Raw genomic sequence first — 56,038 nt, 5'->3', positions numbered from 1 at the left:
GTCCGCATGGCCGGCGACCACGCGCGCGGCGCCGACGCTCCGGATGACGTCATCACCGAGGCCGCGAACCTCATCGAACAAGCCAACGCCCTGCTGGCGCCGTACCGCGCCGACGAGTGGCACTCACCTTCGGGCCGTCGGCTCGACCTGCCCAACCGCGGCAACGTCCTGAACGTGCCGTCGGATCTCAAGGTCACCGATGACGGCCGGATCGCCGGTCCCGTCCGTTTCCGGCGCTTCCACCTCGGCCGAAACGGTGCCGCGCACGGCGGGTCCATCGGGCTGCTGTTCGACTCGGTGCTGGGGCATGCCGCCTACCGCCTGACCGACAGCCCGTTCCAGCGCACCGCCTACCTGCACATCAACTATCGGCAGATCGTCCCGGTCGAAAAAGACCTGCGCGCCACCGCGACGCTGGAGCGCGTCGAGGGCCGCAAGATCTTCATCACCGGCGCGCTGCTGGACGGCGACACGGTGCTCGCCGACGCCGAGGCCCTCTTCGTCAGGCTCAAGCCGGGTCAGCCTTGAGGCGGCGCTGGCCCGCGAAGCGATGACCGGTGCCGATAGCATGGTCGCGATCGTCACCTAACCAGTAGGAGTGTCTCGATGACCGCCGTCGCCAGCCCCGCACCAGCAGCCCCGATCCGGGTCGCTGCCGGGACTACCGCCGGCGCCGCGGTCCGTGAGGCCGGGCTGCCGCAGCGCGGCGAGGTCGACGCCATCGTCGTGGTCAAGGACGCCGACGGCCGGCTGCGCGACCTGTCCTGGACCCCGGAAGTCGACGTGGAGGTCATCCCGGTCGCCGCGAACACCGAGGACGGCCGCAGCGTCATCCGCCACTCGTGCGCCCACGTGCTGGCCCAGGCCGTGCAGGACCTGTTCCCGGAGGCCAAGCTCGGCATCGGGCCGCCGATCACCGACGGCTTCTACTACGACTTCGACGTCGCCGAGCCGTTCACGCCGGAGGATCTGGCCAAGCTCGAGAAGCGCATGCAGAAGATCATCAAAGATGGTCAGCTGTTCGACCGTCGCGTGTACGAGTCCAAGGAGCAAGCCCGCGAAGAGCTGGCCAAGGAGCCGTACAAGCTCGAACTGGTCGACGACAAGTCCGGCGACGCCGACATCATGGAGGTCGGCGGCGACGAGCTGACGGCCTACGACAACCTCAATCCCCGCACCCGCGAACGGGTTTGGGGCGACCTGTGCCGTGGCCCGCACATCCCGACCACCAAGTACATCCCGGCGTTCAAGCTCACCCGCAGCAGCGCCGCGTACTGGCGCGGCGACCAGAAGAACGCCAGCCTGCAGCGCGTCTACGGCACCGCCTGGGAGTCGCAGGAGGCCCTCGACAAACACCTCGAACTCATCGAGGAGGCGCTGCGCCGCGACCACCGCAAGCTGGGCGTGGAGCTGGACCTGTTCAGCTTCCCCGACGAGCTGGGGTCCGGCCTGCCGGTGTTCCACCCGAAGGGCGGCATCGTGCGCCGCGAGCTGGAGGACTACTCGCGCCGCAAGCACCAGGAAGCCGGCTACGAGTTCGTCAACACCCCGCACATCACCAAAGAGCAGCTGTACATCACCTCGGGTCACCTGGAGTGGTACGCCGACGGCATGTACCCGCCGATGCACATCGACGCGGAGTTCAACGAGGACGGCACGCTGCGCAAGCCGGGGCAGAACTACTACCTCAAGCCCATGAACTGCCCCATGCACCACCTGATCTTCCGGTCGCGAGGGCGGTCGTACCGCGAGCTGCCACTGCGGCTGTTCGAGTTCGGCAGTGTGTACCGGTACGAGAAGTCGGGCGTCGTCCACGGCCTGACCCGCGTGCGCGGCATGACGCAGGACGACGCGCACATCTACGTCACCCGTGACCAGATGCGCGACGAGCTGACCACGCTGCTGCAGTTCGTGCTGGATCTGCTGAGCGACTACGGCCTCGACGACTACTACCTGGAGCTGTCCACCAAGGACCCGGACAAGTACGTCGGCTCCGACGAGTTGTGGGACGAGGCCACCGAGACCCTGCGCGAGGTCGCCGAGGCCTCCGGTCTGGACCTGGTGCCCGACCCGGGCGGCGCGGCGTTCTACGGCCCCAAGATCTCCGTGCAGGTCAAGGACGCGCTGGGACGCAGCTGGCAGATGTCGACCATCCAGCTGGACTTCAACATGCCCGACCGGTTCGAGCTGGAGTACACCGCGGCCGACGGCAGCCGGCAGCGTCCGGTGCTGATCCACCGCGCGCTGTTCGGGTCCATCGAGCGGTTCTTCGGCGTGCTCACCGAGCACTACGCCGGCGCGTTCCCGGCCTGGCTGGCCCCGGTGCAGGTCGTCGGCATCCCGGTCGCCGACGCGCACCTGGACTACCTGTACGACGTTGCGGCGCAACTGAAGTCGCGCGGCATTCGCGTCGAGGTCGACGGCAGCGACGACCGGATGGCGAAGAAGATCGTGAACCACACCAATCAGAAGGTGCCGTTCATGCTGCTCGCCGGTGACAAGGACATCGAATTGGGTGCCGTCTCCTTCCGGTTCGGTGACCGCACCCAGGTCAACGGCGTCCCGGTGGCCGAGGCCGTCGATCTCATCGCCGGGTGGATCGCGCGTCGCGAAAACGCTTTCCCGACGGCAGATTTGGTGAACGAGGCGCGGGGCGCACAGGCGTGACCGAGGATCGGAGCATCGTGGACCCCGGTGTCGGAGACGCCATTGTGGACCGGGGTGTCGGTGACGTCGACTACCTGCAGCGGCTGTGGACGCCGCACCGGATGAGCTACATCGTCGACGCTCCGATGAAGGGCGGCGAGGGGACATCCGCGGGCTCGAAGCAGCCCTTCATCGACATTCCCACGATGTCCGACGAGGAAGGCCTGATCGTCGCGCGCGGCGAGCAGGTGTACGCGGTGCTGAACCTGTACCCGTACAACCCGGGACACCTCATGGTCGTGCCCTACCGCAAGGTGTCGGAGCTCGAGGACCTGACCGAGGCCGAGAGCAGCGAGCTGATGGCGTTCACCCAGAAGGCAATTCGCGTGATGAAGGCCATCTCGAACCCGCACGCCTTCAACGTCGGGCTCAACCTGGGCACCTCGGCCGGCGGCTCGCTGGCCGACCACCTGCACATGCACGTGGTGCCGCGCTGGGGCGGCGACGCCAACTTCATCACCGTCATCGGCGGTACCAAGGTGATCCCGCAGCTGCTGCGCGACACCCGCAAGCTGCTGGCCGACGAGTGGGCGGCGCAGGACGGGGCCGGGGCGAGCGGAGCGACGGGAAGGACTGAGGACGCCCCGTGAGCGACTTCTACCTCCTGACCCGCGCGGCCTACACCAAGTTGAGCCGCCCGCTGGCCCGGGGAGCGCTGCGCATCGGCCTGACGCCGGACAGCGTCACCGTCCTGGGCACCACCGCGTCGGTCGTCGGCGCGCTGACGCTGTTCCCGACGGGGCACCTCTGGTACGGCGCCCTGGTGGTCTGGTTCTTCGTGCTCGCCGACATGCTCGACGGCGCCATGGCCCGCGAACGCGGCTACGGCACGCGACTCGGTGCGGTGCTCGACGCGACCTGCGACCGCATCGGTGACGGCGCCGTGTTCTGCGGCCTGCTGTGGTGGATCGCGTTCGAGATGCACGACAAGCCGCTGGCCGTCGCCACGTTGATCTGCCTGGTCACCTCGCAGGTCATCTCGTACATCAAGGCCCGCGCCGAAGCCAGCGGACTGAACGCCGACGGCGGCTTCATCGAACGCCCCGAACGGCTGATCATCGTCCTGGTGGGCGCCGGCTTCTCGGACCTGCCGATCCATCCGCTGCCGCTGGCGCTGCCCATCGCGATGTGGCTGCTGGCGGTGGCCAGCATCATCACGCTGGGCCAGCGGGTCGCCTCGGTGCGCCGTTCGCCGGGCGCCGACCAGCCGCTGCCGTCGAGTGCGCCGTCGAAGGAGCAGCAATGAGCGTCCCCACCGGCGGTGTGCCGTCCTTCGGGGGTTTCGACGTCCCGATGGGCGAGCAGCTCAAGGACCTCGGCTATGCCGCGGGTTGGGGGCTGATCCGGACCATGCCGGAGTTCGCCGCCCGCAACATGTTCGACGCGGGTGCGCTGTATGCGGCGCGCGGCGGCGGTCCCGAGCAGTTGCGCAAGAATCTGGCCCGGGTGCTGGGTGTGCGGCCGGCCAAGGTGCCGGGCCGCGTCATCCGCGCCTCGCTGGCGTCGTACGGCCGTTACTGGCGGGAGGCCTTCCGGCTGCCGTCGATGAACCAGCGCACGCTCGGGGAGAGGCTCCGGCACTGCCTGGTGGGTACCGACCACATCGCCCGCGGGCTCGAGAACGGTAACGGCGTCATCCTGGCGCTGCCGCACAGCGGCAACTGGGACATGGCCGGTGTCTCGGTGGTGCACCAGTACGGCAAGTTCACGACGGTGGCCGAGCGCCTCAAACCCGAGTCGCTGTACAACCGGTTCGTCGAGTACCGCGAGTCGCTGGGATTCGAGATTCTGCCGCTGACGGGGGGAGTGCGCCCGCCGTTCGACGTCCTGACCGAGCGGTTGGAGGCCAACCGCATCGTCTGCTTGATGGCCGACCGGGACCTGTCCCGAAATGACGTGCAGGTCAACCTCTTCGGCGAGCCGACCCGCATGCCTGCGGGCGCTGCCAAGCTCGCGCTGAAGACCGGTGCGACGCTGCTGACCGTGCACTGCTGGAACAAGCCCAACGACTGGCAGTTCGACATTTCCGGGCCGGTCGACACCTCGAGCGGCGACGTCGCGACCATCACGCAGGCTCTGGCCACCCGCTTCGAGGCGGGCATCGCCGCGCACCCCACGGACTGGCACATGCTGCAACCGCAGTGGTTGGCCGACCTGTCCGAGGAACGTCGGGCCCGGTTGGCCGGGAACGACTGATGCGCATCGGCATGGTGTGCCCGTACTCGTTCGACGTACCGGGCGGCGTTCAGGCACACGTGCTGCAACTGGCCGAGGTGATGCGCGGCTACGGCCACACGGTCAGCGTGCTGGCGCCCTCGTCGGCCGAGACGCACGCCGACCTGCCCGACTACGTCGTCTCCGGCGGCAAGGCCGTGCCCATCCCGTACAACGGCTCCGTGGCGCGGCTGCGATTCGGGCCCGCCACCCGCCGGATGGTCAAGCGCTGGATCGTCGAGGGCGACTTCGACGTGCTTCATCTGCACGAGCCCAATGCCCCGAGCCTGTCGCTGCTGGCGCTCATGGTGGCCAACGGCCCGATCGTCGCGACGTTCCATACGTCGACCACGAAGTCGTTGACACTCAACGTCTTTCAGGGAATTCTGCGGCCCTGGAACGAGAAGATCATGGGTCGCATCGCAGTGTCCGATCTGGCACGGCGCTGGCAGATGGAAGCCCTGGGCTCGGACGCCGTCGAGATTCCCAACGGCGTCGACGTGTCGGCGTTCGACAACGCGCCGCTGCTGCCCGGCTATCCGCGGCCCGGCCGCACCGTGCTGTTCCTCGGCCGGTTCGACGAGCCGCGCAAAGGCATGCAGGTGCTCGTCGGCGCGCTGCCCAAGCTCGTGGCGGCCTGCCCGGACGTCGAGGTGCTGGTCGTCGGCCGCGGCGACGAGGAGGCACTCAAGGAGACCGTCGGCGAGCATGCGGGGCACCTGCGGTTCCTCGGTCTGGTCGAGGATGCCGAGAAGGCGTCGGCGATGCGCAGCGCCGACGTCTACTGCGCCCCGAACACCGGCGGCGAGAGCTTCGGCATCGTGCTGGTCGAGGCCATGGCCGCGGGTACACCCGTGGTGGCCAGCGACCTGGATGCCTTCCGGCGTGTGCTGGACCAGGGTGCGGCGGGCCGGCTGGTGCCGGTCGACGACGCCGAAGCCCTCGGCGAAGCGCTGGTCGAGATGCTGTCGAACGACGCTGCCCGCCGCCGGTACGCCGAGGCGGCCGCCCAGGCGGTGCGGCGATACGACTGGTCGGTGGTCGCGCAGCAGATCATGCTGGTCTACGAGACGGTGGCCGGATCGGGGATCAAGGTCCGGGTGGAGGCCTGATGAGCTGGCTGCTGATCGTCGCACTGGTCTTGCTGGTGCTCACGGTCCTGTTCACCGTCGTGTGGGCCTATCAGACCGCGCATCGGCTCGACCGGCTGCACGTCCGCTACGACCTGTCGTGGCAGGCCCTGGACGGGGCGCTGGCCCGGCGCGCGGTGGTGGCCCGGGCCGTCGCCGCCGATGCGTACGGTTCCCGGCCGGCAGGCCGCCGTCTCGCGGCGCTGGCGGACGAAGCCGAGCGGGCACCGCGCGCGGCCCGCGAGGCCGCCGAGAACGAACTGTCGGGAGCCCTGGCACAGGTCGATCCGGCATCCATCCCGGTGACCCTGGTCGCCGAGCTCGCCGACGCCGAGGCCCGGGTACTGCTGGCCCGCCGCTTCCACAACGACGCGGTGCGCGACACCCTCGCCCTGCGCGAGCGCACCCTGGTGCGCTGGCTGCACCTGGGTGGAACCGCGGCCATGCCAACGTATTTCGAGATCGTCGAGCGGGCGTCGCGGCACGAGCCCGGCGCGGTGGGACGACGCACGTCGGCCCGCGTGGTGCTGCTGGACCAGGACGGGCAGGTGCTGCTGTTCTGCGGCAGCGACCCGGCCGCCGACCCGCTGATGGCGCCGCGGTGGTGGTTCACCGTCGGGGGAGCGGTCGAACCGGACGAATCGCTGCCCGACGCGGCAGCCCGTGAGGTGGCCGAGGAGACCGGGCTGAAGGTCGACCCGGCCGATCTGATCGGCCCGGTGTGGCGGCGTGAGGCGGTGTTCGAGTTCAACGGGTCTGTGATCCGCAGCGAGGAATTCTTCTTCGTGTACCGCACCTCACGGTTCGAGCCGGTGACCACCGGTCACACCACGGTCGAACGGCAGTCGATCCACGCCCACCGCTGGTGCGACGCGGCGGTCATCGCCCGGCTGGCCGCCGATGGTGAGACTGTCTACCCATTGCAGCTCGGCGAATACCTTTCCCTCGCAGGCGAATTGGCGGACGGGAAGGCTCCGGCGGCGATGGCCGGCCCGGCGCCGCAGACCATCCGCTGACCTGCGCGGATAACCGATTTGGTACGGCCACTAGACTTGGCGGGTACCAAATTCTTGAGGGAGATTGCAGTGGATACCGCAGCGGACAACAGCGGTCAGACGGGCACCGCCCGGGTCAAGCGCGGCATGGCCGAGATGCTGAAGGGCGGCGTCATCATGGACGTCGTAACACCCGAGCAGGCGCGCATCGCCGAAGGCTCAGGCGCCGTAGCCGTCATGGCGCTCGAGCGCGTACCCGCCGATATCCGCGCGCAGGGTGGCGTCTCGCGGATGAGCGACCCGGACATGATCGAGGGCATCATCGACGCCGTCACCATCCCGGTGATGGCCAAGGCCCGCATCGGCCACTTCGTCGAGGCGCAGATTCTGCAGAGCCTCGGCGTGGACTACATCGACGAGTCCGAGGTGCTGACCCCGGCCGACTACACCCACCACATCGACAAGTGGAAGTTCACCGTGCCGTTCGTCTGCGGCGCCACCAACCTGGGTGAGGCCCTGCGTCGCATCAACGAGGGCGCGGCCATGATCCGCTCGAAGGGTGAGGCCGGCACCGGTGACGTCTCCAACGCCACCACGCACATGCGCAAGATCGGCGGCGAGATCCGTCGGCTGACGTCGCTGTCGGAGGACGAACTGTACGTTGCCGCAAAGGAATTGCAGGCGCCGTACGAGCTGGTGGTCGAGGTCGCGCGCGCCGGCAAGCTGCCCGTGACGCTGTTCACCGCCGGTGGCATCGCCACCCCGGCCGACGCCGCGATGATGATGCAGCTGGGCGCCGAAGGCGTGTTCGTCGGTTCGGGCATCTTCAAGTCGGGTGACCCGGCCGCTCGTGCCGCGGCCATCGTCAAGGCCACGACGTTCTACGACGACCCGGACACGCTGGCCAAGGTGTCGCGCGGTCTGGGTGAGGCCATGGTCGGCATCAACGTGGAGGACGTGCCGGAGCCTCATCGGCTCGCAGAGCGTGGCTGGTAAAACCAACAGGTGGCAATCGAGCAGATACTCGACCTCGAACAACTCGAGGTCAACATCTACCGCGGCAGTGTCTTCAGCCCGGAATCGGGTTTTCTGCAGCGCACTTTCGGTGGCCACGTAGCCGGTCAGTCGTTGGTGTCGGCGGTGCGCACCGTGGAGCCGAAGTACCAGGTGCACTCGCTGCACGGGTACTTCCTGCGTCCCGGTGACGCCCGCGCACCGACGGTGTACATGGTGGAGCGCATTCGCGACGGTGGGTCGTTCTGCACCCGCCGCGTGAGTGCCATCCAGCACGGCGAGAACATCTTCTCGATGTCGGCGTCGTTCCAGACCGACCAGTCCGGCATCGAGCACCAGGACGCCATGCCGGTGCCGCCGCCGCCCGACCTGTCGAAGGGCTTCCGGTCCGCCGGGGCGTTCGACGACGCCGGGTTCGCCCAGTTTGCCGAATGGGACGTGCGCATCGTGCCGCGCGACCAGGTCGTCCGGGTGCCCGGCAAGGCGTCGCAGCAGCAGGTCTGGTTCCGGCACCGCGACCCGCTGCCCGACGACCACGTCCTGCACATCTGCGCCCTGGCCTACATGAGCGACCTGACCCTGCTGGGTTCGGCGCAGGTGAATCACCTTGAGGTACGCAAACATATGAACATCGCCTCGCTGGACCACGCCATGTGGTTCATGCGGCCGTTCCGGGCCGACGAATGGCTGCTGTACGACCAGTCGTCGCCGTCGGCGTGCGGCGGCCGCGCGCTGACGCAGGGCAAGATTTTCAACCAGTACGGCGAGATGGTGGCCGCCGTGATGCAGGAGGGGCTGACCCGCTACAACCGCGGCTTCGTCCCACCGGCCGAGTGAGCCCGCACGTCGGTGTCCTGGCCTTGCAGGGGGACACCCGAGAGCATCTGGCTGCCCTGCGCGAAGCGGGCGCCGAGGTGTCCACGGTCCGGCGCCTCACGGAGCTGAATGCCGTTGACGCCCTGGTGATCCCGGGCGGCGAGTCCACCGCGATGAGCCACCTGCTGCGCGAGCTGGAACTCCTCGAGCCGCTGCGCGACCGCCTGGCCGCGGGCATGCCGTGCTACGGATCGTGCGCCGGCATGATCCTGCTCGCCACCGAGATCAACGACGCCGGTGTGCCGGGCCGTGAGGCCCTGCCGCTACGCGGGATCGATATGACGGTGCGGCGCAACGCCTTCGGCCGGCAGGTCGACTCGTTCGAAGACGACCTCGATTTCGTCGGCCTCGACGATCCCGTGCACGCGGTGTTCATCCGGGCGCCCTGGGTCGAGCGCGTCGGGCCCGACGTCGAGGTGCTGGCCCGCGCGGCCGGACACCCCGTCGCCGTCCGTCAGGGCCGCATGCTCGCGACGTCGTTCCACCCCGAGGTCACCGGCGACCGGCGCATCCACAAGCTCTTCGTCGAGTCCCTCTGACCGCGACAACCAGACGCGCAGGCGCTCGTAGATCCGCTCGTCGTTCAGCAGCGTGAAGTGGTGCGCCTCCGGTAGATGCAGGCGATTTTCGCGGTCAAACCCCATGTCGCGCTTGCGGCTTCGGCCTTGCGCGCTGCGCACCTGCACGAGTCCGTCGCCGAGTACCCAGCCGATCGGGTTGGCCGGCGTGCGGGCGATGGTCGCGGTCACGCAGTAGTACGAGACCCCCTCGAGCAGTGGCACGTCGATCGGCGGCTGCTGCGCCCGCAGGGCGTCCGGTTCGCAGTCGCGCCAGTCGCGTTCGTCGAGTGAGCCGAACCGCAAGTCTCTGATCCCGGTGCTGCGCCGGCGCAGCAGGTTGCCGAACGGGCGGGTCTCGGGCAGTGCGCTGAGCGCCGCCGACCCGTAGTGCACGACCTTCTCCAACGGTGCGCCGGTGTGCGGGGTGCCCAGCGTGACGACGGTGCGCACCCGATTCACCCATGACGCGCCGGGCACCGCGCACGCCGATCGGACGACCAACCCGCCCATCGAATGGCCGACCAGGGATATCGACGTGACCGGCACCGGCCAGGCGGCCACCAGCTGGTCCAGCAGTTCGGACAGCAGCACGCCGTTGTCGGAGATGTGCAGGCCGGTGTTGTAGCGAATCTCGACGCCGGTGATGCCGATGTCGGCCCCGAGCCGCTGGGCGTACGTCGGCCGCTTTCCCAGGGCCCAGAAGGCCTCGGTCTCGATCAGGCCGTGGAGGAACACCACGACGTCACCCGTCGCGGCCGGATAAGCGGCGCGCAGGCTGTCGGTGTCGAGGGTGACCGGCCGGCCGTCGACCCGCACCGACATCGTCGTCGCCAGCACGGAACCCTGCTCGTGGAGCTTGTCGCCGATCAAACCCTGCAGCACCGCGAGGACGCGTGCGCCACCGGCCTGATCGGACAGCTTGCCTGCGGTCTGGTCGTGCACGGCTTTGCCGGCGATGGGCGCGGCCGTGGTGGCCACATGGCTGATGGTGGAGTAGACGCCGTCGGTGATGGCGTCGTAGACGACCTTCACGGGCTTGGCGGCCGGGCCGACGCCAAGGCCCACCAGTCGGAAGACCCGCTCGGAGATGGCGCGCTGGACCTTGTGGATGCCGTCGACGGCGGTGCCCAGCTCGTTGAGTCCGAGCTCGGTGAGGGCGGCGGCTTCGCTGGCGAGAGGGTCGTCCATAGGTTGAGTGTACGACTGTTCACTGGAGGGCCTTCTGTGAATCCGCTGATTGTGAGCAGTTTCATCACGTCCGCACGTCATAGCGGCGGCTCGCCCGCTTCACAGCTGGGCCATAGCTGGGGCTGCCTTAATGGTCGGGTGACTACGACATCCGCCGCCGTCCTGGACGCCCCGATGGCCGAGCCGGAGATCACGGCACCCACCAAGACCCGCGAGCGCGCGGCGCTGGCCGTGCTGCTGATCGTGACGGCCGTCGGCTACCTGTGGAACATCACGGTCAACGGCATGGGCAACCAGTTCTATGCCGCCGCCGTGTGGGCCGGCTCCCGGAACTGGGAGGCGCTGTTGTTCGGCTCCATCGACCCGAACAACGTCATCACCGTCGACAAGCCGCCGCTGTCGCAGTGGGTGATGGCGCTGTCCGGGCAGATTTTCGGCTTCAGCAGCGCGAGCATGTTGATCCCCGAGGCGTTGATGGCCGTCGGCTCGGTGTGGCTGCTCTGCGCCGCGGTACGACGGGCCAGTGGTCCGGCGGCCGGGCTGCTCGCCGGTGCGGTGCTCGCGCTGACCCCGGTGTCCGCCATGATGTTCCGCTTCAACAACCCCGACGCGGCCATGGTGCTGCTGATGACACTGGCCGCGTACTTCACGGTCCGTGCGCTCGACAACGGTGCACATGGCGCGGCTCGCCGCGGCGGCGCCAAGTGGATGGCCCTTGCCGGTGTCGCACTGGGTTTCGCGTTCCTGGCCAAGATGCTCGAGGGTCTGATGGTCATGCCGGCGCTCGGTCTGACGTACCTCGTCGCCGCGCCCGTCGCGCTACGCGCCCGGCTGTGGCACCTGCTCGGTGCACTCGCGGCCATGCTGGTCTCCGCCGGCTGGTTCGTGGTGTTGACGATCCTGTGGCCGGCGTCGTCCCGGCCCTACATGGCCGGCTCGACCGACAACAGTTTCATGAATCTGGTGTTGGGCTACAACGGCTTTGGTCGCGTGCTCGGCAAGAACCACATGGGTAAGAGCGACCCCGACAAGCCGTCGACGGTGCACACCCTCACCGGGGAACACGCCGGACACGCCGCCGGTGAGACGATCAAGACCGCCGGGCACCATGGCTTCGGCATGGGTGATCAGACTCAGGGCCTGCCGCGGCTGTTCACCGGTGAATTCGGTTTCGAGATCGGCTGGCTGGTGCCGGCCGCGCTGCTGGCCACCGTGCTCGTACTGATCTCGCGCGGTCGCGCACCGCGCACCGATCGGGTCCGGGCCGGCGCCATCCTGTTCGGCGGCTGGCTCGTCAGTGTCGGCCTGGTGCTGAGCTTCATGAAGACCAACGTGCACCCGTACTACTGCCTCGCGCTGGCTCCGGCCATGGCGGCGATGTTCGCCGTCTTCGTCATCGAGTTCTGGCGCCGCCGGGACTCCCGGTTCCACCGGATCGGCTTGGCCGCAGTGCTTTTGGCCAGCGGGATGTGGGGCTTCGTGATTCTCGGCCGCAACGCCGACTGGCTGCCCGCACTGCGCTGGGTGATCCTGGCTGCCGCCGTCGTCGGCACGGTCGCATTCGTGTGGCCCGGGCGTCAGCGGGTGGCGGCAGCCGCGGTGGCGTTGGCGATGTTCGGCGCTGTCGGGGGTTCGGTGGCCTACTCGCTCGCGACCTTCGGCCAGCCGCACCTCGGCGGCGGGCCTTCCGTCGGCCCCGCGGACAAGGACGACAAACACGGCGGCTGGGGTCAGCGTGACGAGAACCCCCAACTGAACGCGCTGCTCAAGGCCACGAGCACCAAGTGGTCCGCGGCGATCGACCGGTCGTCGCCGGCCGCCGGTCTGGAGCTCGACACCCGCACGCCCGTCATCGCGATCGGTGGCTTCGGCGGGTCCGATCCGGCGCCGACGCTGCAGCAGTTCCAGTCCTACGTGGCGGCCCACGAGGTGGCGTACTACATCGTCTCCGACAACAAGGGGCACTGGGGCGCCGATGCGCACAGCGACATCGCCGACTGGGTGGGCGTCAACTTCGCGCCGATGAAGGTCGGGTCGGACACCGTCTACAACCTGCTGCAGCCGGTCCGGAAGTAGTGATTGACCAGGCCTGTCGGGGCCTCCGATTCGTCCACGTAAACTGATCAGCTGACGTTTGATCAGAAAGAGGGCGTACACGCATGAGCGGCCATTCCAAGTGGGCGACAACCAAGCACAAGAAGGCCGTCATCGACGCCAAGCGCGGCAAGATGTTCGCCAAGCTGATCAAGAACATCGAGGTCGCGGCCCGCGTCGGCGGCGGCGACCCGGCCGGTAACCCGACCCTGTACGACGCCATCCAGAAGGCCAAGAAGAGCTCGGTACCGAACGACAACATCGAGCGGGCCCGCAAGCGCGGCGGCGGCGAGGAAGCCGGCGGCGCCGACTGGCAGACCATCATGTACGAGGGCTACGGCCCCAACGGTGTCGCGGTGCTCATCGAGTGTCTGACCGACAACCGCAACCGCGCCGCCGGTGAGGTCCGCGTCGCGATGACCCGCAACGGCGGCAACATGGCCGACCCGGGTTCGGTCGCCTACCTGTTCTCCCGCAAGGGCATCATCACGCTCGAGAAGAACGGCCAGACCGAGGACGACGTGCTGATGGCCGTCCTCGATGCCGGTGCCGAAGAGGTCAACGACCTCGGTGACTCGTTCGAGGTCATCTGCGAGCCCACCGACCTGGTCGCGGTGCGTACCGCGCTGCAGGACGCCGGCATCGACTACGACTCGGCCGAGTCCGGCTTCCAGTCGTCGGTGTCCGTCGAGGTCGACCTCGAGGGCGCCCGCAAGGTGTTCAAGCTCGTCGACGCCCTCGAGGACAGCGACGACGTCCAGAACGTCTACACCAACGTCGAGATCCCGGACGACGTCGCCGCGCAGCTCGACGAGGAGTAGCCGCTCCGGCGGTAGCCTGCCGAGCATGTCCGAGCCGCCTCCGTTCAGCCCGACTGTCACGCTGCTGACCGTCAGTCGGGTGTGGGACGCCGCATTCGCCGACGCTCTCAAGCCCCTCGGGCTGACGACGCGCAAGTACGGACTGCTCGGGCACATCCGGGGCAGCGCCGGCATCTCGTTCAGTGAACTCGCCCGGCGTTCGCGCATCACCGTGCAGAGTGCGCACGCGGCGGTCGCGGCGTTCGTCGAGGCGGGACTCGTCGACGACAGCACGGCGCACGCCGGTGCTGCTTCTACGTTGCGCGTGACGGCCGCGGGGGAGTCGTTGCTGAACCGCGCGGCTGACGTCGTGGCCCGTCTGGACACCGAGTTCGCGGCACAAAACCCTGAACTGACCGACGCATTACGCGAGTACATGAGACGAGTCATGTCCGCTTCGCCATAACCTTCAGTTAGACTGAAGGTTATGCAAGCGTTGTTGCTGTCCGTCCACGTCGTCGCGGGCATCCTCTTCGTCGGGCCGATCGCCGTGGCCACCAGCCTGTTTCCCCGCTACGCGCCGGCCGGCGGACCGTCGGCGAACGCGGAACGCAACGACGGCGTCGCCCGTGCGCTGCACCGCATCACACGCGTCTACGGGGTGCTGGCGCTCGTTGTGCCCGTCGTCGGCCTCGCCCTCGCCGGTGTCCAGGGGCGCTCGACCGAGGTCTGGATCATCGTGGCCATGGTGCTCACGGCCATCGCCGGCGGACTGCTCGCGTTCCAGATCGCCCCGCGTCAGCGGGCGGCGCTCGCCGCGCCCGACGATGGGCGGCAGTTGCGCACCCTCGGCATGGTGACCGGCATGTTCAACCTGCTGTGGGTGATCGTCGTGGTGCTGATGGTCGTGCACCCGGGCTCCAGGTACGTGTGAGCATCCGACCCGGCGTGTCACATCGGTGTCGCGCAGCGGAAACCCGCAGCCGCACTGCAAGATGTCCCGATGGCAGCGGTGACGGATCCGGACGGGGTGGAGTGGCGCGTGCGCCGGCGCTGGTGGCCGTTCTGGGATGTGTTCGACATCGTCGACATCGCGTTCCTGGATTGGGTGGGCGTGGTGCTGGCTCTTCCGCTGTTGATCCTGTGGCCGTTCTGGCTGCTGGCCAAGCTGTTCGGGGTGCGCTGGAAGATCATCGTGGAACACGGTGGCGCCGAGACGCACCGTGAACTCGTCCGCTGGTGGGGAGCGTCGGAAGCGCGCATCGCCGAACTGACCCAGGAGATTCGGCAGGGCGCGCGGTCGGGGTACTTCCAGATCTGAGCGTGTCCCTGGCGCAACCTGTCGCCACCGCCCGCTAAGCTATCGAACAGCTGTTCGGGACCTAGTGAGGAGTGGGCGTGCGGGTGATGGGCGTCGACCCTGGTCTGACGCGCTGTGGTCTCTCGATGATCGAGGGAGGCACGGGGCGCAAGGTGACCGCGCTCGATGTCGACGTGGTGCGCACCCCGTCCGACGTCGAACTGCAGCGGCGGCTGCTGACCATCAGCGACACCGTCGAGCACTGGATGGACACGCATCGTCCCGACGTCATCGCCATCGAGCGGGTCTTCGCCAACCAGAACGCCAACACCGCCATGGGCACTGCACAGGCCGGCGGCGTCATCGCGCTGGCGGCGGCGCGCCGGGGCATCGACGTGTACTTCCACACGCCCAGTGAGGTGAAGGCCGCGGTCACCGGAAACGGTCGTGCGGACAAGGCTCAGGTCACCACCATGGTCACCAAAATTCTTGGGCTGCAACAGAAACCGACTCCGGCCGACGCGGCTGACGCGCTCGCGCTGGCCATCTGCCACTGCTGGCGGGCGCCCATGATCGCCCGGATGGCCGCGGCGGAGGCCAAGGCCGCGGAGTTCAAGAAGCAGTACGCAGCGAAGGTGAAGGCGGCGCGCGCATGATCGCATCGGTCCGTGGCGAGGTCATCGACATCGCGCTCGATCACGCGGTGATCGAGGCCGCCGGTGTCGGCTACAAGATCATGGCCACCCCCGCGACGCTGTCCACGCTGCGCCGCGGCACCGAGTCACGGCTGATCACCGCCATGATCGTGCGCGAGGATTCGCAGACCCTGTACGGCTTCGCCGACTCCGACGCCCGCGACCTGTTCAACACGCTGCTCGGCGTCTCGGGCGTCGGCCCCAAGATCGCGCTGGCGACCCTCGCGGTCTACGACGCCCCGACCCTGCGGCAGGCGCTGGCCGACGGCGACGTCACCGCTCTCACCCGGGTGCCGGGCATCGGCAAGCGCGGCGCCGAACGCATGGTCCTGGAACTGCGCGACAAGATCGGTGCGACGACGGGTGCCGGAGCGGGCGTCGCCGGTGGCCACTCCATTCGCGGTCCCGTCGTGGAAGCCCTTGTCGGACTTGGCTTTCCGGCCAAGCAGGCCGAAGAGGCCACCGACAAGGTGCTGGCCAACGATCCGGACGCCAACACCGCCACCGCGCTGCGGTCGGCCCTGTCGATGCTGGGTAAGAAGTGAGCCGGTTCGAGGACGAGGGCACCGAGCCCGACGAGCGGGACGTCTCGCCCGCACTCACTGTCGGCGAGGGCGACGTCGACGCCAGCCTGCGGCCCAAATCGCTACGCGAGTTCATCGGCCAGCCCCGGGTCCGCGAGCAGCTGCAGCTGGTGCTCGAAGGCGCCAAGAACCGCGGCGGTACCCCCGACCACATCCTGCTGTCCGGCCCGCCCGGTCTGGGCAAGACGTCGCTGGCCATGATCATCGCCGCCGAGCTGGGGTCGTCGCTGCGTGTCACCTCCGGGCCTGCGCTGGAGCGCGCCGGCGACCTGGCCGCCATGCTCAGCAACCTGGTCGAGGGCGACGTTTTGTTCATCGACGAAATCCATCGCATCGCCCGGCCCGCCGAAGAGATGCTGTACCTCGCCATGGAGGACTTCCGGGTCGACGTGGTGGTCGGTAAGGGACCCGGCGCGACGTCGATTCCGCTGGAGGTCGCGCCGTTCACCCTGGTCGGGGCGACGACAAGGTCGGGCGCACTGACCGGCCCGTTGCGTGACCGGTTCGGGTTCACGGCACACATGGACTTCTACGAACCGCCCGAGCTGGAGCGGGTGCTCGCCCGGTCGGCCGGCATCCTCGGCATCGAACTCGGTGCCGAAGCCGGTGCCGAAGTGGCTCGGCGGTCCCGCGGCACGCCCCGTATCGCGAACCGGCTGCTGCGCCGGGTCCGGGACTATGCCGAGGTCCGTGCCGACGGCGTCATCACCCGCGACGTGGCCAAGGCCGCACTCGCCGTCTATGACGTCGACGAGCTCGGCCTGGACCGGCTGGACCGGGCCGTATTGACCGCGCTGACAAAGAGTTTCGGGGGCGGCCCGGTCGGGGTCTCGACGCTGGCGGTCGCGGTCGGGGAGGAGGCCACCACCGTCGAGGAGGTGTGCGAGCCGTTCCTGGTGCGGGCCGGGATGATCGCCCGGACGCCGCGGGGGCGCGTGGCGACGCCGCAGGCGTGGACGCACCTGGGCCTGCAACCGCCGATAAACGGACTTGGACAGGCCGGGCTGTTTGAATAGGACCCATGCTGACCGCAGGGTTGATCGTTGCCGGCCTCGCCGCGCTGCTGCACGTGTACATCTTCGTGATGGAGTCGCTCACCTGGACTTCGCCGCGGACCCGAGCCACCTTCGGGCTCACCGAGCAACAGGCGGTGGACACCAAGGAGCTGGCGTTCAACCAGGGGTTCTACAACCTGTTCCTGGCGATCGTCACCGCCGTCGGTATCGCGGCGATCATCTTGGGATGTAACGCGGTCGGGCTGGCGCTGATCTTCGCCGGCATCGGGTCGATGGCCGCCGCAGCGCTGGTGCTGTTGCTGTCGTCCCCGGAGAAAGCGCGGGCCGCCATCACGCAGGGCATCTTCCCGGTGCTCGGCATCGTCGCGTTGTTGATCGGATCGCTGGGGTGATTCGTCGCTGCGCGACCGTCGCTGCCGCCGTCGTGTTGGCCTTCACCGGTGGCGGCACGTCCGCCGCGGATCCGCCTCCCGACCCGGTGCAGCTGGCCGACACGCTCGTCGCCGACGAGCAGGCCGTGCGGGATCCGGCGACGCCGGAGCCCGCGTTGATCGACGCTGCGCACCGGCAGCAGGTCGCCTATCGCGAGATCGCCAGGCATCCGGAGTGGGATGCGGTCATCGCGCCGCGCATCCCGCCGGCACTGGCCGCGGCGTACGGCCGCAACGTCGACGCCGGCCGGCAGCTGGCCGGGATGACACCTCCGCGCGACAACCTCCCGCCGTGGACCATCCAGCCGCCGGCGCCCGCCGACGAACTGCTCGGCTACTACCGCGAGGCGCAGGCGGCATCCGGGGTCGACTGGACGTACCTGGCGGCGATCAACCTGATCGAGTCGCGGTTCGGCCGGATCAACGGCGACAGCACGGCCGGGGCACAGGGGCCCATGCAGTTCCTGCCGTCGACGTTCGCCGCGTACGGCTCCGGTGACATCCGTTCGCCGCGCGATTCGATTCTCGCGGCGGGCCGCTATCTGGCGGCCAACGGTTTCGCCACCGACCATGACGGCGCCCTGCACCACTACAACCATTCCGGCGCGTATGTCCGTGCCGTCAACGACTATGCGGCAGTGCTGGCTGCCGATCCCGCCGCGTTCGCGGGCTACTACCAATGGCAGGTCTACTTCCGGACCACATCGGGCGACGTGTTGCTGCCGGTCGGCTATTCGGCCTGAGCCGTCAGTGATGTGACAGCAGGTGCGTGCTCACCTGATCGCCGCCGGCGCGTTTGGCGACATACATGGCGTGGTCGGCCGACGCCAGGAGCTGGTCCATGACCGGCCGGCTGCCGGCCGGCGCGTGGGCGATCCCGAAGCTCGCCGTCATGTACCACGGCTTCGTGGCGATGCTCCGGCGTAGCCGCTCGGTGAAGCGCAGGGCAGTGGCCTGATTGCCACGGATGGCGATGACGAACTCCTCGCCGCCGATCCGAGCCGCGACCGCACCTTTGGGCAGGGCGTTCATGATGGCCCCGGCGACGTCCATCAGAACCCGGTCGCCGACGGCGTGCCCGAGCGTGTCGTTGATGCGTTTGAAGTCGTCCAGGTCCAGGAGGATGACGCTGATCTCGGATTCGGCGTGGGGACCGGCGAGCAGCGGGCGGATGGCCTGTTCGAAACCGCGGCGATTGGGCAATTGCGTCAGTGGGTCCAGGTGGGCCACGGCGGAGTCGTCGCCCAGCAGCATCACCAGCACATGCACGGCGAGCGGGAGCAGCAGCGTGTTGGCGACGAGCCCGACGAACACTGCGGCAGCCAGCTGCGGATCGCCTTGCTCCGCCAGTCGGACCCCGCAGGTCGCGGCGGTCAGGATGGCGGTCACGGCCACCGACGCCAGGTATTTGGACGTGTGGAAGGACGCCACGTACGCGGCGAGCAGCGCGAACACAAAGCCGCCCAGAGCCGCCGCCTTGGGGTCGCGCTGCACCAGACACACGCCGGCGATACAGAACTGCAGCAGGATCACGATCACGGTGGACTGGCGCCGGCGCGGCCAGCGCGTCAGCCACACGATCGAGCACCCGATGGCGACGACACCGGCGACGACCGGCACCGCGACGGAGAAGACGGTCGCCGGGCCGGACGGACTCCAGATCGTCGCGAGGCCGACCGCGCCGCCACTGAGGACGATCAGTCCGACGATGATGCGGGTGTAGGGCTGCAGGCCACGGTTCTCGATGTACGCGGACAGCCATTCATAGTGGTCGGGCCGGTGCCACCATTGCCGAATTCGCTGCCAGGCCAACGTCCCGAACCTCCCTCACACCCGGGAAAAGCTAGCGCATTGTTAACTGGATTGCACGGCGTAGAGGCTTATCCGCACGAAATTCCCATCTTACTTTCGCGAAAATAATTGCTAGTGCGATGTCCCGCTTGATGGGTCGTGGAATCGCACGCGGTGTGGTGGTCGGCGTTGACGCCCTTGATGGCACACTGGTCTCTACCGCGGCACGGCGTACGGCTGGTCCGGCCCGCTTGCCTGTTCACAGACTCAACAGAACGAAAGATTTTCGCTGTCATGGATTTGGTCGTCTTCCTGCCGCTGCTCCTGGTCATGGGTGCCTTCATGTTCTTCGCGTCGCGGCGGCAGCGGAAGCAGATGCAGGCCACGATCGACCTGCACAACTCGCTGAAGGTGGGCGACCGCGTGCACACCACGTCCGGTCTGCAAGGCACCATCGCCCGGATCGACGACGACAACGTGGATCTGGAGATCGCTCCCGGCGTCGTCACCACCTGGATGAAGCTCGCCGTGCGCGACCGCATCGAGCCCGAGACCGAGGCCGCCGCTGAGGACGTGACCTCGGCTGCCGTCGAAGAGGGCGCGCCGAAGACCGAAGGCTGACATTCCCGCTCCAACACGTACCCTTTGCGGGGCTGACGTACCGATCTCAAGGAGACCCTAGAACCGTGGCATCGTCTTCGGCGCCGGTGCACCCATACCGCTATTTGTCGTTGTTCCTGGCGCTGCTGATCGGCGCCTACCTTCTGGTGTTTCTCACCGGCGACAAGCAGGCCAAGCCCAAGCTGGGCATCGACCTGCAGGGCGGTACCCGGGTCACCCTGACTGCACGTACCCCTGACGGCTCGACGCCGACCCGCGAGGCGCTGATCCAGGCCCAGGAGATCATCGGCGCCCGTGTGAACGGCCTCGGTGTCTCGGGTTCCGAGGTTGTGATCGACGGTTCGAACCTGATCATCACGGTGCCCGGCCAGGACGGCAGCGAGGCCCGCAACCTGGGCCAGACCGCGCGGCTGTACATCCGGCCCGTCGTGCACGTCATCCCGGCGCAGGGCGCGCAGCCCGCGAAGCCCGCCGCGCCGGCTGCTCCGGCTCCCGGTGGCATCCCCGGCGGGCCCGGTGGTCTGCCCGGCATGCCCGGTATGCCGCCGCTGATCGCGCCCGCCGAGCCGGAGGCCCCGGTCGTCCCGCCGACGCCGGGCATGCCCGCGCACCCGGCCTCGACCGAGCCGGCACCCGCCCCGGCCCCGCAGCCGCGGCCCTTCCCGGAGGAGCCGACCCCGGCGCCGTCGGACACCTCGGCCACGCCTGCCCCGCCGGCACCTGCCGCTCCGGGTGCACCTGAACCGGGTGCCCCCGCCGCTCCGGCCCCGGGCGCACCGGGCGTCCCCGCACCGGGTGCCCCCGCGCCCGCGCCGGGAGCGCACGGCCCCAAGGCCGAACTGGCCCAGCGCATCGCCGACGAGAAGGCCCTGCGTCAGAGCACGCAGCCGCAGATCCAGCTGCTGGCTCTGCAGTTCCAGGCCACCCGCTGCGACCAGCAGGACGTGCTGGCCGGCAACGACGACCCGAACCTGCCGCTGGTGACCTGCTCCAAGGACCACAAAGAGGTCTACCTGCTGGACAAGTCGATCATCAGCGGTGACGAGATCAAGGACGCGTCGTCCGGTCTGAACCAGCAGCAGGGCGAGTACGTCGTCGACGTCACGTTCAAGGAGAAGGCCGCCGAGGTGTGGGCCGACTTCACTGCCAAGAACATCGGCACCCAGACCGCGTTCGTGCTCGACTCCCAGGTCGTCAGCGCGCCGGCCATCCAGGTGGCGATCCCGGGCGGCCGCACGCAGATCACCGGCCACTTCAACGCCTCGACGGCGAAAGACCTGGCCAACGTGCTGAAGTACGGCTCGCTGCCGCTGTCGTTCGAGTCGTCGGAGGCGGAGACGGTGTCGGCCACGCTGGGCCTGACGTCGCTGCGCGCCGGCTTGTGGGCCGGTCTGATCGGTCTCGGTCTGGTGCTGCTCTACTCGCTGGCCTACTACCGGGTCCTCGGCCTGCTCACCGCGCTGTCGCTGGTCGCGTCGGGCGCCATGGTGTTCGCGATCCTGGTGCTCCTGGGCCGGTACATCAACTACACGCTGGACCTGGCGGGTATCGCGGGTCTGATCATCGGTATCGGTACGACCGCCGACTCGTTCGTGGTGTTCTTCGAACGCATCAAGGACGAGATCCGAGAGGGACGCAGTTTCCGCTCGGCCGTGCCACGTGGTTGGGCACGCGCCCGCAAGACCATCGTCTCGGGTAACGCGGTCACCTTCCTGGCTGCCCTGGTGCTGTACATCCTGGCTGTCGGACAGGTGAAGGGCTTCGCGTTCACCCTGGGCCTGACCACGATCCTCGACATCGTGGTGGTGTTCCTGGTGACGTGGCCGCTGGTCTTCCTGGCGTCGAAGTCGGCGCGGATGGCCAAGCCTGCGTACAACGGTCTCGGCGCCGTGCAGCAGATTGCGCGCGAGCGGCGAGCGGCCAGCCTGACGGGACAGGGGTAACACCGACATGTCGAAGCACTCAACTGACGACACCGACCTGGAGCTGACCGAATCGGCTGCGGCCGAAGAGGATTCGGCCACCGAGATCGAGGAAACCACCGCCACCGAGCCGGGCGGCAGCCTGCCGCAGCACGGATTCTTCGTCCGCCTCTACACCGGTACCGGTGCATTCGAGGTCATCGGCAAGCGTCGTATGTGGTACGCGATCAGCGGCGTGATCATGCTGGTCATGATCGCCAGCATCCTGATCCGCGGTTTCAACTTCGGTATCGATTTCGAGGGCGGAACCAAGATCGCGATGCCGGTGGCGGGTGTGTCCACCACTGCCACTCCGCAGGCTGTCGAGGACGTCTTCAACAAGACGCTCGGCCATGCCCCCGAGTCGGTGGTGCGCGTCGGCAACGGCGACTCGGCCACCCTGCAAATCCGCACGGAGACCCTGTCGACGGCGGACACCGAGAAGGTGCGCAACGCCCTCTTCGACGCATTCCAGCCGAAGGGCGAGGACGGCAAGGCGTCCAAGGCCGTCATCAGCGATTCGGCGGTGTCGTCGACCTGGGGTGATCAGATCACCAAGAAGGCGCTGATCGCGCTGGTGGTGTTCATCGTCATCGTCTCGATCTACATCACCATCCGCTACGAGCGCTACATGGCGCTGGCAGCGCTGGCCTCGCTGGCCTTCGACCTGCTCAGCACGGCGGGTGTGTACTCGCTCGTCGGGTTCGAGGTCACGCCGGCCACCGTGATCGGTCTGTTGACCATCCTCGGCTTCTCGCTCTACGACACCGTGATCGTGTTCGACAAGGTCGAGGAGAACACCCACGGCTTCGAGCACACCACCCGCCGGACGTTCGCCGAGCAGGCCAACCTGGCGGTCAACCAGACCTTCATGCGGTCCATCAACACCAGCCTCATCTCGGCGCTGCCGATCATCTCGCTGATGGTGGTCGCGGTGTGGCTGCTGGGCGTGGGCACGCTCAAGGACCTGGCGCTGGTCCAGCTGGTCGGTGTCATCGTCGGTACCTACTCGTCGATCTTCTTCGCCACCCCGCTGCTGGTGTCGATGCGCGAGCGCACCGACCTGGTGAAGAACCACACCCGCCGGGTGCTCAACCGCCGCAAGTCGTCGATCGAGCGCGGCGTCACCGGTGGCGACGAGGTCACCGTCGGTGCGGTGAACGCACCGGAAAAGCCGGCGCCGGGGGCCAAGCCGTTGCGGCCCACCGGTAAGCCGTCGGGTAAGCGCACCCGGGGCTAGCCCTCGATGCCCGCCCGGTTCCGCCGAACCGCCTTGGCCGGTGCGGTGATGTTGGTGGCCGGTTTCGGCCTGTCCGGTTGTGACAGTTCGGCTGACGCCGTCGACTACATCGTCGACGGCGCGCTGCCCACCTACAACACCGCGTCGGTCGTCGGCGCGGCTTCCGGTGCGCCGCAAGCATTTTCGCGGGTACAGACGGGGTTCAACTATCGCGGGCCCGACGGGCAGGTGGTCGCCGATCGTGACTTCGGCACCGTTTCGGTGATGGGCCGGGCGCCACTGACGCTCGACTACAAGATCAACGACAGCGCCGTCTACTCCGACGGCAAGCCGGTCACGTGTGACGACATGGTGCTGGCCTGGGCGGCGCAGTCGGGGCAGTTCCCGGCGTTCGACGCGGCCAGCCGCGCCGGCTACAGCGACATCGCGGTCGTCGACTGCACCCCGGGGCAGAAGCGCGCCAGGGTGACGTTCGTCCGCGACCGCGACATCACCGACTACGGCCAGCTGTTCGCGGCGACGTCGATGCTGCCGGCGCACGTCCTGGACGACGCGCTCGGTCTCGGCGACGGCGGCGTGACGAAGGCGCTGCAGAGCGGTGACGCGCCGACCATCGACAAGATCGCCGACGCCTGGAACACCACCTGGGATCTGAAGCCCGACACGGACCTCAAGAAGTTCCCCTCGGCCGGCCCCTACAAGCTCGCGTCGGTGGCCAAGGACGGCTCGATCACGTTGGCGGCCAACGACAAATGGTGGGGCGCCAAGCCGGTGATCGGCAAGATCACGGTGGCGCCGCGGGGCGCCGACATCGCGAGCCGGATCAAGTCCGGCAAGGCCGAGGTCGTCGACATCGCCGCCGGCGTGGTCGGCAAGGACGATGTGCCGTCGAGCTACGTGCGCAGGGACAGCGCGTCCGATGACATTCAGCAGCTGATCTTCGCGGCCCAGGGTGTGCTGGCCGATCCGGCCGCGCGCCGCGCCGTCGCGCTGTGTACGCCGCGGGACGCGATCGCCGCCGCGGTCGGCGTCTACGTCAGCAATGCCCGGCTGAATACGGCGTCGGATGATTCCCTCGCGGTGGCCGAAAACGTCGACGCCAGTGGGCAGTTCGCCGCCGCCGACGTGGATGGGGCGCGCGCCGCGGCGGGCGGCCAGCCCCTGACCGTGCGGATGGGGTATCGCGGGCCGGATGCCCGGCTGGCCTCGGTGGTCGCCGCGATCACCAAGTCGTGCGCCGCCGCGGGCATCACCGTGCAGGAGGTCGCGTCGCCGGCGGTCGGTGCACAAAGCTTGCGCGCCAACGACATCGACGTGCTCCTGTCCGGTGGCGGGGGAGCCGCGGGCAGTGGTTCCAGCGGTTCGTCGGTGGTGGATTCGTACGCCCTGCACAGCGGCAACGGCAACGACCTGTCGGGTTACGCCAACGAACGCGTCGACGGCGTCATCGCCGCCCTGGCCGTGACCACCGACCCCAAGGAACAGGCGCGCCTGCTCGGTGAGGGAGCCGGGGTGCTGTGGGGCGACCTGCCGACGCTGCCGCTGTACCGCCAGCAGCGGACCCTGCTGGTGGCGAAAGACCTGACGCTCGTGCGCGCCAACCCCACGCGGTGGGGCGCCGGCTGGAACATGGACCGCTGGGGGAGCAAGTGACCGATCTCAACGCACTCTTCACCGAGCTGGTCCGTGAGGTGCCGGACTTTCCGGAGCCGGGCATCCAGTTCAAGGATCTGACGCCGTTGCTCGCCGACGGCCGCGGGCTTGCCGCGGTGACGGCCGCACTGGCTGAGGCCGCCGACGGTGTGGATCTGGTTGCCGGTATCGATGCACGCGGGTTCCTGCTGGGTGCCGCCGTCGCGACCCGGTTGGGTACCGGAGTTCTCGCGGTCCGCAAGGGCGGGAAGTTGCCGCCGCCGGTGCACAGCCAGTCCTACGCGCTGGAGTACGGCACCGCCACGCTGGAGATTCCCGCCGATGGGATCGATCTGACCGGCCGGCGCGTTGTCGTGATAGACGACGTGCTCGCCACCGGCGGAACGGTTGCTGCGACGGTCCGGCTGCTGCAGGCGGCAGGTGCGACGGTGACCGCGGCCGCGGTCGTACTCGAACTGAACGGCCTCGGTGGACGCGCTGTGCTGGAACCGCTGCCGGTCACGAGCCTGTACGTCGTCTGAGGGGCTATCCTCGACAAACCAGGTGTAGGAGGTGTGCGGCGTTGGCTGACGACAAGGTGACGCAGGTCCAGTCGGCGCCGCCCGAGCCGCCGCAGGCGGCGTCACTGGAAGCGGCCAAGGGCACCGTCAGCGCGTCCCGCCGTGTCCGTGCCCGGCTCGCCCGCCGTATGACCGCCCAGCGCAGCCTGGTCAATCCCGTCCTCGAGCCGCTCGTCGCGGTGCACCGCGAGTACTACCCCAAGGCCGATCTGGCGATCCTGCAGCGCGCTTACGAGATTGCCGAGGAGCGGCACGCGCCGCAGTTGCGCAAGTCCGGTGATCCGTACATCACCCATCCGCTGGCTGTCGCCAACATCCTGGCCGAGCTCGGCATGGACACCACGACGCTCGTCGCCGCGCTGCTGCACGACACCGTCGAGGACACCGGCTACACGCTCGAGGCGCTCACCGCCGAGTTCGGCACCGAGGTCGGTCATCTGGTCGACGGCGTCACCAAGCTGGACAAAGTGGTGCTGGGCTCGGCGGCAGAGGCCGAGACCATCCGCAAGATGATCATCGCCATGGCGCGCGATCCCCGCGTGCTGGTGATCAAGGTCGCCGACCGGCTGCACAACATGCGCACCATGCGGTTCCTGCCGCCGGAGAAGCAGGCCCGCAAGGCGCGCGAGACGCTCGAAGTGATTGCGCCGCTTGCCCATCGGCTCGGTATGGCGACCGTCAAGTGGGAGCTTGAGGACCTGTCCTTCGCGATCCTGCACCCCAAGCGGTACGAGGAGATCGTGCGGCTGGTCGCCGACCGGGCGCCGTCGCGTGACACCTACCTGGCCAAGGTGCGTGCCGAGATCGCCAATTCGCTGCAGGCCATGAAGATCAACGCGACCGTTGAAGGCCGGCCGAAGCACTACTGGTCCATCTACCAGAAGATGATCGTCAAGGGCCGCGACTTCGACGACATCCACGACCTGGTCGGTGTCCGCATTCTCTGCGACGAGATCCGCGACTGTTACGCCGCGGTCGGCGTCGTGCACTCGCTGTGGCAGCCGATGGCCGGGCGGTTCAAGGACTACATCGCGCAGCCGCGCTTCGGTGTCTACCAGTCGTTGCACACGACGGTCGTCGGCCCGGAGGGCAAGCCACTGGAGGTGCAGATCCGCACCATCGACATGCACCGCACCGCCGAGTACGGCATCGCCGCACACTGGCGGTACAAGGAAGCCAAGGGCCGCAACGGGTTACCCGCGGGCGGACACGCCACCGAGATCGACGACATGGCATGGATGCGCCAGCTGCTCGACTGGCAGCGTGAGGCGGCCGACCCGGGCGAGTTCCTCGAGTCGCTGCGTTACGACCTTGCCGTGCAGGAGATCTTCGTGTTCACGCCCAAGGGTGACGTGATCACGCTGCCGGCCGGTTCCACACCCGTCGACTTCGCGTACGCGGTGCACACCGAGGTCGGGCACCGCTGTATCGGCGCCCGCGTCAACGGCCGCCTGGTGGCGCTGGAGCGCAAGCTCGAAAACGGTGAAGTGGTCGAGGTTTTCACCTCCAAGGCCCAGAACGCCGGCCCGTCGCGTGACTGGCAGACGTTCGTGGTGTCGCCGCGGGCCAAGGCCAAGATTCGGCAGTGGTTCGCCAAAGAGCGGCGTGAAGAGGCGCTGGAGACCGGCAAGGACGCCATCGCCCGCGAGGTGCGCCGCGGCGGAATGCCGTTGCAGCGGTTGATGAACGCCGAACTGATGGCCGCGCTCGCGCGCGAACTTCGCTACGCGGACGTCTCGGCGTTGTACACCGCCGTCGGTGAGGGACATGTCTCGGCCCGGCACGTCGTGCAGCGGTTGGTGGCCACGCTCGGTGGTGACGACGACGCGGCCGACGAGATCGCCGAACGGTCGACGCCGGCCACCATGCCGGTGCGGCGCCGCACGAATGACGATGTGGGCGTAGCGGTTCCGGGTGCACCCGGGGTGCTCTGCAAGCTCGCCAAGTGCTGCACGCCGGTGCCCGGCGACAACATTATGGGGTTCGTGACCCGCGGCGGTGGCGTCAGCGTGCACCGGACCGACTGCACCAATGCCGCGTCGCTGCAGCAGCAGGCCGAGCGCATCATCGACGTGAAGTGGGCGCCGTCGCCGTCGTCGGTGTTCCTGGTGGCCATTCAGGTCGAGGCGCTGGACCGGCACCGTCTGCTGTCCGACGTCACCCGGGTGCTGGCCGACGAGAAGGTCAACATCCTGTCGGCGTCGGTCACCACGTCCAACGATCGAGTTGCGATCAGCCGCTTCACTTTTGAAATGGGCGACCCGAAGCACCTGGGCCACGTGCTGAACGTGGTGCGCAACGTCGAAGGCGTGTACGACGTCTACCGCGTGACTTCGGCCGCCTAGCGCGCTTTTCCGCTGTCGCTCGTGACTTGAGCAAACTCGTACCCAGCGCTGCGCAAGATTGGTGCAGGACTGGGGTTGGTGGTGCGGGTAATCTCAGATGCGGGACTGTCCAGATGTGGGGGTGGACGCGTTGAGCGGTGAGTTGAAGATCGACCTGGAGACCTTGTCGTGGTCGGCGGCTTCGGTGCCGCCCCTGGGTTGGGTGCATCTTCCTGCGCACGGTGATCCGGTCAGCTTGATGCTCTCGTCGTATATCCCAGGATTGGTCGACGGCGCCAACGAGAAGGTCGCCGCTGCGCAGGCGGAAGATCAGGCCTTTGCGGGCAAGGTCTCGTCGGCCAAGAGCGCTTATCAGAACGCTGACGATGCCGGCGGGCAGACGATCCAGAAGGCCGCCGGCGACAGCCTCAATCCCGCGTCCGCCGCGGGCAAAGTTGGCGGCGGTGCCGACGGTGGAATGGGCCAGTTCGGCCAGATGATGGGCATGGCGATGCAGGCCTTCCAGGCGCCCGCGCAGGCCATGCAGGCACTCGGCTCGGTTCCGCAGACCGCGATGCAGGCGGCCCAGCAGATCGGACAGCAGGTCCAGCAGCTCGCCGGACAGGCCGGTAAAGACGGGGCCAAGCCGGCAGACGCAGGTACCGGGGGAGTCGGTGGTGCTGCCGGTCAACAGCTCAAGCCGGAGGAGCGCAAGCCGGGCGACGAGAAGGCCCGCGAGGAGAAGCGGGACGAGAAGCCTGAGGAAAACAAGGACCGCGAGGCCGACAAGAAGCACGCCGCTGCCGGGCCCGGCAGCGGCCCGGCCGCGCCGGTGCCGCCTTCCACGCCTGCGCCGCGGTCGGGGCGCCACGCCGCAAATCCTGCGGTCGATGTGTAATTTTCGGTCTTGACTGTTTTGCGTTGAGTTTCTGAGGGAGGGCGATCTGTGACGCAACCGCCGACGTGGGGTGCGCCCCCGCCGCAGCAGCCGGGTGGCTGGCCGGGCCAGCCGGGACCGGGTGGGCAGTGGGGCCCGCAGCAGCCATGGCCGGCTCCGGTTCCGCCGAAGAAGGGCGGCGCCGCCAAGTGGGCCATTGGAGCGGTGTCGTTGGTTGCGGTGATCGCGGTGACGGCTGTAGTTGCAGTGTCGTGCACCAAGAACAGTGGTGACAGCAAAGGCGGTGGCACGGAGACTTCGGCCGCGCCGTCGGATGTTGCGAGTGCGAACGACAAAGGGCCGGTCGGCATCATCACCGAGGACCCGTCGTGCGCGCCGTGGGGACCGATCACGAATACCTTGGCGGGGGTCGAGGGCAAAGGCTGGCGGGATCGCGATCCTTCGATCCCAGCGTCGTTGTGGACACCAGATGTTCGGACGCAATACGAGGCCGTTGGAAAGGCATGGCGTAAAGCCGCCGATCAGATCGTGCCGCTGGCGAAGATGACTCCCCACCGCGTAATGCGCGAACTATACGAGCAGTCCATTGTGTATATGCGTGCATACGCGGACAGCATTTCTGCATACAAGCCGATTGACGACAACTTGGCGCGAACGGCAGCGACAGCAGGCCTAGTAATCACGTACGTTTGCGATGCGATTTCGTCGGGTTCTGCTGCGGCGCGAGCATCGGCGGTTCCTGCACAAAAAGCGCCGACAGTGTTTGCTCCTATCGGGGATTTGGCACACCCAACGCGAATGTTCGAAACCGCTGACGCGGTATGCTCGAATTTGAGCTCGACTCTTGATCAGTTGGCCCAGAACCCAGCATTCAAGAACTGGATGACGACTGATCCTCAGATTCCTGCCAGCAATTGGTCGCCAGAGCAGCAGTCCCTCACCGATGCGGTTATCCCCGCGATGAGTTCTATGGCAGACGCCCTGGAGAAATTGGCTGAGACGAGTTCGAACCCAATTGTGAAGGATTTCATCCTCTTGGGTGTTCAATACCAACGCACATATGTTGCGGCTCTATCGACTTATCAGCCGAACGATCACACCCTTTACTCTGCTGGTCAGGGAGCGGCTGCGGTCGTGCGGATGGCGTGCAATTACGCTGCGGGTTGAGATTCGGTACTCCAATGCCTGAGATCGATTCGGTGGTTCCCGTCGGGAGTCGAGCCGGCATTGTCGACCCCGACTATTCGGCAATTCTGATCTGCCCCGGTCGAAGGACGATCCAATATGGCAATTGATCGATTTCATCCAGGTGACTACGGCCCGAAGACTGTCGAAGGTGCAGCGTTTCCGGATGTTGACGAGAACGCGCTCAATGACATCGCCGTCCGGCTGATGTCACTGGGCGACCGCCTTGATGGAGAGGTGATCCCGCATCACGCTCACCAGCGAATGCAGTTGTCGGACTGGGAGGGCGAGGCCGGACGGCTTGCAGAGGCTGCCGCAAAAGGTGTTCTCGGTTCGTACGGGGAAGCGTGCGAAGCTGTGTACGCGGCGGCCAGGAAGATGTTCCGCGCCGAAGCTGCGGTGGTTCAAACCAAGAACGCAGTGAATCACACCGCGGAGACAACTGAGCAAGTCTGCCAGGTATTCGCGAAGGCGGCCCTTCAGATGCTCGCGGCCGGTTGCGCGGCGGCGCAGTCAGGAGACGCTGTAGCGGCCAATACGTTTTTCAACACGGCCGTGACGTTTATGAAGTCGATTCAGTCGTTGGTGGCTGCAGGCCTTGCCGAAAACACCGCGGCAGTGTCGGCGTGTGCTTCTGGTCTGGCACAAGAGTTGGGCGTTCCACCAGGTACGCCTGGCGCGAAGGGTGAGATGCCGCCTCCGCCACCACCGCCGACTCCAAACCCCGCTACGCCTGGTACGCCGCCTCCGGTGCCGGGGGCACCGAGTAGTAGTGGACCTGGTGGAGGCGGCGGACAAGGCGACCTCTTGAGCGGTGGCGCGAACCACGTAGTTCAGCCGGAAAAGAAAGACGCTCCAAAGAACCCGAACCCGAACCCGAACCCGCCGGCGGAAGGCCAGGGCCAGGTGCTGACCGGCGGCGCTAGCCACGAGAGCCAGCAGAAGCCCGCGGAGCCGCCGGCTAATCCAACGGGGAACGGCCAAGGCCAGCCGTTGGGTGGCGCAGGCAGCCATGTGACGGAGAAGGGGCCCGGCCAGACGGTAACCACTGGATCGACTTCGGGCACGACCGCCCCTGGGACCACGCAGACGGCGGGTGCTCCCGGTTCGACGATCCCGGCGTCGACCGCGACTCGCTCGAATGCGCCAGGCTCTGCACCCGGCACTACAGCTGCATCTTCTTCTCCCAGTTCGCCGGGCAGCCCGTCGAGCTCACCGACCGGTCAGGGCACCGGCCAGCAAGGCACCGGCCAGCCAACGGGTCCGCAGGCGCCCGATACCCCGAAGAACCCATTCGGCCAACTCGCGAACGCACAGCCGTTATCCGCGGCGGCGCCTGCCGCACCGCTGACGACACCCGAACCCGCCACCCAGACGGGCGCAGCGTCCGGCACCCCGGCTGCTGCAAGTGGGGCGGCGACAGGCACCGGCGGCGGGGGTGCCGCGCCAGTGACTCAGGCAGCCGGCGCGGCAAGTGCCGCCGCGCCGACCGGCACACCCGCCGGCGCCGCACCGGCCGCCCCGTTGGGGCCGGCACCGACGCCATCGCCGGCCGCGCCGGTCGCGCAACCCGGCGCAGGTGCCGGTGGTCCGGGTGGTCCGGGCGTCGCGCCGATGTCGACCAACCAGCAGCAGAACGCCGCTGCTGCGGCGCCGATCCCGGTGACGGCGGCGCGCGCCGAACGTGACGCGATGGCTGCCGCGGCGCGGGCCGGTCTGGTGCGCAAGTCCGCGGGTGACGCGGATGTGCAGTTCGCCGAGCGAATCGCGGCGGCGTTGCACGCGCCGCCGTCGATCCCGGCGATGGCGTGGAACTTCGTGTGGGCGGTCGGCGTGACGACCGACGGCGAGATCATCGCCGCGAATTCCTATGGGGTGTCGTTCATTCCGGACGGCATGTGCCTACCCTCGCAGGTGATCTTCGTCAGCGCTGACGAGCGCATCCCGGCCGGCCAGCGCGGCCGGTGGGTCCGCGAGCCGTTCGTCGCCCTGCAGGCGTGGTGCACCTTCCATGAGAAGACGCTCAAGGTGATCATCGGCACCGAGCAGGAAGTGCAGCCGTTCGCCGGCAGCTTGCAGACGAGAGTCATTCCGCCAGAGGACATTCCAACGGACGGCCTGATGAAGGGTCGCACCCGCTTGGAGGTCATCGCTCCCGAGGCCGCCGCGAAGCTCGCGGAGTGGCCGGACGCGCAGCTGCATGAAGCGTTGCCGCCGCAGCCCGTTCAGCTGGTCCCGCCCGACCCCGCGGCCATCGGCAAGGCGTGGATGGAGTCGATCCGCCCGCTGATGCAGACGACGGGCGAGACGTATCGGACGGCACACCTCGAGAAGCTGGCCGCCTACGGCCGCCTGCAGGAGTCGGCGGCGCTGTACCGCGCCTACACCGCGCCGTACGCGGCCGACCTGCGGGCAGCGATCACCGATTGGGTGTGGTGGCAACAGTTCTCGACGATCCAGGGTGACGCCCAACTGGTTGAGCTGGGCGCCTAACCGCGCGGCAGCATCGCGAGCTGCCGGCTCTGGACGACCACCTGGCCGGTGGAGTCCAGGATGACGTGGTCCTCCTCGAACCACGTCTCGCCGACCACCGTCGAGCTGGCCTGCACCCGCAGCCATCCCGGCGCCGGCCGCCGTCGCACATAGGTGGTGAGCTGCACGGTCGGCGTCCAGCCGAAGTGTCCCTGATTCATCGTGACCGGGGGAGTGATGTCGCCTGCCATCAGCGCGAACAGCAGGGCGGTCTCGGGGTTGGCCTCGTCGTCGGCGAAGGGCCGCAACCACATTCGGTTGACGGGGTCGCCCTCGTCGCCGGACAGGAACGGTGTGGCTGCGTCGAGCAGGAACTGGCAGCCCTGTGCCACGTGGACGATCGCACCGACCGCGTGGCCACCGGTCACCGGTACGGCATCCGCAGGTGGTTCCACCGGCAGGTAGGACACCTCGAGCGAGTCCTGGTGGCGCGGCGGCTTGGCGTCCAGCGGTCCGAGCGTCACCGCGCAGCTGACCGCCGCGCGACCGTTTTGCGACAGCTGGACATCGACCAGGGCGACCTGGCGCCCATGCTTCCGGACCGTTGTCGTCAGCTGCACCTCCCCGGGGTCCGGCGCATTCAGGTAGTTGGCGCTCACGGCGACGGGCGCCAGGTCGGATTCTGCACCGATGGCCTGCTGCGCGGCCGCGGCACACACCGCCATCATGCAGCCCCCATGCACCTTCGGGCCGATCGTCCACACCGGGTCGATGGTGGCGGTGAAGGTGCCGTCGCCGACCGCGGTGACGGTGGTGAGGTCCGTGAAGGGGTGCGCTGTCATTTCATCTCCAACGGTGACGCGATGGTTGCTGATTCCGGAATGGGCAAAGCTCACGACCGATTCAGCCGGATCTCGATGTCACCTGCGGAAACGGTGGCAGCATTTGGATCATCAGTGACGATCACGCCAACCCGGTTGCCCGACTCCCGGTCGACGAAGCACAGTGGACCGCGTCCGCCCTTCTGTAGATGCTTGTCGCCCCACTGACTCATCGCCAGGTACACCGGCAGGAGGTCTTCGCCGGCCTCGGTCAGCCGGTATTCGTCCCGCGCGCGCTTGCCGGGCTCCTGATAGGGCACCCGCACCATCAGTTGTGCGGCCTCGAGTTGTTTGAGCGCGCGTGACACCGCGGGTGCGGACGTTCCGATCCGCTCGACGAAGTCTTCGAATCGCGTTGTACCGAAAAGGCTTTCGCGGACAGCGAGAAAAACGGTCTTGGTGCTGAGCAGGTCCAGCAGCTTGGCCACCGAGCAGCCGTCCTTGATCGACCACTGGCGGTCGCGCAGTCTTTCCTCGAACTCCATCACACCCTCTTTTTGGATAACGCTTGCGTTACTCAGATATCCGTGCTTCCATCTTAGTAACGTCATCGTTATTCAGCAAGGGAGCTTCAGATGGTCGCAGTGGCAGGCAAGGTGGTCGTGGTGACCGGCGGACGGCGGGGTCTGGGCGCCGCACTCGTCGACGAACTTCTGGCCAGGGGAGCGCGCAAGGTCTATTCGACGGGCCGGTCGTCGTTCACCGATGAACGCCCCGAAGTGGTCCCGGTCGAACTCGAAGTACGTTCGGAGGCATCGGTTTCCGCGTTCGCCGAGCTCGCACCGGATGCCGAGATCATCTTCAACAACGCGGGCATCCTGCTGCCCGGTTCGCTGCTGACCGGCGGTTTCGACGATATCGAGGCGACCTTCGACATCAACGTCTTCGGGCCGCTGCGAGTGGCTCGGGCCTTCGCCCCGATTCTGGCGGCCAACGGCGGCGGCGCCCTGGTCAACATGCACTCGGTGCTGTCCTGGGTGGCCGGAAGCGCGGCGTACGGCGCCTCGAAGGCCGCGATCTGGTCGGTCACCAACTCGCTGCGCGGCGAGCTGGCGGCACAAGGCACGCAGGTGGTCGGGGTGCACGCCGGGCTGATCGAGACCGACATGGTTGCCGATATCCCGGGTCCGAAGACGACGGCGGTGGATATCGCGACCCGCATCATCGACGGACTGGAAGCTGGTGCGGTCGAGGTCCTGGCCGATGAGGTGTCGGTGGGTGTCAAGTCGGCGTTGTCGGGTCCGGTGGAGAACCTGACCTTCGCGATGGCGGTCTGACGGCATGCCGCTGTGGACCATTCACCACACGCCGGACTTCTTCACCGCCGAGGACAAGCGTGCGCTGGCGCGCAGCATCACCGATCATTACGAGAAGGCGGGGCTGCCGCGGTTCTACGTCGTGGTCATCTTCAACGAAACCCGTTCGGGTGACCTGTATGTCGGTGGTGAGCAGACCGCCGTCGGGCTGCGGGTGGTCATCGACCACATCGCCCGCCGCGCCGCGGACAAGGACCATCGCCACCGCATTGCCCACTGGATCAAGGCGATCCTCAGTCCGTATTTGGAGGCGCAGGACAACCCGCACTGGGAGTTTCACGTCGATGAGACCAGTGAGGACCTCTGGATGATCAACGGCTTGATCCCGCCGCCCATGGGCTCTGACGCCGAAAAGCGTTGGGTCGCAGACAACGCGGTCTCCGCCTACTGACCGTCAGGACCCCAGCGGCAGCATCGCCATTTGGCGACTCTGTACGACCACCTGGCCGTTGGCATCGACGATGAGGTGGTCCTCCTCGAACCAGGTGTCGCCGATGACGGTGGAGCTGGCCATGACTCGCAGCCACCCGGGTGCGGGCCGGCGCCTCAGGTAGGTGGTCAGCTGGACCGTCGGCGTCCATCCGAAGTGTCCGCGGTTCATCGTGACCGGCGGTGTGATGTCACCGGCCATCAGCGCGAAGAGCAAGGTCGCATCTGGATCGGCTTCGTCGGAGGCAAAGGGACGCAACCATATCCGGGTGACAGGCTCGCCTTCGGCGCCGGTCAGGAACGGTGTTGCCGCGTCCAGACGCATGTCGCAGCCCTGCGCGACGTGGACGACGTGCCCCAGCGGATGGTCGGCGGTCACCGGTACCGCATCAGCCGGCGGCTCGACCGTCATGGAGCAGACTTCCAGCGGCACCTGATGGCGCGGCGGCTTCGCATCCAGTTGTCCCAGGGTGACCGAGCACGTGACGGCGACCCGGCCGCGTTGTGACAGCTCGACCTCGACCAGGTTCACCTGTCGGCCGCGTTTGCGGATCGTGGTGCTGAGCCGGACCTCGCCCGGATCGGGCGCGTTGAGGTAGTTGGCGCTCAACGCAATCGGGGCCAGGTCGGCGGCGTCGGGAACACTCTGGCGAGCGGCGGCGGCGCACAGCGCCATCATGCAGCCCCCGTGCACCTTGGGGCCGATGGTCCACCTGCCGTCGATGTTGGCGGTGAACACACCGGAGTCGATCGCGGTGACAGTGGTCAGATCGGTGAAGGGACGCAGCTTCATGCCATCTCCAATTCCGGTGTTGTGCTGGTGGTTTCAGCGGCACGGGCGGGACGGCTCCGGACCTTCAGTGGCCACCAGAACCAGCGTCCGAGCAGTGCCGCGATCGACGGGGTGATCAGGGAGCGCACCACGAAGGTGTCGAACAGCAGGCCGAGTCCGATCGTGGTGCCGATCTGGCCGACCGACCGCAGATCGCTCGCGATCATCGAGATCATGGTGAACGCGAACACCAGGCCGGCGGCGGTGACGACGCCACCGGTGGCGCCGGTGGCACGGATCAGTCCGGTGCGCAGGCCGGCGCTGATCTCCTCCTTGAAGCGGGACACCACCAGCAGGTTGTAGTCGGAGCCGACGGCCAGCAGGACGATGACCGACATGGCGATCACCAGCCACTGCAACTCGATGCCCAGGAAGTACTGCCAGATCAGCACCGACAGACCGAACGACGCGGCCAGCGACAGCACCACGGTGCCGACGATGACGATCGACGCGACCAGGGCCCGGGTGATCAGCAGCATCACCACGAAGATCAGGATGATGGCGGCGAGGGCGGCGATCAGCAGGTCGTAGTGCGCGCCCTGCTGGATGTCCTTGTAGGTCGCGGCGGTACCGCCCAGATAGAACTTCGCGCCGGCCAGCGGCGTGCCCTTGACGGCCTCCTTGGCGGCCTGCAGTTCGGCATCGACGTGCGAAATGCCCTCCAGGGTTGCGGGATCAACGTCATGAGTGACGATGAAGCGGGCCGCCTTGCCGTCGGGGGAGAGCATCAGTTCCATGCCGCGCTGAAAGTCGGGGCTGCTGAACGCTTCTGGCGGCAGGTAGAACATGTCGTCGTTCTTCGCGTCGTCGAACGTCTGACCCATGGCCGCAGCGGTGTCGGTCATGCGTTCCATCTGGGTGACCATGCCGTCGAAAGTGCTGCGCATGGTCTGCATCAGGTTGCGGACGTCCGTGGACAGGCTGATCAGGGGTGGCAGCTGGGCGGCGATCTGCGGCGTCACCACGTCGAGCTTGCCCATGGCGTCCGACAGTGCCCTGGTGTTGTCGGCCAGCCGGTCGAAGCCGTCGGTGGCGTCGAACACCGAGCGCATCGCGTGACAGACCGGAATGTCGAAGCAGTGCGGCTCCCAGTAGAAGTAGTTCCGCAGCGGCCGGAAGAAGTCGTCGAAATCGGCGATCTGGTCCCGCAACTCGGCGGTGGTCGCCGACATGTCCTGCGCGGCAACATCTCCGGCATGCGTGGCATCGGCCAGCTGCACGCTGAGGTCGTGCATGTGCCGCATGATGCCGATCATCGAGGTGAGGTGGTCGGTCATGGTCTGCACGTCGCCGAGGCGGGCCTTCAGGAACTGCAGGTTCTCGTTCATCGAGACGGCCTGCGCGCTGATCTGGAACGGCACCGAGCCGTGTTCCATCGGTGGGCCGAGCGGGCGCGTGATGCTCTGCACCCGGGCGATACCCGGAACCCGGAAGATGTTCTTCGCGATCCGGTCCAGCACCAGCATGTCCCGGGAGTTCCGCAGGTCGTGATCGGCCTCGACCATCAACATGTCGGGGTTCATCCGCGCGGAGGTGAAATGCTCTTCGGCCGCGGCATAGCCGATGTTGGACGGCACGTCTTTCGGTACGTAGAAGCGGTTGTCGTAGTTGGTGCGGTATCCGGGCAATGCCAGCACGCCGACCAGCGCGGCGGCGGTGGCCGCGACCAGGATGGGCCCGGGCCACCGGACCACGGCGGTGCCGACCCGGCGCCAGCCGCGGGTCTTGTTGGCACGCTTGGGGTCCAGCAGCCCGAAGTGGGTGCTGACCACCATCACGACGGGTGCGAAGGTCAGCGCCATGACCAGGATGACGGTCATCGCGGTCGCACACGGCAGCGCGAGGGTGTTGAAGTAGTTCAGCCGGGTGAACAGCAGGCACATCATGGCGCCGGCGATGGTCAGGCCGGAGCCGAGGATCACGTGGTAGACGCTGGAAAACGTTGAGTAATAGGCGGTTTCCCGGTCCTCGCCGGCATTGCGGGCCTCGTGATAGCGGCCGACCAGGAATATCCAGTAGTCGGTGCCGGCGGCGATCGCGAGCGCGGTCAGCACGCTGACGGCGAAGGTCGACAGACTGATCAACTGGGCATTACCGAGGACGGCGACCAGCCCGCGGGCCATGCTCATCTCGGTCAGTACGACCAGGAGCGCGATGAATGTCGTTGCGATGGAGCGGTATACGACCAGCAGCATCAACGCGATGACGACGAGCGTCACGACCGTCATCTTGACCATGCTCTTGTCGCCGGCCTCGTTGGTGTCGGCGACCAGGGCGGCCTGGCCGGTGACGAACGCCTTGACCCCGGCCGGCGGATGGCTGCGGTCGACGATGTGCCGCACCGCATCCACGGATTCGACACCCTCGGTGGACCCTTGGTCACCGCGCAGGTTCACCTGGACGTAGGCCGCCTTGTGGTCCTCGCTCTCGGATCCGGCCGAGGTGATGCGGTCGCCCCAGAAGTCCTGCACGTGCTCGATGTGTGCGGTGTCCTGCTGGAGCTGGTGCACCAGGTCGCCGTAGTACTGCCGTGCGGTGTTGCCGAGCGCCTGATCCGACTCGATGATGATCATCAGCACGCTGTCGGAATCGAATTCGCCGAATGTGGTGCCGATGTGTTTGGTCGCGATGACCGATGGAGCGTCCTGCGGGGAGAGCGACACGGCGTTGTTCGCGCCGACGACCTCGAGTTTGGGCACCAGCAGGTTGGTGGCCGCGGTGGCTGCCAGCCAGATCAGGATGATCGGCACCGACAGGATGCGGATCAGCCGGGGATAGCGGCCCCGGCTGCTGTGCTGGCCGCTCATGCTGCCTTCACCAGGCAGAACGTGGTCGCCGAAGCGCCGTCGGATGACTGATGGTCACGCAGCTCGCCATTGACCGTGATGCGGCAGGTCAGTCGGCTGCTGTCGCCCTGTGCGACGAGGTTGGCGAACACGCTCGGCACCGTGGTGGTCAGGGTTTTCGACCAGGGCAGTGAGGTGAAGCGCTCGCGTTGCGGCTGGGCCCGCTCGTCGACGTAGCTGATCATCCCGCTGGTGTCGGAGGGTCCGTCCACTTCGTACGTCACGTACTTCGGGATGGTCGAAACGATGTTGTCCGTGCGGGTTTCGGCGGAATGCTGGCTGCCGAACACGCCGTGGAAGCGGTCGATGACGAAACCGCCGACCGTGACGACCCCGACAACCGTCAGCAGCACCCAGCCGCGCCGCGCGGTCTTGAGCAACCAGTTCATGACGAGCACCATACGACTGTATATATACGCATGTATAGTTACGGGCGGTGGCGACCATCACACCTCGTCACGACGACGATTAGGGTGAAGGCATGGCGGGCTCGACACGGCAGCGGAATGTGCGAGGGCAGGGCGCGCTGCTGCGCGACGAAATCCTGGCCGCCGCGATCCGGGTCGTCGACTCATCGGAGTCCACGAACGAGGTGTCGTTGCGGAGCATCGCGCGTGAAGCCGGCATCTCGAACATGTCGGTGTACGCCCATTTCGACAGTCGCGAGGACGTGCTGGCCGCAGTGGCGGAGCTGAGCTGGGATCAGGTGAACCAGGACATCGCCGAGCAGGTGCAGAGCGGCAAGACGCGGCGAGAGCGCCTACTGCTCGGCTGCCGTGCGTATGTCGCGTTCGCCCAACGCTTTCCGTTGCGATACGTCCTGATGGTCAAGGTCGACGAGATCACCCCGTCGGCGCGCCAGGCGCTCGAGGTCGTGACGCGCGGCCTGTTGGCCGCCGGCGGCATGGACCCAGACTCCGAGCCGGGGCCCGACGCGAAGCGGGTGGCCGCGGCGCTGTCGGTCGCGCTGCACGGCGTTGCGATGCTGCACCGCACCGACACGCCGCATCTGTGGATGAGCGATTTCAGCACCTGCGAAATCATCCAGACCATGGTCGACGCGGCCATCCTGCAGCTCGAGCAGGCGGCCGCGGCGCCGCGGCCGTAGCAGCTACTTCTTCTTGGCCTCGCGCCAACCCCGTTCGAACGGCAGCCGCCAGGCGTTGGGCGCGATCAGTTGGTGGATGGCGTTGGGGCCCCAGGTACCGGGCTGGTAGTTCTTGACCGGCGGCGGATCCGCCAGCAGCGCAGCCGAATTCGCCCACAGGGACTCGATGCCCTCGGCAGTGGTGAACAGTGTGTGGTCGCCGCGCATGGCGTCGAGGATCAACCGCTCGTAGGCCTCCAGTACCTGGTCGGCGCCGTCGGCCTCGGTGGCCGAGAACTGCATCGAAAGCTTCTCGAGCTTCATGCCCGGCCCGGGCCGCTTGCCGTAGAACGACAGTGACACCTTCGAGTTGTCGGCCAGGTCGAAGGTCAGGTGGTCGGGTCCCTGGGAACCGACGCCCGAACCCGACGGGAACATGGTGCGCGGCGCCTCCTTGAAGGCGATCGAGATGATGCGCATGCCCTCGGCCATCTTCTTGCCGGTGCGTAGGTAGATCGGCACGCCGGCCCAGCGCCAGTTGTCGATGCCGACCTTCAAGGCGATGAATGTCTCCGTATCGGAATCCCTTGCCACGCCCTCGAGTTCGCGGTAGCCGGTGAACTGCCCACGGACGACGTCGGACACCTTCACCGGCAGCATGGACCGGAAGACCTTGTTCTTCTCCTCGCTGATGGCGCGCGGTTCCAGCGCCGTCGGCGGCTCCATCACCACGAACGCCATCACCTGGAACAGGTGGGTGACCACCATGTCCTTGTAGGCGCCGGTGCTCTCGTAGAAGTTGGCGCGGGCATCCAGCCCGAGCATCTCGGGAATGTCGATCTGGATGTGGTCGATGAAGTTGCGATTCCAGATCGGCTCGAACAGGCCGTTGGCGAACCGGAACGCCAGGATGTTCTGCGCGGCTTCCTTGCCCAGAAAGTGGTCGATCCGGAAAATCTGTGCCTCGTCGAACGTTTCGTGAACGAAGTTGTTGAGTTCGACGGCGCTGGCCAGGTCGGTCCCGAACGGCTTCTCCATGACGACGCGGGAGCGCTCGACCAGGCCGGCCTCGTCCAGGGTCGCGATGACGGCGCGCGCAGCTTTGGGTGGTACCGAAAGATAGTGCAGGCGGCGCACATTCGGGCCCAGTTTCTTCTCCGCGGCGGCCACCGCAGCCGCCAGACCAGACGGCCCGGCGCTCTGCGGGACGTAGGTGAGCGTCGCGGCGAACCGTTCCCACTGTTCGTCGGTCAGGTGGTGGCTGCCGAATTCGTCGATCGCGGCCTTGGCCAGCGCGCGGAACTCGTCGATCGTCAGGTCCTCCAACGAGGTGCCGACGATCTGGATGTCGGGTGCCAGTTCGGACTGGTCCAGATAGGCCAGACCTGGCAGCAGTTTGCGTTTGGCGAGGTCGCCGGTCGCGCCGAACAGCACGATCACGTGTGGATCGACGGCGACATCGTCGTGGCGGTTCGGCCGCGAGCCGGGCGCCGGGTACGAGATGGTCTGCGGTTTGGTGTTCGCCACGATCCGCATGATTCCACCGCTGCCGGGTCCGCGCAGGGCCTAACACGAAGAAGGCCCGGTCACCGTGGTGACCGGGCCTTCTTCGTGAACTGTCAGTCGAGCTGGATGTACTTCACCGTGACCGGCTGCGCGGGCTTGCCGTCGCCGCCGCCGCCCTCGATGCCGTTCTGGGCGATCTTGTCCAGGGTGGCCAGGCCGGTCGCGTCGACGGTGCCGAACGCGGTGTAGCCCGGAGGCAGCTGCGAATCCTGGTAGACCAGGAAGAACTGGCTGCCGTTGGTGTTCGGGCCGGCGTTGGCCATCGCGAGCGTGCCGCGCGGGTAGACGACCGGCTGGCTCAGCGCGGGGCTGTCGGGCTGGTACTGGTTCGTCGGGTACTCGTTGGCGAACTGGTAGCCGGGGCCGCCCATGCCGGAGCCCGTCGGGTCACCGCACTGCAGGACGTCCAGGCCGCCCTTGGTGAGCCGGTGGCAGGGGGTGTCGTTGAAGTAGCCCTGCTGCGCCAGGCTGGCGAAGCTGTTGACGGTGCACGGCGCCTTGGCGTTGTCCAGCGTCAGGCCCAGGTTGCCCTGATTGGTGCTCATGCTGGCCGTCACCGTCGGCGGGGTGGTCGGGATCTTGCCGGTGCGCGGCGGGTTGACCTTCTTGCTGGCCTGCTCCGACGACGCCGGGTACTGGCAGTTCTCACCGAGGCCGGCGGGCGCCACGAACGGCGGCAGCTTGCCGTCGGCGGGCGGGTTCTGCGCCGGGGCGGTCGAGCTCTCGGTCGATGCCGAGGCCGTCGCCGACGAGGAGTCGGAGTCCTTGTTGAGGTAGATGACACCAAAGACGGCGCCGCCGATCACCGCGAGCACCGCGACCACCGACGCGGCGATGGTGATGATGCGCTGCTTGCGGGCCTTCTCGGCCCGGCGCTCCAACTGCCGTTCCAGCTTGCGCTTGGCGGTCTCCCGCCGTTGTTCATTCGTCGGCACCGCCGAAGCCCTCCTCGTCACGGTCGGGGGAATTGCCCCGACGTACAGCTGGTCGGCACCGAGTGTGCCAGGTCACCCTGAGACGTTCTTGAGCTGGTCCAGCAGCGCCTGCGGATCGGGATGCAGCAGCACGGCGTCCCCGATATCGGTGCCGTTGAGCAGGACCGTCGGCGTCGAGCTGATGCCCGAGCTCTTCACCGCGCTGTTGACCATGTCGCGGTACTTGCCGCCGGTGATGCAATCGGCGACCGAATCCGGGGCGCCGGTCTTCTTCGCCTGTTCGACCAGCTCGTCGTCGGCCGGGAACGTCTGCGCCGACTCGTCGGGTTGATGCGCGAACAGCGCGGCATGGAATCGCTGGAACGCCGCGGTGTCGGCGTCGGCCACGCAGTACGCCGCCGCGCCGGCCCGTACCGAGTACGACGTCAGGTCGCCACGGCCCAGGATCGAAACCATGGTGTAGTCCACGGCGACGCGGCCGTCGGTGATCAGCTTGCCGATGGTCGGGCCGTAGACCTGCTCGAACCGGCCGCAGAACGGGCACAGGAAGTCCTCGTAGACCGTGAGCGTGGCCTTCGGCTCGGAGCTGCCCGGCTTGGTGACGACGTTGGGCGCCGCGAGGCGGATCGAGCGCAGCGGCGTCGGACCGGAGTCAGCGGACGATGTCTCGGCGGCCCCCCCGACGGGCACGTTCTTGTGCCGAAGCACGATGACGGCGGCGACGCCGGCCGCGATCAGCGCGATGACGGCGATCACGGCGAACATCACCCAGCCGGTGCGGGACTTCTTCGGTGGCGGAAAGCCCGGAACGTATTGCGGCGCACCGTAGTACTGGGGCTGGTCGGGCGGCGGGGGTCCCCACGGTCCTGGCTGCGTCATGGAGGCAGTTTCCCACGTGGGAAAATGGCTACGTGTTGTTGACGGGGTTTCCGGCCGGGATGTTGCAGTGCAACTGCTACATCCTCGCGGCGCGCGCCGGGTCGGACGCCATCATCGTCGACCCGGGCCAGCGGGCCATGGGCCGCATCCGCGAAATCCTGGATGAGAACCGGCTCACCCCGTCGGCGGTGCTGCTCACCCACGGCCACGTCGACCACATCTGGTCGGCGCAGAAGGTGGCGGACACCTACGGCTGCCCGGTGTACATCCACCCCGAGGACCGGTTCATGCTGACCGATCCCATCAAGGGGTTCGGTCCGCGGTTGGCGCAGCTGGCGTTCGGGGTGCTCTTCTCCGAGCCCAAGCAGGTCGTCGAACTCGACCGCGACGGTGACAAGCTCTACCTGGGCGGCATCACCGTGACGGTGGACCACACGCCGGGGCACACCCGGGGCTCGGTGGTGTTCCGCGTGACCGACGGTCCCGCCGAACTGGCATTCACCGGCGACACCTTGTTCAAGCAGTCGGTGGGCCGCACCGATCTCCCGGGCGGCAGCGGCCGGGACCTGCTGAACTCGATCGTGACAAAACTGTTGGTGCTCGACGACGACACCGTGGTACTACCTGGGCACGGCCCACAGACCACGATCGGCGCCGAACGCCGTACCAACCCATTCCTCGAAGGCTTATCAAGTTGAGCGATTTTCAGGCGCCCAAGGGCGTCCCGGATTACCTGCCCCCGGACTCGGCGGAATTTGTCGCGGTACGTGACGGACTGCTGAACGTCGCGCGGTTGGCCGGGTACGGCCACATCGAGCTGCCGGTCTTCGAGGACACCGCGCTGTTCGCCCGCGGTGTGGGCGAGTCCACCGACGTGGTGTCGAAGGAGATGTACACCTTCGCCGACCGCGGCGACCGCTCCGTCACGCTGCGGCCCGAAGGCACCGCCGGCGTCATGCGGGCCGTCATCGAACACGGACTGGACCGCGGAGCGCTGCCGGCCAAGCTGCGGTACTCCGGACCGTTCTTCCGGTACGAGCGGCCGCAGGCCGGCCGGTACCGCCAGCTGCAGCAGGTGGGAGTCGAGGCCATCGGCATCGACGACCCGGCGCTCGACGCCGAGGTGATCGCCGTGGCCGACGCCGGCTTCCGCTCGCTGGGCCTCGACGGCTTCCGCTTGGAGATCACGTCGCTGGGCGACGACACCTGCCGCCCGCAGTACCGGAAGCTGTTGCAGGACTTCCTGTTCAAGCTCGATCTCGACGAGGACACGCGGCGCCGCGCGGAGATCAATCCGCTGCGGGTGCTCGACGACAAGCGGCCGCACGTCAAGGAGATGACGGCCGACGCCCCGGTGATGCTCGATCACCTGTCGGAGGCCGCCAAGGAGCACTTCGACACCGTGCTGGCGCACCTGGACGCTCTCGGCGTGCCGTACGTCATCAACCCGCGCATGGTCCGCGGCCTGGACTACTACACCAAGACCACGTTCGAGTTCGTGCACGACGGCCTCGGCGCGCAGTCCGGCATCGGTGGCGGTGGCCGCTACGACGGCCTCATGAAGCAGCTGGGCGGGCAGGACCTGTCCGGCATCGGCTTCGGCCTCGGTGTGGACCGCACGGTGCTGGCGCTCAAGGCCGAGGGCAAGACGGTGGCGTCTCCGGCGGCTGTCGATGTGTACGCCGTGCCGCTGGGTGCGCCGGCCAAGCTGGAATTGGCGAAGATCGTTGCGGCCCTGCGTGGTTCGGGTGTGCGTACCGACATGTGTTACGGCGACCGCGGCCTCAAGGGTGCGATGAAGGCCGCCGACCGCTCCGGCGCCAAGGTGGCCCTGGTCGCGGGTGACCGCGACATCGAGGCCGGCACCGTGGGCGTCAAGAACCTGTCGAACGGTGAGCAGGTCGATGTGCCCATCGCCGACGTCGCCGCCCGAGTGGCCGCACTGCTTCCTTAGCTGCGTATTTTGGGGCCGCTCGTCAGCGCTGAGCGTCCCCAAAATGCACGCCCGACACGGCGTGTCGGTGTACAAACACGGCCGCTCGCGGGAGAAGGCTCAGTGGGTCATGCGGCGGAGCATGCCGTCGCGCAATGTCAGGGTGTGGAACAGGATGGCGCTGACGTGTGCCGCGATGGCGGCCACCAACAGGTAGGCCACCACTGAATGTGCCTGCCGCAGAACGCCGTACAGGTCGCCGTCGAAGGGGACGAGGCCGGGTAGCGTCAGTCCGAAGGCCCGCACCGGGGTGCCCGAAGCCGACACCATGGCCCAGCCGACCAGTGGCTGCGCCAGCAGCATGGCGTACATCGCCAGTTCGGACCCGGCGATCAACTTGCCTTCCAGCGGTCCCACCGTGTCGGGCCACTTCGGCGGCTTGTGGGTGAATCTGTTTGCCGCCCGGACGATCACGATGACCAGGACGCTGATGCCCAGCGTCATGTGGACGGCGACCAGGGCCCCGTGGGAACCGATCCGGTTGGTCATGGTGAAGCCGATCAACAACGCGGCGAACACGGCGACCGCGGTCAGCCAGTGCAACACCCGGGTGCGGACGGGGAAGCGGCCGGTCATGGCACAACCTGAACGGCCGGAGCGCTTTTCGGCTCGATGGTCCGGGCCCGGTACGACCCGGCGTACACCGCCGACCGCGCGCTGAGCAGCGGGTCGTCGGACGGTTCGATGCCGTCGGGCAGGACCAGCGGATCGAAGTTGATGTCGCGGGCGTTGCCGGCGGCATCGGTCTGGGCTTCGGTGAGCGTCAGGACGCCCGCGTCGATGACCTGCCGGTCGGCCGGCCACGGCAGTGTCGGGTCGGTCGGATCGCCGTCCCGTCCGACCGTCAGTCGCAGATTCCACTGCAGCGGAGCCTTTTTCAACTGCAGGATCAGCGCGTCGAACAACGCGTTGGGATCGTCGGACTTCGGTGGCAGCGCCGTCTGCTGCGGTACGAACGACCAGCGGACCGGCGTGCGGACGCCGGCCTGGCTAACCAGATAGAACTTGTGCAGACCCGCGAATGTGCTGTCGGCGAAACCCGGCGTGGGCGGGCTCTTCTTGACCAATGCCATCGCGGCCGCGGTCTCGGGGTGCCGGCCGAGGAAGTCGGCCATGACCTTCGGGTCGGGCTTGCCGTCGGCGACCGGTTTGGAGGCCAGCAGCCGGTCGTAGAAGCCCTGTGGTGAATTGTCTAGGAACACCGGGATGTTGAGCATCGCGGTCCGCCACTGGCCGGGGCCGGGGAAGCCGATGGCCAGGCCGAGCCCGCGTGCGGCGCCGGGAGTATCGGCGACGGTCGGGTTGCCGCCGGCCAGCGAGAACCGACCGGAGACGGGCATCTCACCCGGACCGAAGACCGCGGCGCGGGACAGGGCGGCGGCGTTGCCGTTGCTCATGAAATGGCCGACCACCGAGACGCCCTTGGCGTGGTTCTTCCGGAAGCCGGGGTGGGCGCCGAAGACGCTCCGGAAACCGTCCAGGAACGTCTGGCGGGTCAGCGTGCCGGCGCGGCTGGTGTACGCGACGAGTCCGAGGTCGACGGCGAGGAACGCCCCGACGGCGCCGAGGCCGACCAGGACCGAACGCCGGGTCAGGGGAGTACCGCGCCAGGATGGGCCGTCCATGACCACCACAGGTACCACAAACTGCTGTGGCAACATCTGCGAACGTGCGGGTACTGGTGCAGCGGGTGACGTCGGCGCGGGTGACTGTCGACGGGCAGACCGTCGGTGAGATCACCCCGAACCCTCAGGGCCTGGTGGCGCTCGTCGGTCTGACACATACCGACGACGCCGCGGTGGTGCGCAAGATGGCCGACAAACTGTGGCGGCTGCGCATCCTCGACGGCGAGCTCAGCGCCGCTGACGCCGGCGCCCCGATCCTCGTGGTCAGTCAGTTCACCCTGTATGCCGACACTGCCAAGGGACGCCGCCCGTCCTGGAACGCCGCGGCTCCCGGGCCGGTCGCCGAGCCGCTCGTCGACGAGTTCGCTGCGGCACTGCGGGCGCTGGGCGCCGAGGTCGCGACCGGGCGGTTCGGCGCCCATATGCACGTCGAGCTCGTCAACGACGGGCCGGTGACAGTGCTGCTGGAGCTGCAGGCGGGGTGATACGTCTGATGCAGGGTGTAACAGTCCGGTACGGTCAGTCGATATGACCGGCATGCGTAAAGCGACAGTCAAGTTGTCAGTGGTGTGTGGCGCGGCAGCAGTGGCGGCCGCTGGGCTGATGGCGCCGGTGGCGTCTGCCGCCCCGGCCGGCCACGAGGTCCGGTACACGCTGTCGGTGGGCGGCCCGGCCACCTTCGACCTGCTCTATCTGGTCAATCAGCCGGCGAACAAGGCCGCCTACAACGCCGACGCCTACGCCTACCTCAAGCGCGAGACGGTCACCGTCGGTCCGGACGCCCCGTGGGTGTTCACCACGACGCTCGCCGACCCGCAGTGGGCCATCTTCACCGTCAGCAGCACCACGCACGGTGGCCAGGCCGCCCCGGACTCGACGTGCGACATCGCGGTCGACGGGCAGTCGGCAGCGCACCAGACCGCGCCGTACAACGTGCAGTGCCAGCTCGGTCAGTGGTAGTCCGCTAGCGGCGGCTCGCCCGCCGGTTGGCCTTCTCGATCGCGTCGACCAATTCGTCCTTGTTCATCGTCGACCGGCCCCGGATGTCGAGCCGGCGCGCGACGTCCATGAGATGTTTCTTGGTGGCCTGGGTGTCAACGCCCTCGGCGGTCTTGCCGCGGGCGTTGGGCCCGCCGCTGCGCGCCCGCTCGTCCGAGGGGCCCTTGTGGTCCTTCTTCTCCCAGTGGTCGCCGACCTTCTCGTAGCTGTGCTTCAGGGCTGAGTACGCGACGCGGTGGGCGCGTTCACCTTCGCCGTATTCCTCGGCCGCCGAGTCGTGTGCTTTCGCAAACGTGCGTTGCGCCTTGGGACTCGACTTCTGCAGTGTGCTGGGCAGCTCACTCTTCTTGGCTTGCCCTGTCTTCGTGGTCTTCGGCATGACACTCCTCCTCACGGTGTTTGATTGGTGTCCGAATCGTCGTCCACGACGGGGAAGAACGAGGCGTCCTCCTCGGTGTCCGGCCGGACCGGGCCGTCGAGCACATCGGGCTCCTCGGCGGCGAGCTTGTCGTCGAGCGATTCGCCCTGCTCGGCTTCGTCTTCGAGCAGACCGAATTGATCGGCTCCATGCCAGCCTTCGGGTGGCTCGACGGTTTGGTCGCCGTCGCGGTTGTGCAATTCGTCGGAGTCGGTGGACTCGCTCGGGGTGAGCATGTTGTCGTCAGACATCAGGCAGGCACCGCTTCCGTCGCCCGGTTCCAGGTCCGGTGCCGCCGGATCGTGTCGACGAACGCCTCGATGAACAGTTCGTCGAGCGAGCCGCCGTGCGATGTCGTAGTGACAACGCCTCTGTCCGTGTGGGTTTCGGCCAGTCCGGCGGATTCGGGATTGATCCCCGCGGCGCGCAGCAAGCCGACACCCGCACCGAACGCGGCGATGGGCTTCAGGTGCTTGTAGGCCTCGGTGACGAAATGGATCGCCGAACCGTCCTGTGCGAGCAGCTCGACGGAGTTCTGCGGTCCCGGCACCAGCACCGCGTCGTACAGCGTCGACGACGTGGTGTTGAGCCCGAGATCCACGCCGAGTTCCTGGCCGGTGTCGGTCGCGATGGTGCCGCCACCGATCAGGCCGATGATGTCGACGGTGGCGCCCAACTCCCTGAGCGCGGCGGCGGTCCGCTCGGTGCCGCGCAGGTCCACGCCGTCGGCGGCCAGGACGGCGATCCGGCGGCTGACGATGGAATCGGTCGCGGTGTTCATCTGCGACAGCGCCGGCGACGGCGTCACATGGTCGGGGACGGCGACCTCGTCCGGCGCCAGCAGTCCGAGCTTGGCGGCGACCCGCTCGGCCAGCTCGTGGTCGATCATGTTGAGCTGTGCGATGACTCGTTCACGGATGCCGGTCTCGGGGCCGACCTTGCCGAGTTCGAACGAGAATGCGGCGACGATGTGGTCCTTCTCGACGGTCGACATGCTCAGCCAGAACATCCGGGCCTGGCTGTAGTGGTCCTTGAAACTCTCTGCGCGGCTGCGGATCTTGCGACCGTCGACGCGTTCGGTGTAGTGCCGGTAGGCGTCTTCGTCGGCCAGCGCGGGACAGCCACCGCCGAGGTTGTTCTTGAGGTAACTCGTGGCGCCCTGGGGGATGGTGTGCTGGCCGTAGCCGTCGCGCTGATTGTTGGTCACCGCTGCGATGGGCCGGTTGACCGGCAACTGCGCGAAATTCGGCCCGCCCAAGCGGATCAGCTGGGTGTCCAGGTATGAGAAATTGCGGAGCTGCAGCAGGGGATCGTTGGTGAAGTCGATACCCGGCACCACATTGGCGGTGTGAAACGCGACCTGTTCGGTCTCGGCGAAGAAGTTGTCCGGGTTGCGGTCGAGCACCATCCGGCCGACCGGGATCACCGGAACCCGTTCCTCTGGAACAAGTTTGGTCGCGTCGAGCAGATCGAACGGGAAGGCGAACTCGTCGGACTCGGGGATCAGCTGAACGCCCAGCTCCCACTCGGGGTATTGGCCGGCCTCGATGGCGTCCCACAGGTCGCGGCGATTGAAGTCCGGATCCTTACCGGCGATCTGCTGGCATTCCTCCCAGAGCAGTGAGTGCACACCGAGTTTCGGCGTCCAGTGGAATTTCACGAAGACGCCCTCGCCGGCCGCGTTCACCAGCCGGAAGGTGTGCACGCCGAAGCCCTGCATCATTCGGTAGCTGCGCGGCAGGGCGCGGTCGGACATCAGCCACATGATGGTGTGCAGCGTTTCCGGCTGCAGCGACACGAAGTCCCACAGCGTGTTGTGGGCAGACGCGGCTTGCGGAATCTCGTTGTGCGGCTCCGGCTTCACCGCGTGGACGAAGTCGGGGAACTTGATGCCGTCCTGGATGAAGAAGACGGGGAAGTTGTTGCCGACGAGGTCGTAGTTGCCTTGCTCGGTGTAGAACTTGGTGGCGAAGCCGCGGACGTCGCGTACGGTGTCGGCGGAGCCGCGGGACCCCGCGACGGTGGAGAAGCGCACGAACACCGGTGTGCGCAGGCCCGGCGTGGTCAGGAATTTCGCCGTGGTGAAGTCGGCCAGCGAATCGTCGTACGGCTCGAAGTACCCGTAGGCCCCCGCGCCGCGTGCGTGCACGACCCGCTCGGGAATGCGTTCGTGGTCGAAGTGGGTGATCTTCTCCCGCGCGTGGAAATCCTCCATCAGGGTCGGGCCGCGCTCACCTGCGGTGAGGGCGTCGTCGGTGTGCGGAACCCGCACCCCCTGTTGGGTGGTCAGGTACCCCGCATTGTTGTCGACCCGCGTGGCCTCGAGTTGCTCTTGCTTTGCATTCGATGTTTTGTCCACCGTGTCTGGTTACCCAGCGCGATGGTCAACAAACGCGGCGGTGGGCAGCCCTGATTCACAATGATGCGGCCGACGGATAGTCCGCTGCGTCGAGGTTCGCCGCGGGCGTGACCTGCTTGACGAACTCGCCGATGTAGTGGATCGCCCGCCGCCCTTCGGGCAGGACGGGAGCGGCAAGCGGAAAGTCGTGGATCTGCCCGTCCCACATGTGAAGTTCGCACTGTGCCCCCGCGGCGGTCAACCGCTCGTACATCAGTTCCGCGTCGGGCCGGAGAAACTCGTCGCTGCTGACGTGGATCAACACCGGCGGCATCCGGCGCAGGTCCGCGTCGACGGGCGAGGCGATCGGCTGCCCGGACGGATTCTTCTCACCGTGCGCGGCGACGTAGCGCATGAACGACGTCATGGCGCGTGCCGTGAACATGGCGCACCGGTCCTTGCCGCTGGGGGATTTGTCGCGCGGCTTCAGCGTCGTCAGAGGGGAGATGGCGGCCACGCCGGCGGTGGGCGGGTTACCGTCCCGAAGCAGATCGGCGGCGGTCTGCAGGGCCAGATATCCGCCCGCAGAATCTCCGGCCACCACGATGTCGGACCAGCGGTAGCCGCGGCGCAGCAGCCAGCGGAGCCCGTCGGCCGCGTCGGCCAATGCCGCCGACAGTCCGTGGTTGGGCAACATGCGGTAACCGACGTTGAGTACCTCGGCCTCGGCGCTGCGGGCAAGCCGGGCGGCAAGGGCGCGGTGCGTGTTGAGACCGCAGGTGAGGAACGCGCCGCCGTGCAGGTAGAGGATGGCGCGTCGGGCCGACGAGCCGGCGGTGCCGATCAGCTCGGCCGGACAGGACGGCAGGCGGACGGGCTGCACGGTCGCCGAGCTCGGCAGCGGGGCCAGCGCGGCGACCTGATCGACGGAGCTGAAGGGCCAACGCAGATTCGGCTGCAGAGCCCACATCCGCACGATGTTCTTGACGAACACCCGGCAGACGGCGCCGATTGCCTGGGATTGTGGGCTGCGTCGGCGGTGATGGTGCCGTACTCCCTGGTCATGCCGGGTATTTCGCATTGTCATCAACTCCTGAGCACTCGGGTACCCATGCCAGATTTTGGCGAAACGTTGCGCCAGAGAAGGTTTCCGATGGGCGCAGACCAGGTATGTCGGTAGTGCCGGATTGTTCAACGGAATCAAGCATGTTTGGAGGAATGGCGTATGACCACGCACATCGATACCGGCTCCGACACCGGCGTCTTCACCGGAACCGCTGACAAGGACTACAACCTCATCTGGTTCGTGGAGAGCTGCCTGAGCAACGCGCTTCGCATGGAACGCTATTGCGCCGACGCTGAGCGCCAGGGCGATACCGAACTCATCGATCTGTTCAAGCGGGCGCAGAAGGAAAGCCGCAAGGGTGCCGAGCAAGGCAAGGCGCTACTCGCGAATCGCCTGGTGTGACGGACTTCGATCGCACCTGACAACACCGCAATACAAGGAGGAAATGCAGTGGGAGAGAACAAGAGTGGCCCCGAAGAGGGCGTCAAGGGCACCGTCGAGGGTGTCAAGGGCAAGCTGAAGGAAGCCGCAGGCAGTGTCGTGGGCCGGGACGATCTGGTCCGTGAGGGACAGGCCCAGCAGGACAAGGCCGACGCCGAACGCGATGCGGCCAAGCATGAGGCGGAAGCCGAGTCGGCCCGCTCCGGCGCGGCGGCCGCTGAGAAGCGCCAGCAGCAGAACCAGTGAGCCAGAACGGCCCGGCCTCCTTCAACCGTGGGGAGGCCGGGCCGCTTCTTGCGTGAAAACTATTGTGCGCGAGCGGTATCGTTGGGTCCGCTGTTCTGCATCGCCAATGGCACCAGCACCCAGAACGTGCAGAAGCCGGCCAATCCGATGCCGCCGGCGACCCAGCCGGCCACCTGGCCTGCGACGGTCCCGAAGATCAATTCGGTCACGCCGGTCAGGGCCATGCCGAGCAGCAGCAGGCCGTAGAAGGCGCAGCGGTGTGCCGCGGCCACGATCAATGACATGCGTCGTTGCCGAAACAGGATGCGGTGCATGCCGACTGGGGCGATCAGCAGAATCGTCGACGCCACCGAGAAGCCGACGGTCGCCAGGTAGACCGCCTGGCTCTGGTCATCCAGCGTGGAGAACCGCTGTTGGAACGGCAGGGTCAGCAGGAAGCCGGTGAGCAGCTGTACTCCGGTCTGTGTGACGCGGAGTTCCTGCAACAGGCTCGACCAATTGCGGTCCAGCCGTTCGATTTCCGTCTCGTGACGGGCCATCCGGTCCCAGCGCTGGTCGGATGGTCCCTCGTCACCGTGCTCGCCCGTCATCAGACACATCGCTCTTACGCCGAACTTTTTCCTTGTCGACCACGATGATGCGGTCATCGGGTCCCGAACCGTAGAAGCTGAAGATGTCCTTGTAGGGCGAGGAGTCCACCTGGATCTCACGGACCGTGAGCCAACGGCCACCCGCCGGGTCCTCGATGACGTCGCCCTTCGTGACGTCCGCGGGCCGGACGGCCTCGATCTTCGTTTCAGTGGTCATCGGAACCCCTTTCCTGTCAAGGGGTTTCGAACGTGAACGTGAGGACGGCGAACCCGGCGATCAACAGGGCCCAGGCGACCAGCGGTACGACGATGCCACGCCGGGTGCGTGCGGTCACGAATGAGATCGCGATGGCCAGCACCGCGACCACCGGTGCGCCGTACTCGATCAGCCCGAATACGAACGGGCTCGGGCCCAGCTTGGCGCAGGTGCGTTCGGAACAACCCGCGGTCGCCAGGACCTGGGCGTATTGATACAGGATGATGGCGAGGGCACCTGGCACGGTGAGGCCGGCCAGTACCCAGTTGATGACGGTGCGTCGCCGGTGTCCGGCTCCCTGTGCGTCTGCATCGTGTTGCGCGATCGCCCCGGCCTGGACCTCAGACATCGACACCTCCCGGGTGGTAGCGGTTTCCTTGGGACTGTCCTGTTGAGGGCGTACCCGGGCGGCCGAACCGCGAAACGCCTGTTTCGTCCGGTACCTCACGGGTACCACGCCAGGATGACGATGACTGTTGGGGACTACCTGCTCGAGCGGCTGAGGCAATGGCATGTCCGTCACGTATTCGCCTATCCGGGTGACGGCATCAACGGGATCGTTTCCGCATTCGGCCGGAGCGATGATGTGCCGCAGTTCATCCAGACCCGCCACGAAGAGATGGCAGCGTTCGGCGCCACGGGATACGCCAAATTCGGTGGTGGGCTCGGTGTCTGTATGGCGACATCGGGGCCGGGCGCCATCCACCTGTTGAACGGGCTGTACGACGCCAAGCTCGACCGCGTTCCGGTGGTGGCGATCGTGGGCCAGACGGCGCGCAGCGCGATGGGTGGTAGCTATCAGCAGGAAGTCGACCTGCACAGTCTCTTCAAGGATGTCGCCAGTGATTACCTGGTCGATGTCAATGTCGCCAACCAACTACCCAACGCGCTCGACCGGGCGATCCGCATCGCGCTGGCCCGGCGGGCGCCGACGGCCCTGGTGATCCCGTCGGATCTGCAGGAGCAGCCATACGAACCTCCGCAGCACGCGTTCAAGCAGGTGCCGTCGAGTGATCCGGAGTATGTGCCGCCGGCGGTGTATCCGCAGAACGAACAGGTCCGCCAGGCAGCCGATGTGCTCAATGCCGGTGAGCGCGTGGCGATTCTGGTCGGGCAGGGTGCCCGCCAGGCCGCCGAAGAGGTGCGCGAACTTGCGTACAAGACGGGCGCCGGGCTCGCCAAGGCACTGCTGGGCAAGGACGTGCTGTCCGACGAGCTGCCGTACGTCACCGGGTCCATCGGGTTGCTCGGGTCGCGGCCGAGCTACGAGATGATGCGCGACTGCGACACCCTGCTGATCGTCGGATCGAATTTTCCCTACAGCCAGTTCCTGCCGAAATTCGGTCAGGCCCGGGCGATTCAGATCGACATCGACGGAACGGCAATCGGCATGCGCTACCCGACGGAGGTGAACATCGTCGCCGACGCGAGTGCCGCGCTCGGTGCGCTCCTGCCGCTGGTGGAACCGAAGACCGACCGGAAATGGCGAGACACCATCGAGCACAACGTGTCTCGCTGGTGGGACACCGTCGAGCGCCAGTGCATGTTGTCGGCCCGCCCGGTGAATCCGATGCGGATCGTGTGGGAGCTCTCACAGCGGATACCGGCCGACGCCATCGTGACGGCAGACTCCGGTTCGTCCACCAACTGGTATGCGCGGTGCCTGAAGTTACGCGGTGAGATGCGCGGTTCGCTGTCGGGCACGCTCGCAACCATGGGGTGCGGAGTGCCGTACGCGATCGGTGCGAAGTTCGCGCATCCGGACCGTCCTGTCGTCGCGCTCGTCGGCGACGGCGCGATGCAGATGAACGGCATGGCCGAGCTGTTGACCATCAAGCGCTATGCAGAGCAATGGTCCGACCCGCGCCTGGTGGTGTGTGTCTTCCACAATGGCGATCTCAATCAGGTCACCTGGGAGTTGCGGGCAATGGGCGGAGCGCCCAAGTTCGTGCCGTCACAATCGCTACCGGACGTCTCGTATGCCGAGATCGCCTGTGCCATGGGGCTGGATGGCATCGCGGTCAATGATCCCGACCGGCTGGGCGAGGCCTGGGATCGGGCGCTGGGTGCCGATCGCCCCGTCGTGCTGGACGTCAGGTGCGACCCCGAAGTGCCGCCGATCCCTCCGCACGCGACCTACGAACAGATCAAAGACCTGACCGCCGCGGTGCTCAAGGGTGATCCCAACGGCTGGCACCTGGTGTATCAGGGGATGAAGACCAAGGCGCAGGAGTACATCGCCCGTTCCGGTGGTGGCGCCGGGTAGCCCCGTGTACTGTGAGAAGCACGACGCTGTTACAGCGTGGCCGCTTAGCCAAAAGCGGCGATAGTCGAGGGTACTGCAGCTCGGCGCGTGAATCCGGTCCAGAGCGGGGCCTCCATTCTCAGGATTCGCCGGTTGCAATCGGGCTCGACTTCGGCAGATCGCCGTTCCGCCTTCACGGCGGAAGCCAGCATGTCGCGAACTAATCGGCTATGCCGTCAATTGGTGGTATCGCGCGTGCTGTCACACCCTGGAAGGGGTGCTGCATGTCAGTTTCTGTGTTGGAAAACGACTTTCGTAAAGCGAGTGAGCCGGTAGAAGCCGGCGCAGAGCCCGATCAAAGTCCTGACGAATACGCGGATGTGGTCGCGATGGTCGTGATGCTCCGTCAATTACCGCCCGACTCGGCCGCCTATGCTCGTCAACTCGAACGCATCGTGCTGCGGTGCTGCCCGCTGGCCGACCGGGTGGCACGCCACTTCGACCGCCGCGGCGAGAATCTCGAAGACCTGATGCAGGTGGCCCGGGTGGGGTTGCTGCAGGCCGTCAACCGGTTCGATCCTGCGCGAGGATCACGATTCGTGGCGTTCGCCCTGCCGACGATGATGGGAGAGCTGCGGCGATATTTCCGGGATTATGGCTGGAAAGGATAGCGTCCCGGGGAGTGGTGGACTTCGGATCTGGCGTGGTTCACGCGTTGTGATCAACGAGTCATGGTGAACGC

The 56,038-nt window shown here is 67.3% G+C and carries 57 protein-coding genes and 2 pseudogenes (1 of these 59 cut by a window edge); 40 read left to right on the top strand and 19 right to left on the bottom strand.

Annotation, left to right across the window (positions count from 1 at the left end):
* The 10 genes from ACJH7A_RS21970 to pdxT all read left to right on the top strand — a co-directional run.
* Nucleotides 1-528, top strand: partial view of a PaaI family thioesterase gene (locus ACJH7A_RS21970; protein WP_212811641.1) — the 3' portion only. It extends 84 nt beyond the left edge of the window; only the last 528 of its 612 coding nucleotides appear in the window; the start codon falls outside the window, past its left edge; it ends in the stop codon at nt 526-528.
* Nucleotides 529-606: 78 nt separating this feature from the next.
* Complete coding sequence (gene thrS, locus ACJH7A_RS21965; RefSeq protein WP_212811640.1) at nt 607-2,667, top strand: threonine--tRNA ligase; 2,061 nt, start codon at nt 607-609, stop codon at nt 2,665-2,667.
* The gene (locus ACJH7A_RS21960; protein WP_244602313.1) at nt 2,664-3,296 is read left to right on the top strand and encodes an HIT domain-containing protein; all 633 of its coding nucleotides are present in this window, start codon (nt 2,664-2,666) and stop codon (nt 3,294-3,296) included. The genes thrS and ACJH7A_RS21960 overlap by 4 nt, the downstream gene beginning before the upstream one ends.
* Nucleotides 3,293-3,952 (top strand): phosphatidylinositol phosphate synthase, encoded by a 660-nt coding sequence (gene pgsA, locus ACJH7A_RS21955; protein WP_212811639.1) that lies wholly within the window; start codon nt 3,293-3,295, stop codon nt 3,950-3,952. Before ACJH7A_RS21960 ends, pgsA begins: the two co-directional genes overlap by 4 nt.
* Nucleotides 3,949-4,902 carry a phosphatidylinositol mannoside acyltransferase gene (locus ACJH7A_RS21950; protein WP_406802692.1) on the top strand — a complete coding sequence of 318 codons (954 nt, stop codon included), beginning with the start codon at nt 3,949-3,951 and terminating at the stop codon, nt 4,900-4,902. The genes pgsA and ACJH7A_RS21950 overlap by 4 nt, the downstream gene beginning before the upstream one ends.
* Nucleotides 4,902-6,032 (top strand): glycosyltransferase family 4 protein, encoded by a 1,131-nt coding sequence (locus ACJH7A_RS21945; protein WP_212811638.1) that lies wholly within the window; start codon nt 4,902-4,904, stop codon nt 6,030-6,032. The genes ACJH7A_RS21950 and ACJH7A_RS21945 overlap by 1 nt, the downstream gene beginning before the upstream one ends.
* Nucleotides 6,032-7,066, top strand: coding sequence for an NUDIX hydrolase (locus ACJH7A_RS21940; protein ID WP_209841214.1), 1,035 nt, complete (start codon nt 6,032-6,034; stop codon nt 7,064-7,066). The genes ACJH7A_RS21945 and ACJH7A_RS21940 overlap by 1 nt, the downstream gene beginning before the upstream one ends.
* A 69-nt stretch (nt 7,067-7,135) precedes the next feature.
* Nucleotides 7,136-8,041, top strand: coding sequence for a pyridoxal 5'-phosphate synthase lyase subunit PdxS (gene pdxS, locus ACJH7A_RS21935; protein ID WP_020101778.1), 906 nt, complete (start codon nt 7,136-7,138; stop codon nt 8,039-8,041).
* Nucleotides 8,042-8,050: 9 nt separating this feature from the next.
* The gene (tesB, locus tag ACJH7A_RS21930) at nt 8,051-8,896 is read left to right on the top strand and encodes an acyl-CoA thioesterase II (protein ID WP_135356934.1); all 846 of its coding nucleotides are present in this window, start codon (nt 8,051-8,053) and stop codon (nt 8,894-8,896) included.
* On the top strand, nt 8,893-9,474 hold the full coding sequence (pdxT, locus tag ACJH7A_RS21925) for a pyridoxal 5'-phosphate synthase glutaminase subunit PdxT (RefSeq protein ID WP_135356935.1): 582 nt from the start codon (nt 8,893-8,895) through the stop codon (nt 9,472-9,474). The genes tesB and pdxT overlap by 4 nt, the downstream gene beginning before the upstream one ends.
* A gap of 357 nt (nt 9,475-9,831) precedes the next feature.
* On the opposite strand, the pseudogene ACJH7A_RS21920 reads toward pdxT, so the two are convergent.
* Nucleotides 9,832-10,317, bottom strand: a pseudogene (locus ACJH7A_RS21920) (esterase/lipase family protein); the annotation flags it as partial.
* 504 nt (nt 10,318-10,821) lie between these two features.
* Between ACJH7A_RS21920 and ACJH7A_RS21915 the strand changes: the two are divergent.
* The 10 genes from ACJH7A_RS21915 (at nt 10,822) to ACJH7A_RS21870 (ending at nt 18,346) form a co-directional block, all read left to right on the top strand.
* Nucleotides 10,822-12,759, top strand: a complete 1,938-nt coding sequence (locus ACJH7A_RS21915) for an ArnT family glycosyltransferase (protein ID WP_406775779.1) — start codon at nt 10,822-10,824, stop codon at nt 12,757-12,759.
* An 83-nt stretch (nt 12,760-12,842) separates the two neighbouring features.
* Complete coding sequence (locus tag ACJH7A_RS21910; RefSeq protein ID WP_212811635.1) at nt 12,843-13,598, top strand: YebC/PmpR family DNA-binding transcriptional regulator; 756 nt, start codon at nt 12,843-12,845, stop codon at nt 13,596-13,598.
* 25 nt (nt 13,599-13,623) lie between these two features.
* Complete coding sequence (locus tag ACJH7A_RS21905; protein ID WP_318984449.1) at nt 13,624-14,043, top strand: MarR family winged helix-turn-helix transcriptional regulator; 420 nt, start codon at nt 13,624-13,626, stop codon at nt 14,041-14,043.
* A 21-nt stretch (nt 14,044-14,064) separates the two neighbouring features.
* Nucleotides 14,065-14,511 (top strand): hypothetical protein, encoded by a 447-nt coding sequence (locus tag ACJH7A_RS21900; protein ID WP_318984450.1) that lies wholly within the window; start codon nt 14,065-14,067, stop codon nt 14,509-14,511.
* A 69-nt stretch (nt 14,512-14,580) separates the two neighbouring features.
* Entirely contained in the window at nt 14,581-14,898 is a 318-nt protein-coding gene (locus ACJH7A_RS21895) for a hypothetical protein (RefSeq protein WP_318984451.1), read from the top strand.
* A 77-nt stretch (nt 14,899-14,975) separates the two neighbouring features.
* Nucleotides 14,976-15,533: a crossover junction endodeoxyribonuclease RuvC gene (gene ruvC, locus ACJH7A_RS21890; RefSeq protein WP_212811631.1), complete on the top strand. Its 558-nt coding sequence runs from the start codon at nt 14,976-14,978 to the stop codon at nt 15,531-15,533.
* A complete protein-coding gene (gene ruvA, locus ACJH7A_RS21885; protein WP_318984452.1) occupies nt 15,530-16,117 on the top strand; it encodes a Holliday junction branch migration protein RuvA in 588 nt (195 codons plus the stop codon). The genes ruvC and ruvA overlap by 4 nt, the downstream gene beginning before the upstream one ends.
* Nucleotides 16,114-17,172: a Holliday junction branch migration DNA helicase RuvB gene (gene ruvB / locus ACJH7A_RS21880; protein WP_212811629.1), complete on the top strand. Its 1,059-nt coding sequence runs from the start codon at nt 16,114-16,116 to the stop codon at nt 17,170-17,172. Before ruvA ends, ruvB begins: the two co-directional genes overlap by 4 nt.
* 5 nt (nt 17,173-17,177) lie before the next feature.
* The gene (locus ACJH7A_RS21875; RefSeq protein ID WP_318984453.1) at nt 17,178-17,564 is read left to right on the top strand and encodes a DUF1304 domain-containing protein; all 387 of its coding nucleotides are present in this window, start codon (nt 17,178-17,180) and stop codon (nt 17,562-17,564) included.
* 32 nt (nt 17,565-17,596) lie between these two features.
* Nucleotides 17,597-18,346 carry a transglycosylase SLT domain-containing protein gene (locus tag ACJH7A_RS21870; RefSeq protein WP_318984619.1) on the top strand — a complete coding sequence of 250 codons (750 nt, stop codon included), beginning with the start codon at nt 17,597-17,599 and terminating at the stop codon, nt 18,344-18,346.
* 4 nt (nt 18,347-18,350) lie between these two features.
* Here ACJH7A_RS21870 and ACJH7A_RS21865 read toward each other — a convergent pair whose 3' ends face one another.
* Nucleotides 18,351-19,415 carry a GGDEF domain-containing protein gene (locus tag ACJH7A_RS21865; RefSeq protein WP_318984454.1) on the bottom strand — a complete coding sequence of 355 codons (1,065 nt, stop codon included), beginning with the start codon at nt 19,413-19,415 and terminating at the stop codon, nt 18,351-18,353.
* 273 nt (nt 19,416-19,688) lie between these two features.
* Here ACJH7A_RS21865 and yajC point away from each other — a divergent pair, with 273 nt between their 5' ends.
* The 9 genes from yajC (at nt 19,689) to ACJH7A_RS21820 (ending at nt 32,329) form a co-directional block, all read left to right on the top strand.
* Nucleotides 19,689-20,015 (top strand): preprotein translocase subunit YajC, encoded by a 327-nt coding sequence (gene yajC / locus ACJH7A_RS21860; RefSeq protein WP_212811626.1) that lies wholly within the window; start codon nt 19,689-19,691, stop codon nt 20,013-20,015.
* Nucleotides 20,016-20,080: 65 nt separating this feature from the next.
* Nucleotides 20,081-21,958, top strand: a complete 1,878-nt coding sequence (gene secD, locus ACJH7A_RS21855; protein ID WP_406802691.1) for a protein translocase subunit SecD — start codon at nt 20,081-20,083, stop codon at nt 21,956-21,958.
* A gap of 7 nt (nt 21,959-21,965) precedes the next feature.
* Complete coding sequence (gene secF, locus ACJH7A_RS21850) at nt 21,966-23,216, top strand: protein translocase subunit SecF (RefSeq protein ID WP_212811624.1); 1,251 nt, start codon at nt 21,966-21,968, stop codon at nt 23,214-23,216.
* Between the two features lie 6 nt (nt 23,217-23,222).
* Nucleotides 23,223-24,869 carry an ABC transporter substrate-binding protein gene (locus tag ACJH7A_RS21845; RefSeq protein WP_318984455.1) on the top strand — a complete coding sequence of 549 codons (1,647 nt, stop codon included), beginning with the start codon at nt 23,223-23,225 and terminating at the stop codon, nt 24,867-24,869.
* Nucleotides 24,866-25,390: an adenine phosphoribosyltransferase gene (locus ACJH7A_RS21840; RefSeq protein ID WP_318984456.1), complete on the top strand. Its 525-nt coding sequence runs from the start codon at nt 24,866-24,868 to the stop codon at nt 25,388-25,390. The genes ACJH7A_RS21845 and ACJH7A_RS21840 overlap by 4 nt, the downstream gene beginning before the upstream one ends.
* Nucleotides 25,391-25,431: 41 nt before the next feature.
* Nucleotides 25,432-27,774 (top strand): bifunctional (p)ppGpp synthetase/guanosine-3',5'-bis(diphosphate) 3'-pyrophosphohydrolase, encoded by a 2,343-nt coding sequence (locus ACJH7A_RS21835; RefSeq protein WP_212811621.1) that lies wholly within the window; start codon nt 25,432-25,434, stop codon nt 27,772-27,774.
* Nucleotides 27,775-27,895: 121 nt separating this feature from the next.
* The gene (locus ACJH7A_RS21830) at nt 27,896-28,651 is read left to right on the top strand and encodes a hypothetical protein (RefSeq protein ID WP_406775780.1); all 756 of its coding nucleotides are present in this window, start codon (nt 27,896-27,898) and stop codon (nt 28,649-28,651) included.
* 204 nt (nt 28,652-28,855) lie between these two features.
* Complete coding sequence (locus ACJH7A_RS21825) at nt 28,856-29,818, top strand: Vmc-like lipoprotein signal peptide domain-containing protein (RefSeq protein WP_406775781.1); 963 nt, start codon at nt 28,856-28,858, stop codon at nt 29,816-29,818.
* Between the two features lie 1,467 nt (nt 29,819-31,285).
* Nucleotides 31,286-32,329: a secretion protein EccK gene (locus tag ACJH7A_RS21820; RefSeq protein ID WP_131808742.1), complete on the top strand. Its 1,044-nt coding sequence runs from the start codon at nt 31,286-31,288 to the stop codon at nt 32,327-32,329.
* Here ACJH7A_RS21820 and ACJH7A_RS21815 read toward each other — a convergent pair.
* Together ACJH7A_RS21815 and ACJH7A_RS21810 are read right to left on the bottom strand one after the other, a co-directional pair.
* Nucleotides 32,326-33,150 (bottom strand): thioesterase family protein, encoded by an 825-nt coding sequence (locus tag ACJH7A_RS21815; RefSeq protein WP_406775782.1) that lies wholly within the window; start codon nt 33,148-33,150, stop codon nt 32,326-32,328. The genes ACJH7A_RS21820 and ACJH7A_RS21815 overlap by 4 nt on opposite strands.
* A gap of 50 nt (nt 33,151-33,200) precedes the next feature.
* Nucleotides 33,201-33,674: a helix-turn-helix domain-containing protein gene (locus tag ACJH7A_RS21810; protein ID WP_064858996.1), complete on the bottom strand. Its 474-nt coding sequence runs from the start codon at nt 33,672-33,674 to the stop codon at nt 33,201-33,203.
* A gap of 90 nt (nt 33,675-33,764) precedes the next feature.
* Between ACJH7A_RS21810 and ACJH7A_RS21805 the strand changes: the two genes are divergently transcribed.
* Both ACJH7A_RS21805 and ACJH7A_RS21800 read left to right on the top strand, forming a co-directional pair.
* Nucleotides 33,765-34,466, top strand: coding sequence for an SDR family oxidoreductase (locus ACJH7A_RS21805; RefSeq protein WP_064858997.1), 702 nt, complete (start codon nt 33,765-33,767; stop codon nt 34,464-34,466).
* Between the two features lie 4 nt (nt 34,467-34,470).
* Nucleotides 34,471-34,896: a tautomerase family protein gene (locus ACJH7A_RS21800; RefSeq protein WP_406802690.1), complete on the top strand. Its 426-nt coding sequence runs from the start codon at nt 34,471-34,473 to the stop codon at nt 34,894-34,896.
* 3 nt (nt 34,897-34,899) lie between these two features.
* Here ACJH7A_RS21800 and ACJH7A_RS21795 read toward each other — a convergent pair whose 3' ends face one another.
* The 3 genes from ACJH7A_RS21795 to ACJH7A_RS21785 are packed head-to-tail and all read right to left on the bottom strand — an operon-like array spanning nt 34,900 to nt 39,001.
* Nucleotides 34,900-35,727 carry a thioesterase family protein gene (locus ACJH7A_RS21795; RefSeq protein ID WP_212811614.1) on the bottom strand — a complete coding sequence of 276 codons (828 nt, stop codon included), beginning with the start codon at nt 35,725-35,727 and terminating at the stop codon, nt 34,900-34,902.
* Nucleotides 35,724-38,573, bottom strand: coding sequence for an RND family transporter (locus ACJH7A_RS21790; RefSeq protein ID WP_406802689.1), 2,850 nt, complete (start codon nt 38,571-38,573; stop codon nt 35,724-35,726). Before ACJH7A_RS21790 ends, ACJH7A_RS21795 begins: the two co-directional genes overlap by 4 nt.
* The gene (locus ACJH7A_RS21785; protein WP_244872570.1) at nt 38,570-39,001 is read right to left on the bottom strand and encodes an MmpS family transport accessory protein; all 432 of its coding nucleotides are present in this window, start codon (nt 38,999-39,001) and stop codon (nt 38,570-38,572) included. Before ACJH7A_RS21785 ends, ACJH7A_RS21790 begins: the two co-directional genes overlap by 4 nt.
* Before the next feature lie 92 nt (nt 39,002-39,093).
* Between ACJH7A_RS21785 and ACJH7A_RS21780 the strand changes: the two genes are divergently transcribed.
* Nucleotides 39,094-39,720 (top strand): TetR/AcrR family transcriptional regulator, encoded by a 627-nt coding sequence (locus tag ACJH7A_RS21780; protein WP_244872569.1) that lies wholly within the window; start codon nt 39,094-39,096, stop codon nt 39,718-39,720.
* Nucleotides 39,721-39,723: 3 nt separating this feature from the next.
* Here ACJH7A_RS21780 and zwf read toward each other — a convergent pair whose 3' ends face one another.
* The 3 genes from zwf to ACJH7A_RS21765 form a co-directional block, all read right to left on the bottom strand.
* Nucleotides 39,724-41,226, bottom strand: coding sequence for a glucose-6-phosphate dehydrogenase (zwf, locus tag ACJH7A_RS21775; RefSeq protein WP_064859023.1), 1,503 nt, complete (start codon nt 41,224-41,226; stop codon nt 39,724-39,726).
* Nucleotides 41,227-41,318: 92 nt separating this feature from the next.
* Nucleotides 41,319-42,200 carry a peptidylprolyl isomerase gene (locus tag ACJH7A_RS21770; RefSeq protein WP_064859001.1) on the bottom strand — a complete coding sequence of 294 codons (882 nt, stop codon included), beginning with the start codon at nt 42,198-42,200 and terminating at the stop codon, nt 41,319-41,321.
* A 72-nt stretch (nt 42,201-42,272) separates the two neighbouring features.
* Entirely contained in the window at nt 42,273-43,079 is an 807-nt protein-coding gene (locus ACJH7A_RS21765; RefSeq protein WP_212811611.1) for a thioredoxin domain-containing protein, read from the bottom strand.
* Between the two features lie 32 nt (nt 43,080-43,111).
* Here ACJH7A_RS21765 and ACJH7A_RS21760 point away from each other — a divergent pair, with 32 nt between their 5' ends.
* Nucleotides 43,112-43,777: an MBL fold metallo-hydrolase gene (locus ACJH7A_RS21760; RefSeq protein ID WP_064859003.1), complete on the top strand. Its 666-nt coding sequence runs from the start codon at nt 43,112-43,114 to the stop codon at nt 43,775-43,777.
* The gene (gene hisS, locus ACJH7A_RS21755; protein ID WP_212811610.1) at nt 43,774-45,033 is read left to right on the top strand and encodes a histidine--tRNA ligase; all 1,260 of its coding nucleotides are present in this window, start codon (nt 43,774-43,776) and stop codon (nt 45,031-45,033) included. The genes ACJH7A_RS21760 and hisS overlap by 4 nt, the downstream gene beginning before the upstream one ends.
* 99 nt (nt 45,034-45,132) lie before the next feature.
* Here hisS and ACJH7A_RS21750 read toward each other — a convergent pair whose 3' ends face one another.
* Entirely contained in the window at nt 45,133-45,648 is a 516-nt protein-coding gene (locus tag ACJH7A_RS21750) for a cytochrome b (protein ID WP_406802688.1), read from the bottom strand.
* Nucleotides 45,645-46,697, bottom strand: a complete 1,053-nt coding sequence (locus tag ACJH7A_RS21745) for a catalase family peroxidase (protein ID WP_406802687.1) — start codon at nt 46,695-46,697, stop codon at nt 45,645-45,647. The genes ACJH7A_RS21750 and ACJH7A_RS21745 overlap by 4 nt, the downstream gene beginning before the upstream one ends.
* 44 nt (nt 46,698-46,741) lie before the next feature.
* Between ACJH7A_RS21745 and dtd the strand changes: the two genes are divergently transcribed.
* Nucleotides 46,742-47,182 carry a D-aminoacyl-tRNA deacylase gene (gene dtd, locus ACJH7A_RS21740; RefSeq protein ID WP_406775792.1) on the top strand — a complete coding sequence of 147 codons (441 nt, stop codon included), beginning with the start codon at nt 46,742-46,744 and terminating at the stop codon, nt 47,180-47,182.
* Between the two features lie 43 nt (nt 47,183-47,225).
* On the top strand, nt 47,226-47,657 hold the full coding sequence (locus ACJH7A_RS21735) for a hypothetical protein (protein WP_020101738.1): 432 nt from the start codon (nt 47,226-47,228) through the stop codon (nt 47,655-47,657).
* 4 nt (nt 47,658-47,661) lie between these two features.
* Here the strand turns inward: ACJH7A_RS21735 and ACJH7A_RS21730 are convergent, their stop codons facing one another.
* Genes ACJH7A_RS21730 through ACJH7A_RS21715 form a run of 4 tightly spaced genes read right to left on the bottom strand, consistent with a single transcriptional unit; the run spans nt 47,662 to nt 51,446 of the window.
* Nucleotides 47,662-48,075, bottom strand: a complete 414-nt coding sequence (locus ACJH7A_RS21730) for a ChaB family protein (protein WP_318984472.1) — start codon at nt 48,073-48,075, stop codon at nt 47,662-47,664.
* 11 nt (nt 48,076-48,086) lie between these two features.
* Complete coding sequence (locus ACJH7A_RS21725) at nt 48,087-48,365, bottom strand: hypothetical protein (RefSeq protein ID WP_406802686.1); 279 nt, start codon at nt 48,363-48,365, stop codon at nt 48,087-48,089.
* A complete protein-coding gene (locus ACJH7A_RS21720) occupies nt 48,365-50,473 on the bottom strand; it encodes a catalase (protein WP_406802685.1) in 2,109 nt (702 codons plus the stop codon). Before ACJH7A_RS21720 ends, ACJH7A_RS21725 begins: the two co-directional genes overlap by 1 nt.
* Before the next feature lie 55 nt (nt 50,474-50,528).
* Nucleotides 50,529-51,446 carry an alpha/beta hydrolase gene (locus ACJH7A_RS21715; RefSeq protein WP_406802684.1) on the bottom strand — a complete coding sequence of 306 codons (918 nt, stop codon included), beginning with the start codon at nt 51,444-51,446 and terminating at the stop codon, nt 50,529-50,531.
* 231 nt (nt 51,447-51,677) lie between these two features.
* Here ACJH7A_RS21715 and ACJH7A_RS21710 point away from each other — a divergent pair, with 231 nt between their 5' ends.
* Together ACJH7A_RS21710 and ACJH7A_RS21705 are read left to right on the top strand one after the other, a co-directional pair.
* A complete protein-coding gene (locus ACJH7A_RS21710) occupies nt 51,678-51,920 on the top strand; it encodes a hypothetical protein (protein ID WP_318984476.1) in 243 nt (80 codons plus the stop codon).
* 48 nt (nt 51,921-51,968) lie between these two features.
* Nucleotides 51,969-52,205, top strand: a complete 237-nt coding sequence (locus tag ACJH7A_RS21705) for a CsbD family protein (protein WP_406774741.1) — start codon at nt 51,969-51,971, stop codon at nt 52,203-52,205.
* 59 nt (nt 52,206-52,264) lie between these two features.
* On the opposite strand, the gene ACJH7A_RS21700 is transcribed toward ACJH7A_RS21705, so the two are convergent.
* From ACJH7A_RS21700 to ACJH7A_RS21690, 3 genes are read right to left on the bottom strand one after another with little or no spacing between them, the layout of a single operon-like run.
* Nucleotides 52,265-52,795, bottom strand: a complete 531-nt coding sequence (locus ACJH7A_RS21700; RefSeq protein ID WP_406774740.1) for a DUF6328 family protein — start codon at nt 52,793-52,795, stop codon at nt 52,265-52,267.
* A complete protein-coding gene (locus ACJH7A_RS21695) occupies nt 52,776-53,012 on the bottom strand; it encodes a hypothetical protein (RefSeq protein ID WP_406774739.1) in 237 nt (78 codons plus the stop codon). Before ACJH7A_RS21695 ends, ACJH7A_RS21700 begins: the two co-directional genes overlap by 20 nt.
* A 16-nt stretch (nt 53,013-53,028) precedes the next feature.
* Nucleotides 53,029-53,400, bottom strand: a complete 372-nt coding sequence (locus ACJH7A_RS21690; protein ID WP_406802683.1) for a hypothetical protein — start codon at nt 53,398-53,400, stop codon at nt 53,029-53,031.
* Between the two features lie 114 nt (nt 53,401-53,514).
* On the opposite strand from ACJH7A_RS21690, the gene ACJH7A_RS21685 reads away from it, so the two are divergent.
* Complete coding sequence (locus tag ACJH7A_RS21685) at nt 53,515-55,317, top strand: thiamine pyrophosphate-requiring protein (protein WP_406802682.1); 1,803 nt, start codon at nt 53,515-53,517, stop codon at nt 55,315-55,317.
* Between the two features lie 368 nt (nt 55,318-55,685).
* A pseudogene (locus tag ACJH7A_RS21680) lies at nt 55,686-55,958 on the top strand (sigma-70 family RNA polymerase sigma factor); the annotation flags it as partial.
* Nucleotides 55,959-56,038 lie beyond the last annotated feature (80 nt).

The sequence above is a fragment of the Mycobacterium sp. SMC-17 genome (assembly GCF_045310915.1).
Lineage (GTDB): Bacteria > Actinomycetota > Actinomycetes > Mycobacteriales > Mycobacteriaceae > Mycobacterium.
This window is presented reverse-complemented; position numbering and strand designations above follow the sequence as displayed.

Excerpts from the sequence above, each read along its gene's own strand:
- thrS (WP_212811640.1), top strand. The coding sequence starts at position 607 with ATGACCGCCGTCGCCAGCCCCGCACCAGCAGCCCCGATCCGGGTCGCT.
- ACJH7A_RS21950 (WP_406802692.1), top strand. The coding sequence starts at position 3,949 with ATGAGCGTCCCCACCGGCGGTGTGCCGTCCTTCGGGGGTTTCGACGTC.
- ACJH7A_RS21945 (WP_212811638.1), top strand. The coding sequence starts at position 4,902 with ATGCGCATCGGCATGGTGTGCCCGTACTCGTTCGACGTACCGGGCGGC.
- ACJH7A_RS21940 (WP_209841214.1), top strand. The coding sequence starts at position 6,032 with ATGAGCTGGCTGCTGATCGTCGCACTGGTCTTGCTGGTGCTCACGGTC.
- ACJH7A_RS21910 (WP_212811635.1), top strand. The coding sequence starts at position 12,843 with ATGAGCGGCCATTCCAAGTGGGCGACAACCAAGCACAAGAAGGCCGTC.
- ACJH7A_RS21905 (WP_318984449.1), top strand. The coding sequence starts at position 13,624 with ATGTCCGAGCCGCCTCCGTTCAGCCCGACTGTCACGCTGCTGACCGTC.
- ACJH7A_RS21900 (WP_318984450.1), top strand. The coding sequence starts at position 14,065 with ATGCAAGCGTTGTTGCTGTCCGTCCACGTCGTCGCGGGCATCCTCTTC.
- ACJH7A_RS21895 (WP_318984451.1), top strand. The coding sequence starts at position 14,581 with ATGGCAGCGGTGACGGATCCGGACGGGGTGGAGTGGCGCGTGCGCCGG.
- ruvA (WP_318984452.1), top strand. The coding sequence starts at position 15,530 with ATGATCGCATCGGTCCGTGGCGAGGTCATCGACATCGCGCTCGATCAC.
- ACJH7A_RS21875 (WP_318984453.1), top strand. The coding sequence starts at position 17,178 with ATGCTGACCGCAGGGTTGATCGTTGCCGGCCTCGCCGCGCTGCTGCAC.
- yajC (WP_212811626.1), top strand. The coding sequence starts at position 19,689 with ATGGATTTGGTCGTCTTCCTGCCGCTGCTCCTGGTCATGGGTGCCTTC.
- secF (WP_212811624.1), top strand. The coding sequence starts at position 21,966 with ATGTCGAAGCACTCAACTGACGACACCGACCTGGAGCTGACCGAATCG.
- ACJH7A_RS21845 (WP_318984455.1), top strand. The coding sequence starts at position 23,223 with ATGCCCGCCCGGTTCCGCCGAACCGCCTTGGCCGGTGCGGTGATGTTG.
- ACJH7A_RS21815 (WP_406775782.1), bottom strand. The coding sequence starts at position 33,150 with ATGACAGCGCACCCCTTCACGGACCTCACCACCGTCACCGCGGTCGGC.
- ACJH7A_RS21810 (WP_064858996.1), bottom strand. The coding sequence starts at position 33,674 with ATGGAGTTCGAGGAAAGACTGCGCGACCGCCAGTGGTCGATCAAGGAC.
- ACJH7A_RS21805 (WP_064858997.1), top strand. The coding sequence starts at position 33,765 with ATGGTCGCAGTGGCAGGCAAGGTGGTCGTGGTGACCGGCGGACGGCGG.
- ACJH7A_RS21800 (WP_406802690.1), top strand. The coding sequence starts at position 34,471 with ATGCCGCTGTGGACCATTCACCACACGCCGGACTTCTTCACCGCCGAG.
- ACJH7A_RS21795 (WP_212811614.1), bottom strand. The coding sequence starts at position 35,727 with ATGAAGCTGCGTCCCTTCACCGATCTGACCACTGTCACCGCGATCGAC.
- ACJH7A_RS21790 (WP_406802689.1), bottom strand. The coding sequence starts at position 38,573 with ATGAGCGGCCAGCACAGCAGCCGGGGCCGCTATCCCCGGCTGATCCGC.
- ACJH7A_RS21785 (WP_244872570.1), bottom strand. The coding sequence starts at position 39,001 with ATGAACTGGTTGCTCAAGACCGCGCGGCGCGGCTGGGTGCTGCTGACG.
- ACJH7A_RS21780 (WP_244872569.1), top strand. The coding sequence starts at position 39,094 with ATGGCGGGCTCGACACGGCAGCGGAATGTGCGAGGGCAGGGCGCGCTG.
- ACJH7A_RS21765 (WP_212811611.1), bottom strand. The coding sequence starts at position 43,079 with ATGACGCAGCCAGGACCGTGGGGACCCCCGCCGCCCGACCAGCCCCAG.
- ACJH7A_RS21750 (WP_406802688.1), bottom strand. The coding sequence starts at position 45,648 with ATGACCGGCCGCTTCCCCGTCCGCACCCGGGTGTTGCACTGGCTGACC.
- ACJH7A_RS21745 (WP_406802687.1), bottom strand. The coding sequence starts at position 46,697 with ATGGACGGCCCATCCTGGCGCGGTACTCCCCTGACCCGGCGTTCGGTC.
- ACJH7A_RS21735 (WP_020101738.1), top strand. The coding sequence starts at position 47,226 with ATGACCGGCATGCGTAAAGCGACAGTCAAGTTGTCAGTGGTGTGTGGC.
- ACJH7A_RS21730 (WP_318984472.1), bottom strand. The coding sequence starts at position 48,075 with ATGCCGAAGACCACGAAGACAGGGCAAGCCAAGAAGAGTGAGCTGCCC.
- ACJH7A_RS21725 (WP_406802686.1), bottom strand. The coding sequence starts at position 48,365 with ATGTCTGACGACAACATGCTCACCCCGAGCGAGTCCACCGACTCCGAC.
- ACJH7A_RS21710 (WP_318984476.1), top strand. The coding sequence starts at position 51,678 with ATGACCACGCACATCGATACCGGCTCCGACACCGGCGTCTTCACCGGA.
- ACJH7A_RS21700 (WP_406774740.1), bottom strand. The coding sequence starts at position 52,795 with ATGACGGGCGAGCACGGTGACGAGGGACCATCCGACCAGCGCTGGGAC.
- ACJH7A_RS21695 (WP_406774739.1), bottom strand. The coding sequence starts at position 53,012 with ATGACCACTGAAACGAAGATCGAGGCCGTCCGGCCCGCGGACGTCACG.
- ACJH7A_RS21690 (WP_406802683.1), bottom strand. The coding sequence starts at position 53,400 with ATGTCTGAGGTCCAGGCCGGGGCGATCGCGCAACACGATGCAGACGCA.
- ACJH7A_RS21685 (WP_406802682.1), top strand. The coding sequence starts at position 53,515 with ATGACGATGACTGTTGGGGACTACCTGCTCGAGCGGCTGAGGCAATGG.